This window comes from Opitutaceae bacterium (assembly GCA_015075305.1).
In the GTDB taxonomy this organism is placed as follows: domain Bacteria; phylum Verrucomicrobiota; class Verrucomicrobiia; order Opitutales; family Opitutaceae; genus UBA6669.
Map to the genome: position 1 here is coordinate 345608 of JABTUS010000005.1, position 57671 is coordinate 403278.

Annotated in this window: 46 protein-coding genes and 2 tRNA genes (2 of these 48 running past the window's edge); 30 read left to right on the top strand and 18 right to left on the bottom strand. The window is 61.2% G+C overall.

Features of this window, described 5'->3' with window-relative positions:
* Window positions 1-252: the 3' portion of a ribosome-associated translation inhibitor RaiA gene (raiA, locus tag HS122_12025; protein MBE7539128.1), read on the top strand. It extends 117 nt beyond the left edge of the window; only the last 252 of its 369 coding nucleotides appear in the window; its start codon lies off the left edge, out of view; its stop codon occupies window positions 250-252.
* A gap of 96 nt (window positions 253-348) precedes the next feature.
* On the opposite strand, the gene HS122_12030 is transcribed toward raiA, so the two are convergent.
* Window positions 349-3099 carry a Tat pathway signal sequence domain protein gene (locus tag HS122_12030; GenBank protein ID MBE7539129.1) on the bottom strand — a complete coding sequence of 917 codons (2751 nt, stop codon included), beginning with the start codon at window positions 3097-3099 and terminating at the stop codon, window positions 349-351.
* 235 nt (window positions 3100-3334) lie between these two features.
* On the opposite strand from HS122_12030, the gene HS122_12035 reads away from it, so the two are divergent.
* On the top strand, window positions 3335-4390 hold the full coding sequence (locus HS122_12035; GenBank protein ID MBE7539130.1) for a LacI family DNA-binding transcriptional regulator: 1056 nt from the start codon (window positions 3335-3337) through the stop codon (window positions 4388-4390).
* Window positions 4391-4443: 53 nt separating this feature from the next.
* Here HS122_12035 and HS122_12040 read toward each other — a convergent pair whose 3' ends face one another.
* Together HS122_12040 and prsR are read right to left on the bottom strand one after the other, a co-directional pair.
* Window positions 4444-5748: an MgtC/SapB family protein gene (locus HS122_12040; GenBank protein ID MBE7539131.1), complete on the bottom strand. Its 1305-nt coding sequence runs from the start codon at window positions 5746-5748 to the stop codon at window positions 4444-4446.
* A gap of 204 nt (window positions 5749-5952) precedes the next feature.
* Window positions 5953-7455: a PEP-CTERM-box response regulator transcription factor gene (gene prsR, locus HS122_12045; GenBank protein ID MBE7539132.1), complete on the bottom strand. Its 1503-nt coding sequence runs from the start codon at window positions 7453-7455 to the stop codon at window positions 5953-5955.
* 395 nt (window positions 7456-7850) lie between these two features.
* On the opposite strand from prsR, the gene HS122_12050 reads away from it, so the two are divergent.
* Both HS122_12050 and HS122_12055 read left to right on the top strand, forming a co-directional pair.
* Window positions 7851-9134 (top strand): glycosyltransferase family 4 protein, encoded by a 1284-nt coding sequence (locus HS122_12050; GenBank protein ID MBE7539133.1) that lies wholly within the window; start codon window positions 7851-7853, stop codon window positions 9132-9134.
* A gap of 67 nt (window positions 9135-9201) precedes the next feature.
* Complete coding sequence (locus HS122_12055) at window positions 9202-9792, top strand: putative colanic acid biosynthesis acetyltransferase (protein ID MBE7539134.1); 591 nt, start codon at window positions 9202-9204, stop codon at window positions 9790-9792.
* An 8-nt stretch (window positions 9793-9800) separates the two neighbouring features.
* Here HS122_12055 and HS122_12060 read toward each other — a convergent pair whose 3' ends face one another.
* The 4 genes from HS122_12060 to HS122_12075 all read right to left on the bottom strand — a co-directional run bounded on the left by HS122_12060 (window position 9801) and on the right by HS122_12075 (window position 13470).
* Window positions 9801-10397: a crossover junction endodeoxyribonuclease RuvC gene (locus HS122_12060; GenBank protein MBE7539135.1), complete on the bottom strand. Its 597-nt coding sequence runs from the start codon at window positions 10395-10397 to the stop codon at window positions 9801-9803.
* 4 nt (window positions 10398-10401) lie between these two features.
* On the bottom strand, window positions 10402-11118 hold the full coding sequence (locus tag HS122_12065) for a sulfite exporter TauE/SafE family protein (protein ID MBE7539136.1): 717 nt from the start codon (window positions 11116-11118) through the stop codon (window positions 10402-10404).
* Window positions 11119-11153: 35 nt separating this feature from the next.
* Entirely contained in the window at window positions 11154-12248 is a 1095-nt protein-coding gene (recF, locus tag HS122_12070; protein ID MBE7539137.1) for a DNA replication and repair protein RecF, read from the bottom strand.
* A gap of 61 nt (window positions 12249-12309) precedes the next feature.
* Window positions 12310-13470 (bottom strand): aminotransferase class V-fold PLP-dependent enzyme, encoded by a 1161-nt coding sequence (locus tag HS122_12075; protein MBE7539138.1) that lies wholly within the window; start codon window positions 13468-13470, stop codon window positions 12310-12312.
* 73 nt (window positions 13471-13543) lie between these two features.
* On the opposite strand from HS122_12075, the gene HS122_12080 reads away from it, so the two are divergent.
* A complete protein-coding gene (locus tag HS122_12080; protein MBE7539139.1) occupies window positions 13544-14101 on the top strand; it encodes an SIS domain-containing protein in 558 nt (185 codons plus the stop codon).
* Window positions 14102-14172: 71 nt separating this feature from the next.
* Complete coding sequence (locus tag HS122_12085; GenBank protein ID MBE7539140.1) at window positions 14173-14682, top strand: hypothetical protein; 510 nt, start codon at window positions 14173-14175, stop codon at window positions 14680-14682.
* 44 nt (window positions 14683-14726) lie between these two features.
* Here HS122_12085 and HS122_12090 read toward each other — a convergent pair whose 3' ends face one another.
* Window positions 14727-15839: a YjgP/YjgQ family permease gene (locus HS122_12090; GenBank protein MBE7539141.1), complete on the bottom strand. Its 1113-nt coding sequence runs from the start codon at window positions 15837-15839 to the stop codon at window positions 14727-14729.
* Between the two features lie 236 nt (window positions 15840-16075).
* Here HS122_12090 and HS122_12095 point away from each other — a divergent pair, with 236 nt between their 5' ends.
* From HS122_12095 to HS122_12140, 10 genes are all read left to right on the top strand, one after another.
* On the top strand, window positions 16076-17206 hold the full coding sequence (locus tag HS122_12095; protein MBE7539142.1) for an ABC transporter substrate-binding protein: 1131 nt from the start codon (window positions 16076-16078) through the stop codon (window positions 17204-17206).
* Window positions 17207-17227: 21 nt separating this feature from the next.
* Window positions 17228-18118, top strand: a complete 891-nt coding sequence (locus HS122_12100) for a branched-chain amino acid ABC transporter permease (protein MBE7539143.1) — start codon at window positions 17228-17230, stop codon at window positions 18116-18118.
* Between the two features lie 7 nt (window positions 18119-18125).
* Window positions 18126-19067: a branched-chain amino acid ABC transporter permease gene (locus HS122_12105; GenBank protein MBE7539144.1), complete on the top strand. Its 942-nt coding sequence runs from the start codon at window positions 18126-18128 to the stop codon at window positions 19065-19067.
* Window positions 19064-19873 (top strand): ABC transporter ATP-binding protein, encoded by an 810-nt coding sequence (locus tag HS122_12110; GenBank protein MBE7539145.1) that lies wholly within the window; start codon window positions 19064-19066, stop codon window positions 19871-19873. Before HS122_12105 ends, HS122_12110 begins: the two co-directional genes overlap by 4 nt.
* Before the next feature lie 21 nt (window positions 19874-19894).
* Window positions 19895-20602: an ABC transporter ATP-binding protein gene (locus HS122_12115; GenBank protein MBE7539146.1), complete on the top strand. Its 708-nt coding sequence runs from the start codon at window positions 19895-19897 to the stop codon at window positions 20600-20602.
* Window positions 20603-20758: 156 nt separating this feature from the next.
* Window positions 20759-22606, top strand: coding sequence for a molecular chaperone HtpG (gene htpG, locus HS122_12120; protein ID MBE7539147.1), 1848 nt, complete (start codon window positions 20759-20761; stop codon window positions 22604-22606).
* 218 nt (window positions 22607-22824) lie between these two features.
* Window positions 22825-25011 carry a polyphosphate kinase 1 gene (gene ppk1 / locus HS122_12125; protein MBE7539148.1) on the top strand — a complete coding sequence of 729 codons (2187 nt, stop codon included), beginning with the start codon at window positions 22825-22827 and terminating at the stop codon, window positions 25009-25011.
* Between the two features lie 68 nt (window positions 25012-25079).
* Window positions 25080-25604: an ACT domain-containing protein gene (locus HS122_12130; GenBank protein MBE7539149.1), complete on the top strand. Its 525-nt coding sequence runs from the start codon at window positions 25080-25082 to the stop codon at window positions 25602-25604.
* Between the two features lie 232 nt (window positions 25605-25836).
* Window positions 25837-28989: an immunoglobulin domain-containing protein gene (locus HS122_12135; GenBank protein ID MBE7539150.1), complete on the top strand. Its 3153-nt coding sequence runs from the start codon at window positions 25837-25839 to the stop codon at window positions 28987-28989.
* An 85-nt stretch (window positions 28990-29074) separates the two neighbouring features.
* A tRNA-Ser gene (locus HS122_12140) sits at window positions 29075-29164 on the top strand.
* Window positions 29165-29704: 540 nt separating this feature from the next.
* Here HS122_12140 and HS122_12145 read toward each other — a convergent pair.
* Entirely contained in the window at window positions 29705-30988 is a 1284-nt protein-coding gene (locus HS122_12145) for a hypothetical protein (protein MBE7539151.1), read from the bottom strand.
* A gap of 297 nt (window positions 30989-31285) precedes the next feature.
* The gene (gene wrbA, locus HS122_12150) at window positions 31286-31876 is read right to left on the bottom strand and encodes an NAD(P)H:quinone oxidoreductase (protein ID MBE7539152.1); all 591 of its coding nucleotides are present in this window, start codon (window positions 31874-31876) and stop codon (window positions 31286-31288) included.
* Between the two features lie 605 nt (window positions 31877-32481).
* Here wrbA and yut point away from each other — a divergent pair.
* The gene (gene yut, locus HS122_12155; protein ID MBE7539153.1) at window positions 32482-33459 is read left to right on the top strand and encodes an urea transporter; all 978 of its coding nucleotides are present in this window, start codon (window positions 32482-32484) and stop codon (window positions 33457-33459) included.
* Window positions 33460-33468: 9 nt separating this feature from the next.
* On the opposite strand, the gene HS122_12160 is transcribed toward yut, so the two are convergent.
* The 4 genes from HS122_12160 to rpsB form a co-directional block, all read right to left on the bottom strand.
* Window positions 33469-34191, bottom strand: coding sequence for a Crp/Fnr family transcriptional regulator (locus HS122_12160; GenBank protein MBE7539154.1), 723 nt, complete (start codon window positions 34189-34191; stop codon window positions 33469-33471).
* A gap of 91 nt (window positions 34192-34282) precedes the next feature.
* On the bottom strand, window positions 34283-34693 hold the full coding sequence (locus HS122_12165; protein MBE7539155.1) for a DUF983 domain-containing protein: 411 nt from the start codon (window positions 34691-34693) through the stop codon (window positions 34283-34285).
* A 109-nt stretch (window positions 34694-34802) separates the two neighbouring features.
* Window positions 34803-35372, bottom strand: coding sequence for a translation elongation factor Ts (tsf, locus tag HS122_12170; GenBank protein MBE7539156.1), 570 nt, complete (start codon window positions 35370-35372; stop codon window positions 34803-34805).
* Between the two features lie 112 nt (window positions 35373-35484).
* Window positions 35485-36399, bottom strand: coding sequence for a 30S ribosomal protein S2 (gene rpsB / locus HS122_12175; protein ID MBE7539157.1), 915 nt, complete (start codon window positions 36397-36399; stop codon window positions 35485-35487).
* 282 nt (window positions 36400-36681) lie between these two features.
* On the opposite strand from rpsB, the gene HS122_12180 reads away from it, so the two are divergent.
* Window positions 36682-36758, top strand: a tRNA-Met gene (locus tag HS122_12180).
* Window positions 36759-37027: 269 nt separating this feature from the next.
* Here HS122_12180 and HS122_12185 read toward each other — a convergent pair.
* From HS122_12185 to HS122_12195, 3 genes are all read right to left on the bottom strand, one after another.
* A complete protein-coding gene (locus HS122_12185) occupies window positions 37028-38389 on the bottom strand; it encodes an IS4 family transposase (GenBank protein ID MBE7539158.1) in 1362 nt (453 codons plus the stop codon).
* A 1345-nt stretch (window positions 38390-39734) separates the two neighbouring features.
* Window positions 39735-40004 carry a hypothetical protein gene (locus HS122_12190; protein ID MBE7539159.1) on the bottom strand — a complete coding sequence of 90 codons (270 nt, stop codon included), beginning with the start codon at window positions 40002-40004 and terminating at the stop codon, window positions 39735-39737.
* Window positions 40005-40477: 473 nt separating this feature from the next.
* Window positions 40478-40774 (bottom strand): hypothetical protein, encoded by a 297-nt coding sequence (locus HS122_12195; protein MBE7539160.1) that lies wholly within the window; start codon window positions 40772-40774, stop codon window positions 40478-40480.
* A 602-nt stretch (window positions 40775-41376) separates the two neighbouring features.
* Here HS122_12195 and HS122_12200 point away from each other — a divergent pair.
* The 9 genes from HS122_12200 (at window position 41377) to HS122_12240 (ending at window position 54644) form a co-directional block, all read left to right on the top strand.
* Window positions 41377-41658: a hypothetical protein gene (locus tag HS122_12200; GenBank protein ID MBE7539161.1), complete on the top strand. Its 282-nt coding sequence runs from the start codon at window positions 41377-41379 to the stop codon at window positions 41656-41658.
* Between the two features lie 102 nt (window positions 41659-41760).
* On the top strand, window positions 41761-42162 hold the full coding sequence (locus HS122_12205) for a hypothetical protein (protein ID MBE7539162.1): 402 nt from the start codon (window positions 41761-41763) through the stop codon (window positions 42160-42162).
* A complete protein-coding gene (locus HS122_12210) occupies window positions 42143-42874 on the top strand; it encodes a hypothetical protein (protein ID MBE7539163.1) in 732 nt (243 codons plus the stop codon). Before HS122_12205 ends, HS122_12210 begins: the two co-directional genes overlap by 20 nt.
* 39 nt (window positions 42875-42913) lie before the next feature.
* On the top strand, window positions 42914-46279 hold the full coding sequence (locus tag HS122_12215; GenBank protein MBE7539164.1) for an ATP-dependent helicase: 3366 nt from the start codon (window positions 42914-42916) through the stop codon (window positions 46277-46279).
* A gap of 5 nt (window positions 46280-46284) precedes the next feature.
* Window positions 46285-47577, top strand: coding sequence for a DUF1016 family protein (locus HS122_12220; protein MBE7539165.1), 1293 nt, complete (start codon window positions 46285-46287; stop codon window positions 47575-47577).
* 62 nt (window positions 47578-47639) lie between these two features.
* Window positions 47640-51515, top strand: a complete 3876-nt coding sequence (locus HS122_12225) for an Eco57I restriction-modification methylase domain-containing protein (GenBank protein MBE7539166.1) — start codon at window positions 47640-47642, stop codon at window positions 51513-51515.
* 15 nt (window positions 51516-51530) lie between these two features.
* Window positions 51531-52397, top strand: a complete 867-nt coding sequence (gene dinD / locus HS122_12230) for a DNA damage-inducible protein D (protein ID MBE7539167.1) — start codon at window positions 51531-51533, stop codon at window positions 52395-52397.
* Window positions 52394-53599, top strand: a complete 1206-nt coding sequence (locus tag HS122_12235) for an AAA family ATPase (protein MBE7539168.1) — start codon at window positions 52394-52396, stop codon at window positions 53597-53599. Before dinD ends, HS122_12235 begins: the two co-directional genes overlap by 4 nt.
* A 10-nt stretch (window positions 53600-53609) precedes the next feature.
* On the top strand, window positions 53610-54644 hold the full coding sequence (locus HS122_12240) for an IS630 family transposase (protein MBE7539169.1): 1035 nt from the start codon (window positions 53610-53612) through the stop codon (window positions 54642-54644).
* 41 nt (window positions 54645-54685) lie between these two features.
* Here HS122_12240 and HS122_12245 read toward each other — a convergent pair whose 3' ends face one another.
* Complete coding sequence (locus tag HS122_12245; GenBank protein ID MBE7539170.1) at window positions 54686-54823, bottom strand: hypothetical protein; 138 nt, start codon at window positions 54821-54823, stop codon at window positions 54686-54688.
* Window positions 54824-54838: 15 nt separating this feature from the next.
* On the opposite strand from HS122_12245, the gene HS122_12250 reads away from it, so the two are divergent.
* The 3 genes from HS122_12250 to HS122_12260 all read left to right on the top strand — a co-directional run.
* Window positions 54839-55234 carry a hypothetical protein gene (locus HS122_12250; GenBank protein ID MBE7539171.1) on the top strand — a complete coding sequence of 132 codons (396 nt, stop codon included), beginning with the start codon at window positions 54839-54841 and terminating at the stop codon, window positions 55232-55234.
* A gap of 7 nt (window positions 55235-55241) precedes the next feature.
* Window positions 55242-57008 carry an ATP-binding protein gene (locus tag HS122_12255; protein MBE7539172.1) on the top strand — a complete coding sequence of 589 codons (1767 nt, stop codon included), beginning with the start codon at window positions 55242-55244 and terminating at the stop codon, window positions 57006-57008.
* A 446-nt stretch (window positions 57009-57454) separates the two neighbouring features.
* On the top strand, window positions 57455-57671 hold the 5' portion of the coding sequence (locus HS122_12260) for a toll/interleukin-1 receptor domain-containing protein (protein MBE7539173.1). The gene runs 461 nt beyond the window's last position; 217 of the gene's 678 nt are visible here — the first part of the coding sequence; it begins with the start codon at window positions 57455-57457; its stop codon lies beyond the right edge, outside the window.

Below are 57671 nucleotides of genomic sequence, written 5' to 3' on the forward strand. Positions count from 1 at the left end.
CGCATCATGCGACTCCGGGTGGAACTGGAGTGTGATTCCAAGCAGGCAGTGGGCAATCGCTTCACCGCCAAGGGTCACATTGAAATCCATGGTCCCGACATGAATGCGTCGGTCTCATCGGATGAATGCCACAAGGCGGTCTCGCTGCTGGTCGACAAACTCGACCGCATGCTCAACAAGCGCGCCAAGGCCTACAAATCCAGGCGACACGCCAACGAGCCAATCAGGGCGACTGCGGTCCTGCAAACGTGACGGAGTGACCGGCCCGACCCGTCGGGCCTTTTCCGACAAAAAGACCCGCCTTCAAGGGCGGGTCTTTTTGTTGCCAGGCGAAGCAGCGCCCACCGGTCACGCCGGAGGCTCGCCGAGGAGCGCGAGGCATTCAATCGCGGCCAGGCCCCACTGCGCGGTGTCATTGGTGGATACACCCGGAAGTTCCTCGACCGGGCGGAGCACGTCCGGCCCGCGTATCGTCCTGAGTTGATCCGCGGTGAAGCGGCGCCCGCCCGGATTTCGTTCGAACTCGGACCACGCCCGACGCGCCAGGCGGCCATCAGCCATCTCCTTCGCCGCATACGCCGTGAGACGTGAATGCCCTTGAACCAGCGGCCCGCGCACCAGCTTCCTTCCGAGCCTGTGCACCTGCTCCTCGTCACTCGCATTGTACAGTTCGCAGTACTCCAGCCAGGCTCGCTTGAACTCCGGCACGTCAAGGAGCTGTATCAGCTCCGCGCACACCTCGACCAGTCCGAAGACCGCATTGAGATGCGACGCGCCAATGTCACCGGGTTTCGCAATGGAGAATTCGCCGGTGTTGAGATTGAGCGTGGTGCCCGTGCTGAAGAATCCATGCGGCTGGTGGCCGAGCGACTTCATGCTCGCCAGCAGCCTGTCGCGCATGACCGCGCTGCCGGTCCTCTCCCACTCGGTGAGCCAGGCGCCCGCGATGGATCCCCAGTCGGTTCCCACGCTCACCCCCACACGGGTGGGATCGGTGCTTGCGCCACGGTCGAGATCGCCCGCCGATTTCGCCACCGACAGCTTTCGCCCCGGAGGAATACGCAGGAGCGCGCGCCCCGCCTCGATCTGCTCCCGCATGAGATCGCCCACCCGTTCGTCACCGGTCAGGTAATAGTAGTACCTCCGGTTGACCGCCGTGCTGATGCGAAGCTGCTTGGCGCTGCACCCCCAGTGCAGCACATTGTGACGCGATCCCAGCGGTGCGAATCGCCCGATGTGATGGACATCCACCTCACCCGTGTGACGGGTCATCGCCTCGGCAAACCGAAAGACATCCGCGCGTCCGGTGCGCAGGTAGTAAAGCCAGAGCCAGATGTCCGTCGAGAGCTCCGAATTGTCCCATGCGAATCCGCCCACGTCGTAACGCCACTCATGGCGATCGGCATCATACGTGTGCATCACATCGCCATAGTTCCAGAAGCCGTACCAGCGCCGGTCCTCGCGCTGGCCAAGATAGTACGAAAAATTCAGCGCAAGCCGGTCCTCGATCACGCGGCGGGCGGCGGTTGAGCGATCCTCGGGCGACCAGAGCTCCCCGAACACTCCACAGGAATTGAGGTACGCGGAGGTCGCCACCATTTGCGGTGGATTGCGCAGGCACTCCGCAAGCGCGGCAAATCGCCTGCGGCTCGGCGTCGCCGGGAGAATCCACAGGTGCATCTCGCTCGTGCGCGCCACGCCCTCCGGATTGTCGAAACCCGGCTCGTAGTCCTCGTAGGTGATTTCCAAACCGCCGTTGTACTGCTTTTCGTACGTGTCCTGGCCCAGGCCATCGTGATAGGGACGAAGATCCATCGGTGCGGACCTCGGCGCCCAAAGCCATAGTGTCACTTCCGCCGCCTCCTGCGTGGCGCCTCGAATGTCGAGTTGTGCGGGATGACTCTGCCAGAAATTCCTGATCCCAAAGGCCACTCCCCCCTTGGGCGATCCGAGGTAGCCCAGCCCGCCGGCCCGCTGGCCCTGCGCCGCGGTCAGCCATGTGCAATCCCCTCCTGTGCGCTTGTGCAGGTCGAATCCATCCGCGTTCGCCTGATGAAGCGTCCAGTCATTGTAGGCTGCCACGTAGCTCAACCGCGAGCTGACCGCTGTCGCCCAGGTCTCCAGCGGCGGAGTCGCCTCGCCCGCGACCTGCGCCCGTCGCACCGCCTCGCCGGGATCCCTCCGAAGTCCGGTGATGCCGCGTATCGCTTCCCCGAATACACCATCGCCCTGCCCGGAGAACCGCACATGGCGGTCGTACAGTTCGCCCTCGAGCGGCACGGAGAACCTCAGCCCGATGCCGCGGATGAAATCCCCGCGCTGCTTCCCGTCGAACATGAAGGTGTGCATCACCCGGATCGCGTCACTGCCCGCATAAAAGTAGAGCCGCACCACAAACGGCAGCCATGCCCTGTCCGCTCCGTCCACCGAGCGGTGACGTCCCTCGATCTTCACGACCGCGCGCACGGGTCCGCTCTGCTCCAGAGTCACAGACCCAATCTCCCCGTCAAACGCCTGCGGCTGAGCGGCTGCCTCGGGGGAATCCTGATTGAGAAGGACCAAGTGCCCGCCCCGAAGCGCCTCGCGCCCCTGGCGCAGAATCAGGGGAATCAGCACTCGACCGGATTTCGCCACGTGAACCCGCATGACTCCCGTGTCGATCTCATGGTGATCATTCATTTCCGATGCGCGTATGGCCGTTCCCCCGGCGGCCGGCTTTCCCGGCACAAGTTCGAAATGCTCGCCGGACACCTCCCCCGCAATCGCATGAGCCGTCCATTTCAGGCTGCCGTCCGGCCATGTCGCCAGCGGCCAGTTCTGCACGGGCACCGGCTCTCCGGCGTCGGATTTCAATGCAAAGGTCGCGTCGGGACGGAACTTCCCGCGCGGCCATGACACGCCCCAGGTCGAGCCAAACGACGCGCGGGGCGCACCACCCTCGAGCCAGTGAAGCGGCACGCCGCCGGCGGGGCCCGCCGCGGAAGACGCGGTCGACGCCCCGGTCGATGGGGTGCGTGCGTGAAGTCCTGTGGCGAGTTTGGCAGCCGCCGTCGCAAACGCGGTCTTTCGGACAAAGTCGCGCCGTGTCAGTGATTTCATGGTTGTGGGTGGATTGAGTTTCACGAGCGCGCAGTCAGTCGATGCCGTCGCCGAAAACCGGGAGCATGCCCGGCATCGATCGACATTTTGAGGCGTCTTGGGTCATTGGGGGGAGACTGCGTGCGGTCACAGTGTTCCACCATGCGGACTCGCTGTCGAATCGCCACTTTCCAGAAAAGATCTGACAGTCATTTTTTCTTCGACCCCGGTTTCTGCGGCGATAGCGTTCAAGCTGATGCCTGTGCCAACCCTGCGATCCCTGGCGCGCGAACTCGGGCTTTCGCGGACCACCGTTTCCGATGCGCTTTGCGGGTCACCGCGCGTGAAGGCGGCGACGGCTGAACGCGTGCGCGCAGCCGCAAAGGCGGCCGGGTACGAGCGCAACCCCCTCACCGGCGCCGTCATGTCGCAACTGCGCCGCTCCCGCACCCAGCAGTTCCGGGGCGTGATCGCGGCCGTGGAGATCATCGAGGAGGAACGCTCCCGCATAGCCGTCCGCTACAACAGCGCGATTCTGGCCGGGATCTCCGAGCGGGCGAACCAGATGGGATTCAACGTTGAGCGCTTTGTGGTCGGACCCCAGGGCGTGCGTATCAAACGGCTGGATACCATTCTGCACACCCGCGGCATCCAGGCCGTTGTCCTGCTCCCCGCCAGTGGTTTCCCGGATCTGGGCGCACTGAGCTGGAACCGCTACACTGCCGTGTACACCGATTATTTCATCGACCACCCCCCGTTGCACTGCGTGTGTTCGGACCACTATCGATCGATGATCGCGCTCCTCCGCGAGCTTTTTGACCGCGGTTATCGCCGCCCCGGCCTTTTCATGGAAATCCCCCTGAGCGAGCGCCTCCAATACCGCTGGGAGGGCGCGTTTCTCGGGCTGCAGAACGCCATCCCCGGCATCACCCCGATCCCGACGCTGCGGCTGCCGGAAATCACGCGCCCTGATTTTGAATCCTGGTTCAGGCGGCATGATCCAGACGTTGTCATCGGTCACTCACCGGATGTCATCGGGTGGATGAAAGCCTGCGGCGCGCGCCTTCCAAGGAGCCATGGATTTGTCTGTCTCAATGTTCTGCGGACCAGCGGCAACTGCGCGACGCTGGATCTGCAGACCGCCGAGCTTGGAGCACGCGCCACTGAACTTGTCGTGGGACAACTTCTCCACAACGAGCTGGGAATCCCACCCCAGCCATCCCTCACGACCATTCCCGCCAGGTTGATCGACGGCCCCACGCTGCGAAAATCCGTGAAGCCCGCTGGCACCCCGGCGACGGTCCGTGCATAGCGCCAACCCGGCTTTCCACCGACTCCTGCCCGGGCCCGGCGACCAACCACCGGTCAGTGCGCCAGCCAGTCAACGCCAGCGCGAATCAGGATGCCATTGAGCAGCATCCCGGCGAGGCCCGCGGCCGCCATCACGATCAAATCCCTGCAGATTCGCGATCCGGTCGCCACCGGTCGAATCATCCCGCGAATCAGGGGTACATTGGACAGGATGCTCGTCAGCGTGGAAAGTATGACACCGTTCACTCCAATCACGGTAGGAATCTCGTGCTGCGCCATGAGTGTGGCTGCGGAGGTGATGGCCGATGCGCTGGAGATCAATCCACCGGACATGCTCACAAAATAGAAACTCGCGGAACCAAAGTGCCGGTTGGCAAGGGCCCCCAGCACATTCAGCACCATGAAAGCGAGCCCGAACTTGAGTGCGGACCAGAGTTTGAAGGGCGATTCCAAAGGCAGGGCCGGAACGGGATCCTGCCGGGATCCGAGCGTGCGGCTCCACCACCTGAAAATGCTCACCAGAAGCATGAGCCCCAGCGGCAGCACGCAGCGAGGCAGGGCAATGGGCGAAAAAATGCCCACGATCAGTCCATTTCTCAGGATCATTGCTCCGGTCGAGAGAATGATCCCGCGATGCACTGAGGATTGCACTCCGGTGCCCAGCTCCCCAAGCCTTCCGCCCAGCTCAACGACCACCTTGCGGCTGTTCACCAATCCCCCGAAGAACGCCGTGATCTCCATGCCGCGCGGTCCCAGCAGCTTGAGCAGGATGTAGTTCACGAATCCAATCCCCGCGATTATGATCACGCTCGCCCAATTTTCGCGCGGCTGCACGAGGCCCCACGGATCCACGGGTTGCGAGGGCAGAACGGGGAAAATGATGAAGGTCAGGATCGCCAGCAGAATGCCCGATCTCAGCTCAGCGTCGGACAGACCAATGGCGAAATCGTTGATGACATTTTTCCATGCGAGCAAGGCGGCGGTGATGATGCCTGCAACCGAAGGAGTGAACACGTGCCCCTGTCCAAACAGGATTCCCGTGAACGCAACTAGCACGAGGCTCATCGAGGTGGTCAGTGTGAGCTTGCCGGCCTGAGCCATCTCCCGATGGTTCATCCACCCGACAGTAATCGCCACAAACAGCAACGCCGCTCCCCCATAGACCGGCCCCATCATCCCACCGAGGCCGCCAAGCAGGCCGGTCAGAGCAAAGGTGCGCACGCCACGCTTCTGGCTGTGCTCGCGCTCAAGGCCGATGAAGAGACCCATCGCCACCGCCATGCCGAGGCGGCTCAGCACCGTCAGGAAGGGCCACTGCAATGCCGTCTCCAACACATCGAGAACCGTTGAGTCAGGCATAAACTCGCGTGATGCACATCTTGTCTCGCACACCAGGCAGAACTTCCGGCCCGTGTGTCCGGGCACCTTCGACCCGAAACGCGGCCGTCGCAATGGAAAAGATCACTTGCTCGGTTCCGCCATGAAACAAGTGCGCGGATTGTCCCGGTATGCTGCGATGACATCATCGCAAACCCTGCCGTGGGGACCTCCTGGAGGCCGCAGTCAAGCCGACTGCTCGTCGACCTTGTGAACGGCATATCTCTCGATCATGTCGTACAATGTCGGACGGCTGACGCCCAGTTCGACGGCAGCGGGCGCAATCTTGCCGCCATGCCGTCGCAGCGCCCCCTGCACCATCTCCCTTTCGAGGTCTTCCCGCGCCTCCTTCAATGAAGGGCCTGTGGAGGCTTCAGCGGATTCAAGCTCAAGATCGCGCGATGCTATGCGACTGCCTTCGGCCATGATCACGGCGCGACGGATGCGGTTCTGCAGCTCCCGAATGTTGCCCGGCCAGGAGTGGCTGGCGATGGCACGCAGGGCTTCCCTGCTGAAAGCCAGACCCTGCCGCAGGTTCTGCGCGGCATAACGATTCAGAAACGTTCGAGCGATCAGTGCAATATCGTCTCCCCGGCTGCGCAGCGGAGGCAGCGTGATCCGGATGACCGCGAGGCGATAAAAGAAATCCTCGCGAAAGGTCCCCGCACGCATGGCCTTCTCCAGATCGGCATTCGTCGCCGCCAGGATTCGCGTGTCCACCTTCATTTCCACACGACCGCCCACCCGCTCGATCGTCTGTTCCTGCAGAAACCGCAGCAGTTTCACCTGAATGGCCAGCGGAACATCGCCGATTTCATCCAGGAACAGCGTGCCTTTCGCGGCACTTTCGATCCGCCCCTTTCTCTGGGAGCTGGCTCCGGTGAACGCACCCTTTTCGTGCCCAAACAGCTCGCTCTCCAGCAGGGATTCGGGGATCGCGCTGCAATTGATCGCTACGAACGGTCCATCGCGCCGCGCGCCATGGTCGTGAATGGCACGGGCCACCATTTCCTTTCCCGTGCCGCTTTCACCGAGTATCGTCACCGGGGCGTCGGAGGCCGCGACCTTTCTTATCGAAGCAAATACCGCCTGCATCGCCTGACTTGCGCCAACCATGCCCCCGAATCCGTCGGGCTCCATCTGCCGCTGCAACTCGTGAAAATCACGCTCCAGATTGGCGACGTAAAAGCAGCGCACCAGCAGCTGCCTCACTTCCTCGATGATCAACGGCTTCGAGATCAAGTCATAGGCGCCCGCACCGATGGCCTTGAGAGCGACTTCATGGTCACCCCTGTCAGCAAGCACGACCACCTTGGTGAAGCGATCCACCTCCAGAATTTCCCTCAAGGTGACAATCCCTCCATGCAGGTCATTCGCCGACGCCGGAGTTGAAAGTTCAAGAATGGCGACTGCCGGCCGGTGTTCATGAACAAACGCCATTGCCGCCACCCGATCGCCCACGCACTTCACCTCATACTGCGCCGAAAGCGCTTCGCGGATTGCCTTCCATGCCCCCGCATCCCTGTCGATTATCAACAGCGCCGGTCGCGCCGCATCGCTGCGGCGCGGGCGAGATTCACTTCGCGCACCATCGCGACTCTTCTCCACCGATCGAGAGATCCCTTCGCCTCGATGACTAGTCAGAGTGGCGCAGGGGGATTCGAGATCGTTGGTTGCATGATCAGTCATCGGTACTTTCGCTGCGTGCGGTGCGCATGTAGAAGCGACCAAAAGCAACGGAAATTGAGCACTTTCTAAATCTTCGGGCGCTGTCTCCTGCTGCCGATCCGGCCAGCCTGAGGATTCTGTCCATGGATGGCCTTTGAAGGCTTACAGAATTTCTTGAGAAATGAACGTTTGCCCGACCAGCCAGCCGGCAGTCAGTATCATGCCGGAAAGTCGTGGTTGCAAGTTCCACCCCGTCAATAGAGCTGCATCGGCATTCTGCAACGTGGCGGATTTCATACACTTTTGAAAACTGCCGCCGCGATCCGTGTCGATCTAGTTGCAGTCCATCGTTTTCTCGATGCGCTTGGGCAGGTCCCGCGCATGGCGATTTCGGCGGGCAATAGAAGCACCGAACCATGATCCTGCTGAGTCATCCAACTGGCACCACTCCCGCTCGCCACGCCGCGCTGGGGCTTCAGCATGCCGGTTTGCTCGGTGAATTTTGGAACGTTTCCTACACGGCATCGGTACCCTGGTACCGGCGCATCCTGTCCCGCAAGGCCAGCGCGCCGCCTCTCGAACGAGTGTATCCCTCCGAAATCAGTGACAAGATTAGAACCATAGAATGGCGATATGCTCCCAACAGCCGAGGCAGCGGCACGTTCCAGGAAGAGGCGGCGTTGAGGTCTCTCGACCAGAGCGTCGCCCAAAGACTTTCCTCCGCGGAATTCTCGGGAATCTATGCCTACGAAGGCGGCGCGGAATCGGGGTTTCGCACCGCGCGAGACCTCCAGGAACTGTGCATTTACGACAAGCCCTCCATCCATTGGAAGGCCGCCCAGGAATTGCTCCGGGAAGAAAGGGAATTGCAGCCGCAGTGGACGGAAACACTTGAGGAGAATTTTCCCGGCAATGAAACATGTGCGCGTCGCGACATGGAAATCTCCCTGGCCGACGTCATCTTTGTACCAAGCGTATTTGCAAAGAACATGATCGAGCGGTACGCACGCAACCACGCTCGGATCGCAGTCGTGCCATTCGGACCCATCTCGCCGCCATCCACGATCGCTCAGGAGCCACGGACTCCTTCAGCCCGTCTGCGTGTGCTATATGTCGGACCACTCACGCAGCGTCGTGGGCTGAGCTACCTCTTCGCGGCCATGCAGCAGCTCGAAGGAGCGGCCGAATTGACTGTTGCGGGCCAGCGCCCGGCACGCACGTGCTCCGTCCTCGACCAGGAGCTGTCAAAGGTGACTTTTGTCGATACACCGTCCGCACAGGAGATTCTCCAGCTGATGAACCAGAATGACGTGCTCGTGGTTCCCTCGTTGTTCGAGGACTCCGGGTCGGAGTTGCTCGATGCCATGACACTCGGACTGCCAGTCATCGCGACTCCGAACAGCGCGGCCCCCGACCTGGTTACTGATGGCTCGGAGGGATTCATCGTGCCCATCCGCTCCGCCCAGGCCATAGCCGAGCGGCTGCACTTCCTGGTTCGTGAACGCGCACAGCTTGCCGAGATGAGCCAGCGCGCGGCGTCGCGCGCGCGCGAGTTCAATTGGATACGATACGAAACCACCCTCGCCACCCGTGTATCTGAAGCTCTGGCCATCGCGGGACGAGGCCCGTGCTCCTCGTACGCACGCGCCACGCCTCCACCCCGGCTTCCCGGTGTCGTCCCTTTCGAACAGAGAAGGTAGGCGTACGGGCGGTTCCGTCTGTTTTGAAATTCCCCCCAAGCGCCCGGCATGCTTCGCTCGGCCCACCATGAAGGCCGCAACCTCCATTCTTCGCCAACGCGACGCGTGGTCATCCCCATGGTCATGGTCTCATCGTTTCCAAAGGGCGCTCTGGTGTCTTTCTTGGACGCTCCTCTGCCGTTGGACACCAAAGCCATTCAATCGCTGGCGTCTGCTTGTCCTTGGAATCTTCGGCGCCACCGTGGAGGGCCTCCCCTTTGTTCACGCCAGCGCGCGCATCCACTTTCCACGTCACCTCTCGTTGGGCGATCGCTCCTGCCTCGGTGAACGCGCAGTCGTCTACTCGCTCGCCCCGATAGAAGTCCGCGCACACGCCACGGTGTCGACCGAGGCTTTTCTTTGCACCGGCACGCATGACTTCTCCGACGCGAACATTCCCGTGCAAACCGCGCCGATCATTGTCGGGGCGCACGCCTTTGTCTGCGCCCGGGCATTCATTCTTCCAGGGATGGAGATCGGAGAATACGCCGTGGTCGGCGCCTGCGCCGTGGTCACCCAGGATGTGCCGCCCTCGACGATTGTCGCAGGAAATCCGGCGCGCCCAATCGGCCTGCGCCCGGTCGGCGGCAGCTCGCATGCGAACGAAGTCTGCGGTTGAACGATCCGTCAACCGCGCCAGGTGAAGGCGTGGCACAACGCCACACCCGCCGCATCCGCCTCATCGCTGGCCAGCGGTCTGCCATGGCCCAGCAGCGCCATCACCGTGCGGGCCATCTGTTCCTTGCTTGCCCGGCCGACTCCGACCACCGCCTGCTTGACCCGCAGCGGAGGATATTCAAACACCTCGCACGGACGCAACGCCGCCGCCGAGATTGCCGCACCCCGTGCGGCCCCAAGCACCTGCGCCGTCTGGAAGTTCTGAACGTATATTGTCTGCTCCAGCGCGACATGACGAACCTCGAAATCCGCCAGAAACGCGGCGACCGCGCGGTGAATCTCACCGAGGGCATGCGCCATCGACTCCCTCGCCGGCACCCGCACCGTCCGACACTTCAGCAGCACCGGAGACCGACCGGGCGCGAACTCGATCATTGCAAGCCCTGTGCCCCTCAGCGACGGATCAATGCCAAGCACCAGTCCGTGGAAAGGCGTGCGCCTCACCGCCGTCTCCGGCGCCTGCGTTCGAAGTTGAATCGAACCGCCGTCGGTGGACAGCCCCCGAAGCTTTGCCGCCCACATCTGCCTCGCCGTCATGCGTCCCATGGGGTCAGAAAAAAACCAGCTTGATGCCCGCAAGCGCGGTCAGCGTCAGCGTAACCCGCTCAAACCAGCGCTGATTGATGCGATGAACGAGCCAGCGCCCCGCCAATCCTCCGATGGCGACCACGGGTGCAAGCACGAGATTTGCCTTGAGGCTTGGCATGTCGATGAGGCCCAGATCCACCATGAAGGGCACTTTGAACAGGTTGAGCAGCAAAAAATAATAGGCTGTCGTTCCAAGAAATTCCAGCTTCGGCAGACGCAGGGCCAGAAGATAGATCGCCATCAGTGGCCCCGCGGCGTTCGCAACGAGCGTTGTGAATCCCGCAACAAGTCCCGTCGCAATCACAAGCGGCGCCGGCGGGCCTTCCAGCCTCCAGCGGTCAAGCAGCACACCGGAACTGCGCCGGCTCCAGGCATGCAGGCCGATAAGGAAAATGATCGTCCAGCCGACAAGCACCCGTGCCTGGCTGTTGTCGATGTGATTCAGCGCAAGGTATCCTCCCACAACCCCCAGTCCCGCCCACGGGAACAGGCGCAGCAACTGCGGCCACTGCGCATGGGTGCGATAGCTCGCCACTGCAATGCAGTCACCGAAGACAAGAAGCGGAAGCACCATTCCCGTCGCCTGCTTAGTCGGGAGCACACTTGCAAATATCGCGATGAAAAGCGTGCCGAGGCCGGCAAGGCCGGTCTTGGCCATGCCCACAAAGAGCGAGCCCATCACCAGCAGCGCCCACTGCCATGGAAGCAGCGGTGTCACACGGATGCGGGCAGCTCCGCCGAAAACCTTCCATTCTCCACATGCAGAAACTGCCACGCCTGCCCTGGGGCGCGGGGGCGTTCAGTACCCGTCGCAATCACCTGCCAGTCATCCGGCACCGCCGCCCAAAAGCCCGCCCGACGCTCCTCATCGAGCTCGCCGAGCACATCGTCAGCCAGGATCAGCGGCGGCGTTCCGCTGTGATTTCGAAACCATTCCGCCTGCGCAAGCCGCAGCGCCAGCACCAGGCTCCGCTGCTGACCCTCGGAGGCCACCACCCTGGCTGGATGTCCATCGAGCGTGAACTCGACGTCATCCCGGTGCGGCCCCGTGAGTGTTGTTCGATACCGCATGTCGCGGGCGCGCCCTTTCGCAAACATCTCCGCAAGCGAGCCCGCAACGCCGTCCCCCGCATTGGGCGCATATGCAAACCCCATCCGATCCTGCCGGCTGCTCAACGCGATCCGGGAGTAGGCCTGTTGAAGGCCCGCCGCAAGTTGTTCCAGTCCCGAGATCCTCGCTGCAATCAGTCTTGCACCATGCTCGGCAAGCGGTCGCTCGAATGCAGCGAGCTCCGGTTCCCCCGCATTCCGCCTGAGCAGTGCATTGCGATCCGCCAGCGCACGATGATAGCGTTGCAGGGCCTGCAGGTACCCTCCATCCACCGCGGCAAGCGTGAGGTCCAGCCAGCGGCGGCGGCCCGCGGGATTCCCCCGGATGAGCTGCTGGTCCTGGGAGCAGAACACGACTGTCGGAAACTGGCCGATGAAACCGGAGAGGCGCGTTACCTTCTCACTATCGATCGTGATCTCCCTGCCGTCCGGCCGCAGGCGAATGGCCGCGTGCGTCGGCCCCCTGCGCCCGTGTTCAAGCTCGAAACCCATGGCCGCCTCGTCCTGCCCGTGCGCAATCATGTGTCGCGAATCGCTCGTGCGAAAGGATCGCAGGGCCGTCAGGTACCCGACGGCCTCCAGCAGATTGGTCTTCCCCTGCCCGTTCCGCCCAAGGACGAAATGCCTCACGCCATCCAGCGCCAGCGACGCGAATGGAATGTTTCTGAACTGCTGGAGTGTGATCCTGCTCAGGCGCATCAGGCGGACCCGGAAGCAGGGACCACATTCACCGCACACGCAATCCCGCAGGAAACGCCCCTCATGCGGACACCGCCGGCACCGCCGTGCGATCAAGCTCCACCGCCGCCTCCTGCAGGGCGGCGGACAGTGCATGCCAGTCCTCGCGCGCGGTCGACCAGCCTGAACTGACCCGGAGGGACCGGCGTATTGAATCAGGCGATACACGAAGCGCGGCGAGCACGTGCGACGGCTGGTCGCTTCCAGCCGCACACGCCGATCCGGTCGAAACGGCGAAACCCTTCCTGTCGAGCAGGGTGACCCACCGATGGTTGTCGTGCCGCGGCATCAGAAGGGTGACAGTGTTCCAGAGTCGCTCCGCACCTTCGCCCACGATGACCGCCCCCGGCAGCTGCTCCATGATGGTACGCTCGAACTGCTGACGCCAGGCCTGCCTTTCGCTTTCAGACAGCACCTTGATGCGCTCCACCTCGGCCCACGCCGCCAGCATCGCCGCCACCGCAGGAAAATCCTCCGTGCCTCCCCGATGCCCCCGCTGCTGCTCACCACCGGCCTGTCCCTTGAATCCATGGCCGGCGGCGGCGCGCAGCATGAACCCGGCGCTCTTGGGCGCCCCAAACTTGTGCGCGGACGCAAACACCCAGTCGGCCTCACCAAGCCCTGCTGCAGGCAGTTTTCCAATCCACTGGGTGGCGTCGCAGACATACTCCGCTCCGTGCTCCCTCGAGATGGCCGCGTACTCAGGCCAGGGCAGCAGCACTCCCGTCTCATTGTTGGCTGCCATGATGACGACCACCCGGATCGGATCATTCCCGGTCGCCCCCGACAGCCTTTCGGCGAGCGCATCCGGTGGCACCACGCCCGCAGCATCGACGGGAAGCAATGCCACGCGCCCCGCAAACTCCCTGCCAAACGCCGCGAGCACACACGGATGTTCAGTCGGATTGACGACCACCCCGGCATCCGCGGGCAGCGTTCTGCACAGGTGTGCCGCTATCGCATTGGCGGCTTCGGTCGCACCTGAGGTGAACACCACGCGATCCGGATCCGCGCCCGTGAGGGTTCCCACCCCATGCCTCGCCCCTTCCAGCCTCACTCTCACGCGAGCGGCATCCCGGTACAGGCTCGAGGGATTCTGCCACGCATCCTCCTGCGCACGGATCCAGGCGTCCCGCGCCACGGGCTCCAATGGAGTCGTTGCATTGTGATCGAAATATCGCACAACCGCCACTCTGCCGGGCCGCAAGCCAGCTTGCAAGCGACGCCGTCACATCGCAGTGTCCCGGCACGCCACAATGTCCCTTGATTCCTCACTTGCAGCCACAATCCAGGTGTTCCAGTCGCTGACCAGCCTTCGATTGGAGATCGATCAGGCGGGAAGACTCATCCTGGACACCCTTCGAGGCGGAAACAAACTTCTCATCTGCGGCAACGGTGGAAGCGCCGCTGAGGCCCAGCATTTCAGCACCGAACTCGTGGGCCGCTACTTCAAGAATCGCCGGCCGCTTCCGGCCATCGCTCTTTCCGCCGATGGTTCATTGCTCACATGCATTGGAAACGACTACGGTTACGAAGCGGTCTTCTCGCGGCAGATTGCAGGACTCTCACGACCCGGGGATCTCGTGGTGGGCATCACGTCGAGCGGCAACTCCGCCAATATTCTCTCCGCCATCGGCGAGGCGCAACGGCTGGGACTCGCCAGCATCGCGATGCTGGGACGCGGAGGTGGGCGCATCAAGGGGCGGGCAACGATTGATCTGGTCGTACCCGGCGAGTCCGGCAGGGCCGCCCAAGAGGCGCACTTGTTCCTGATCCACCACTTCTGCGATCTGGTTGACGCGGAGTTCTCCTGATCCGGTCCCTTCCCTACCGGCCTCCATCGCACTCGGATTGACTCGCGCCAGCCATCATTCACGCTTCATTCATGGACTCGCGCTGGCATCTTTCACACGCACGCGGTTACCTTGAGCTGAACATGCTGGCGGAGGCCTCCGCCGAGCTTGAGGCGCTGCCGAAGGATGGAGCCATGACCGCGGAGGCGTTGTCGCTCCGCATATCCCTTTATCAGAAGCGGTGTCAGTGGCGCGAACTGACCGCCGCATCCGCCGCACTGGCGCGCCAGCGACCCGAGGACGCCGGGGCCTGGATCATCTGGGCCTACGCGACACGGCGGGCCAAATCCCTGGCGGCGGCTGAACGCATTCTCGTTGAGGCAAGAACGCGCCACCCTCGCGAGGCGACGATCGCGTTCAACCTTGGCTGCTATCACTGCCAGCGCGGCGACGTCGAGGGTGCCGTGCGTCTCGTCGCCGAAGCCATCGCCCTCGACGATCGATTTCAGGAGCTCGCATGGACCGATCCCGACCTTGCGCCCCTGAGGGAGGCCGGTCGCATAGTGGAGCCGTTCAGGTCCCCGGCGCCTCAGGCGGATTGACGGTCGCCACGGCGGCCTTCCGCGGGCGCATTCCCGGCTGCCGCTCACCGAACGCGAAAAAAGAGGACGACGCCGACGATCAGCATGATCACGTTGGGCAGCAGCGCTGCGATCATCGGCGGAATGATCTCCCGCCCGCCCAGCGCATAACTGGCCTGCACCAGACCGTAATAGAGCACAAAGAGTCCGAGGGACTTGCTGACCCCCACGACCGGATTCACGCGCACGCCCGAAACAGCGAAGGGTATCGCCAGTGCAAGAATGATAAGCGGCCCCAGCGTGTCCGCCCACAGACCATAGTAACGTGTCGCATAGAGCGTGATCTTCGGATTCGCATCGAGCGCGAAATAATCGAGGATGCGCCTGAGCTCCACAAAGGAGAGATCGCCGGGCTTCCGGTCGAACACCAGCATCAGATCCGGGTCCTCCTTGAAATGCGGAACGGCCTTCTCCTTGAACGCCACCGTCCGCATCATCTCGCCGGTCTCGGCGTCAAACCAGTCCTCGCGCCCATCCTTGAAAACCCAGTACCCGCGCTGCGGATCACGGTACGCCTCGCGCGCGAGAATCCGGGTCCTTTCCCGCCTTTCCGAGTCGAGCTCGGCGACACTCACCCCGTAGCCGCGCGCAAGGAACGGCGAATAGCGGTTCATGAACCACATCCGATGCTCCTGCTGGTTGTCAAAGGCGACACTCTTCACGACTCCCACGCGGTCGTGCGGCACAGTCTGTGACAACTGCTCGTATCTGAGGCGTTCGAGCATGCGGTCGGACCGGTCGATCGACCATGGAATGACGCTCGCGTTGAGCCACCAGGATACTCCGCAGAGCACCAGACCGCTCACCCAGAGGCTTCGCGTAATCTGAAACAAGCCAAGCCCGGCGGCGCGCAGTGCGATGATTTCATTGCCGCGATGCAGTCGTCCAAGCGAATAGAGCAGCGAAACAAGCAGTGACAGCGGCAGCACGACCGAGAAGAAGCGCGGCAGTCGCACCAGAAAATAGAAGACGACATCCGATCCTGAAGCCCCCGCGTCCAGCAAATCACGAAAATTGTCGTAAAGAGCCTGCATCAGAACCAGCCCCATGGTGGCTCCCAGCACCAGGCCAAAAATGACCAGCCACTCCCGCAGGATGTATCGATCAACCAGGTTCAAGCCTTCAGGCAATCGCGTCCCGGCCCACAAGAAAACGAAAAAGCGTTTCGGTTTCTGCCAGTCTGGCGGCTCTCAACCGCCTTTTCCTTCGCCGCCTGAGATTGCACCTTTACGAACGCGTGCAGATTCCTTGAGACTCCCTTGAATTGTCACGGTCTCATCGTGCCTGCCAGTTCGCACAGTCCTTGCACCGCGCTTGAATTTTCCCCTTCGTCATCCTTTTTCCCATTGCTCTCATGATTCGGACCAAACTCCTAGCCGCCCTCATCGGGCTGACGGGCTTGCTGACGGCTGTCTCCACGCAGGCGCAGGACACAATCAAGATCGGTGAATTTGCCTCCCTGACAGGAAAGGAGGCCGCCTTCGGCCAGTCCGCCCACAAAGGCATGGTTCTCGCCATCGATGCTGCAAACACCAGCGGTGGCATCCTCGGCAAACAGATCGAGCTCATCTCAGAGGACAACCAGTCCAAGCCGGGCGAGTCTTCCACCATCGCCAAGAAACTCATCACCCGCGACAAGGTCGTTGCGCTGCTCGGCGAGGTCGCATCCAGCCGCTCGCTCGAGGCCGCCGCCGTAGCCCAGCGCTACAGGATCCCGATGGTATCGCCCGCGTCGACCAATCCCAAGGTCACGGAAATTGGCGACTACATCTTCCGCGTCTGCTTCATAGACTCCTTCCAGGGGGCCGCCCTCGCCAAGTTTGCCCGCGAGGATCTCAAGGTAAAGAACGTCGCCATCCTGCGCTCGGTCTCCTCCGCCTATTCCGTCGGCCTCGCGAAGTACTTCAAGGACCGCTTCATCAAGGATGGAGGCACGGTTGTGATTGAGGCGAGCTTCAGCGAGGGCGACAAGGACTTCAGGGCGCAGCTCACCTCCATCAAGGCGGCCAACCCCGACGCGATTTTTGTTCCGGGGTACTACACGGAGGCCGCCCTGATCTGCAAACAGGCGCGCGACATCGGGCTGACGCTTCCGATCTTCGGAGGTGACGGCTGGGAGGCCCCCGCCCTTCTGGAGATCGGCGGCGCAGCCGTCGAGGGGACGTACTACTCGACCCACTACTCGCCGGAGGCGCCGTCGGAGACCGTGAAGGCTTTCGTGAGGAAATACAAGGAGCGCTGGGGCGAGGTCCCCGACGCAATGGCAGCCCTCGGGTACGACAGCGCCATCGTCCTGATGGATGCGATCAGGCGGGCGGGCAGCACCGCGCCGGCGAAGATCCGCGACGCCCTCGCAACGACGAAAAATGTCGACGGCGTCACCGGTCGCACGACCATCGACGCCCATCGCAACGCCTCCAAGCCGGCCGTGATCATCGAGGTGAAGAACGGCAGGTTCCACTTTGTCAAGGGTGTCGAACCCTGATTCCGCGTCCTCTCCGCGAGCATGACGGAATTCCTGCAGCAACTTCTCAACGGCCTTTCGCTGGGCGCCATCTATGCGCTGATCGCCCTGGGATACACGATGGTGTACGGGGTTCTGCGCTTCATCAATTTCGCGCATTGCGACGTCTTCATGATCGGCGCGTTCATCGGCTATTTCGCCGGACAGCATGTGCCGCCCGCCACAATCGGGGGCGGCGTTCTCATCCTGTTCATCGCCATGATTGGATGCGCGCTGCTCGGCATGCTCATCGAAAGGCTGGCCTACCGCCCCCTGCGCTCGGCGCCGACCCTCAACGTGCTCATCACCGCCATCGGTGTGTCACTGTTTCTTGAATACAGCGGACAGCTTTTCTTCGGAGCCACGCCGCGCAATTTTCCGGACATCTTCCCATCCGAAAACTTTCATGCCGGCGCGCTGGTCGTCTCCAGCAATCAGATCATCGTCATCGGCACGACGGTCATCCTCATGGTCGCGCTGCAATTGATCGTCCACCGCACGCGGATCGGAACCGCCATGCGCGCCGTCTCCCTCAACCCCACCGCAGCCCGGCTGGTCGGCGTGAACAACGATGTCGTCATCAGCTTCACGTTCGGACTGGGCTCCGCCCTCGCGGCGGCGGGCGGCATCCTCTACGCCATGAACTACCCGTCCATCGACCCGCTCATGGGCGTCATGCCGGGACTGAAGGCCTTCGTCGCGGCGATCCTCGGCGGCATCGGAAACATTCCGGGCGCCGCCCTGGGCGGCCTTCTCCTCGGCACGGTCGAGACCTTCGTGAATGGCAGCGAATACTCCACCTACAAGGATGCGATCGCCTTCGGCATCCTCATCGTGATTCTGCTCTTCCGCCCGGCAGGCATGCTCGGCAAGCTCATGGTCGAAAAGGTCTGATCGCTCCATGCCACGCCCGCACTTCGCCCTGATCCTTGCGATCGCCGCCAGCATCGCAGTCACCCTTTTCTCCGACCACATCGACCCCTACGTGCTCGATGTCGCGATGGGCGCCGGCATCAACGTGATGCTCGCCGTCTCGCTGAACCTGGTCACCGGGCACACCGGCCAGTTCTCCCTCGGACACGCGGGCTTCATGGCCGTCGGCGCCTACCTGTCCTCTGCCGTCACGCTCCACCTCGGCCCCCGGCTGCTCGGCGAGGACGGCGGCTCCGCGCTCGGCCAGGGGGGCATTTTTGCGCTCGCGCTGATCATCGGCGGACTCTGCGCAGCCGTGGCCGGGCTGCTCATCGGCATTCCCTCGCTGCGGCTCAAGGGCGACTACCTGGCACTTGTGACGCTCGGTTTCGGCGAAATCATCCGCGTGATCTTCCAGAACGTCGAATGGCTGGGCGGCGCGCTTGGCCTTGTCGGCATGCCCGCCTACACCACGTTCGCGTGGACCTTCTCCTGTGTCGGCATCACAATCTTCACGGTGGGGTGCCTGGTCAACAGCACCTACGGCCGCGGTTTTCGCGCCACCCACGACGACGAGATCGCCGCCGAGGCCGTCGGCCTCGACACCACGCGATACAAGATCGTCGCGTTCGTCATCGGCGCCTTTTTCGCCGGGGTCGCCGGCGGGCTCTTCGCCCACTTCAAGCTCACGATCGATCCCCGCGGCTTCGATTTCCTTCGCTCCATTGAGATTGTCGTCATGGTCATCATGGGGGGCATGGGCAACACCCTCGGCGTCATTCTGGCGGCGATCCTGCTCACGGTCCTGCCCGAGGCGCTTCGCGAGGTCGCCGAGTACCGCATGGTCATCTACGCCCTCATGCTCATTCTGCTCATGCTGCTCCGCCCCAGGGGCCTCTTCAACTTCAGGCTGGGCGGACGTCGTTCATGAATCCGCAGGCCGCAGCAGCGGAGGAGTTGCTCCGCCTCAACCACGTCACCCTGCGTTTCGGCGGGCTGACCGCCGTCAACAACGTCGACCTGCGGATCAATCATGGCGAGCTCATGGGGCTGATCGGGCCCAACGGCGCGGGCAAGACCACGATTTTCAACCTGATCACCGGTGTCTATCAGCCGAGCGAGGGCTTCGTCTCCTTCGCCGGCAGAAGCCTCGCCGGCCTCAGCGTGCACTCAATCGCCGCGCGCGGAATCGGCCGCACCTTTCAGAACATCCGGCTCTTCGGCAGCCTCAGCGTGCACGACAATGTGCGCGTCGCATGCAACCTGCACCGCAGCGCGTCCCCGGCCCAGAGCCTCATCCGGCTCGGCCGTTTTCGCAGTGACGAGGCCTCGATCCACAGGCGCGCCGACGAACTGCTCGAAATCTTCAACCTGCAGCGCTTCCGCGACGCCCCGGCCAGGAGCCTCCCCTACGGGGAGCAGCGTCGGCTCGAGATCGTGCGCGCGCTCGCCACGCGTCCCAAACTCCTGCTTCTCGACGAGCCGGCCGCGGGCATGAACCCTTCCGAGAAGGTCGACCTCGTTCGCCTCATCCAGCAGATTCACAGGCAGTTCGATCTGACCATTCTCCTCGTGGAGCACTCGATGAAGGTGGTGATGGGTGTCTGCGAGCAAATCATCGTGCTCGACTACGGCATCAAGATCGCCGAGGGCACCCCCGCGGAGGTCCAGCAGGATCCCAAGGTGATTGAAGCCTACCTCGGCGAGGACCACGGCACCAACAGGGCCCATCACTGATCATTCCGCCACGCGCGCGACATGCTTTCCGTCTCCAATCTAACAGTCTCCTACGGCGCGATCACCGCGCTGTCCGGCATCTCCTTCACCATCCCGAAGGGCGAAATTGTCACCTTGGTCGGGGGCAATGGCGCAGGCAAGACCACCACCCTGCGCACCATCTCCGGCCTGCTCCGCCCAAAGGCCGGAAAAATCACCTTCGCCGGCGGGGACATCACCGGGCACCCGGCACACCAGATTGTCGCCCGAGGTCTGTGCCATGTGCCCGAGGGCCGCATGGTGTTTTCCAATCTCACGGTCGGCGAAAACCTGGCGATGGGCGCGTACCTTCTTCGCGACAGGGAGCGAATCGCGCGCAACCGCGACTACGTCTTCTCCATATTTCCCCGGCTTGGCGAACGCATCAGGCAGCTCGCCGGCACCCTGTCAGGCGGCGAACAGCAGATGCTGGCGATCGGTCGCGCGCTCATGGGTGATCCGAAGCTGCTGATGCTCGACGAACCCTCCCTGGGCATCGCCCCGCGCCTGATCGGCACCATCTTCGAGAAGATCCAGGAGATCAACCGCACACAGGGCATCACCGTCCTGCTCGTCGAACAAAACGCAAATCTTGCCCTCGAGGTCTCCCATCACGCCTACGTGCTTGAAACCGGCCGCGTCGTGATGGAGGGAGTCAGCTCAACCCTGCGCGACGACCCGCAGCTGAAGGCAACCTATCTGGGTGGCTGATCTGAGGCCCGATCCGCAGGGATCCGCGTGCGCCCTCGCAGGCCGCTGGATCACGAAGGCTGCCACCGCATTGACGGCGCTCGCTTGATTTTTTCCGTGAAAGGCTAGACTAACTACCCTTTTCGCCACGCAGACACCGCAAGTCCATTTCCTTACATGAGCGCATCAACACCGCAAACCTTCGAATTCCAGGCAGAGATCAAACAGCTCCTGGATATCGTCATTCACTCCCTCTACACGGAAAAGGAGATCTTCATCCGTGAGCTGGTCTCAAACGCATCCGACGCCCTTGAGAAGATGCGCCACCTCAAGCTGACCGAGAAGGAGATATTCGAGGACAGCCGCGAACTCGAAATCAATATCACCACGGATGACAAGGCGAAGACCTTCACCATACAGGACTCCGGTCTTGGCATGACACGCGCGGAACTGGTCGAGAATCTCGGCACGATCGCACATTCCGGCTCAAAGGCGTTTCTGAAGTCACTCAGCGAATCCGGACAGAAAAACGCCAATCTCATAGGCCAGTTCGGCGTCGGCTTCTACTCCGCCTTCATGGTGGCGAAAAGCGTCAGGGTATACACGCACGCCTGGCGTCCCTCCGAGCCCGGTCACGTCTGGACCAGTGACGGCGCCGGCAGCTACTCGGTCGAACAGGCCGCCGATCAGAGCCGCGGCGTGAAGATCGTCATCGAGCTCAAGGACGACTGCGGCGAATTCAGCCAGGAACGGAAGGTGAAGGAAATCCTCGAACGCTACAGCGCTTTCGTCTCCTTTCCCATCAACCTCAATGGCAAGCGCATCAACACCGTCCAGGCCCTCTGGCTCCGCGGCAAGAACGAGATAAAGGACGAGGAGTACCTTGAATTCTACAAGTTCCAGGCGCACGCCTACGACGAGCCCCGCCTGCGCCTCCACTTCTCCGCTGATGCACCGCTGGCCATCAACGCACTGCTTTTCGTTCCAAAGGAAAACACCGAGAAACTTGGATTCTCGCGCCTCGAACCCTCCGTCTCCCTCTACTGCCGGAAGGTGCTGATCGACGCCAAACCCAAGGACCTGCTTCCGGAATGGCTGCGGTTCCTCAAGGGCGTCGTCGACAGCGAGGATCTCCCCCTGAACATCTCGCGCGAAACAATGCAGGACCGCGCGCTGATCGAGAAGTTGAACAAGGTCATCACCAATCGGTTCATCAAGTTCCTCGACGACGAGGCGAAGAACCGCCCGGACTCCTTCAACGAATTCCACAGCCATTTCGGCATCTTCCTCAAGGAGGGAGCCGCGCTGGACTACACGCACAAGGACCAATTGGTGAAGCTGCTGCGTTTTGAATCCTCACTCACCGAGAAGGGCAAAACCACGTCGCTCGCCGACTACGTCACAAGGATGCAGCCCGAGCAGAAGGAGATTTACTACCTGCTCGGTGCCAGCCGTGAAGCGCTGGAAAACGGCCCGTACCTCGAGGGATTCAAGGCCCGCAACCTCGAGGTGATTTTCTGCTACGAGCCCGTCGACGAATACGTGATGAACAATGTGCGCGAATTCGACGGGAAGAAGCTCGCCGCCGCCGACAACGCGGACGTCAAGCTCGCCGACCTTCCCAAGCCGCCGCAGGACGACGCGCTGCCCGGGGAGCAGGTCACCGCACTCACGGGCTGGCTCAAGGAAACCCTCGGCGAACGCGTCGCAGAGGTGAAATCAAGCGAGCGCCTCGTCGGTTCGCCTGCGCTCGCGCTCAACGCGGACAAGTTCATGTCTCCCCACATGCGCCGCATGATGAAGGCACTGAACAAGGAGGGCGGCGATTCACCGCTGCGCATCAACCTTGAAATCAACCCGAGGCACCCCGTGATCAAGCGCCTCGCGGCCACCCGCGAATCGAATCCGGAAAAAGCGAAACTCGTCGCCGAGCAGGTGCTCGACAATGCGCTGATCTCGGCGGGCCTGCTCGAGGACCCCACCACCATGGTGAACCGCCTCTACAAGCTGCTCGAAAGCGTCTAGCCCCGCGCATCCGCGGTCACGACGGAGCGTGCCCCTCCAGGTATTCTGAAATTTTCGCTGAGGACGCATGCATCCCCCCTCCGCTGGAGGGCATGCATCCCCCCTCCGCTGGAGGGCATGCATCCCCCCTCCGCACGAGGGGCATGCTTTGTCATGCCCAGGGGATCTTTCGTTCTGGTTTCAAGCCGTTCCACGGTTAGGATCGGCTGAAACCCATCATGGCAACGCGCACGCGGAGTACTTCCAGGCCGGCAGCCGCCCGCCTCAGTGAACAGGTCATTGAACCCGCATTGCATGCGCAGCGTGTGCGTCCGCTCACGCATTCCTCGAAGACCGCCTATTTCAACCGCGAGCTTTCCTGGCTGGCATTCAACCGCCGCGTGCTCGAGCAGGCCAGGAACCCGGACCACCCGCTCCTCGAACGCATACGTTTTCTCGCAATCGTCTCCTCGAATCTCGACGAGTTCTTCGAGATCCGGGTAGCCGGCCTGATCCAGCAGGTCGACTCCGGCGTGACCGAAACCAGCATCGACGGACTGTCCCCGCGCGAACAGCTGCGGCGCATCCATGCCGTCGTCGCCTCGCTCATCGAGGACCAGTACCTCTGCTGGCGGGAGGAACTGGTGCCCGCCCTTGCGTCCAAGGGCATTGAGTTCCGCAACCCACAGCAGCTCTCCGCCGCGGAGCTGACCTGGGTCAGGGACTACTTCCGCGATCAGATCTTCCCGGTCCTCACTCCGCTCGCCCTCGACCAGGCCCACCCGTTCCCCCAGGTCGGCAACAAGGCGCTCAATGTCATCGTCTCCCTCGACCAGCCGGAAACCCCCGAGATCGAGCACATGGTCGCCATCCTGCCCGTGCCGCGCATCCTCCCGCGCATCGTCCGCATCGCCACAGGCGCGGCAAGCGGGGCGAGCTACATCTTCCTCACCGACGTCATCAAGCTCTGCGCCGGGGAGTTTTTCCCCGGCTACGACGTCCATGGCGCCTGGGCCTTCCGTGTGACGCGAAACAGCGACCTCTACATCGACGAGGAGGAGTCCGCCAATCTGCTGAAGACGATCGAGGAGGAGCTTCGCAATCTGCGGCGCGGCGCGGCCGTGCGGCTCGAGATTGAGGACGGCGCCGCCGATCCGATCTTCAACACGCTCTGCAATCACCTCAAACTTTCCCACGAGTACGTCTTCCGGCTCAGCGGCCCGCTCAATCTTCTCCGCCTGATGAGCCTGGCCGAGCTCGAGCGCCCCGATCTGAAGTTTCCCCCCTTCACCCCGGTCGACATCTCGCCGCTCCAGATTCCCGAGCGGGTGTTCGAGGTCCTTCGCGGGCAGGATGTGCTGCTGCACCATCCGTACGACTCCTTTCAGCCGGTGGTCGATTTCATCGAGCAGGCCGCGCGCGATCCCAATGTCTTCGCCCTGAAGCAGACGCTCTACCGCACCAGCGGCGACTCCCCGATCGTGCGCGCCCTGATGGATGCATCGAGAAACGGCAAGCAGGTCACCGCCCTGGTCGAGCTCATGGCGCGCTTCGACGAGGCCAACAACATCCAGTGGGCGCGCCAGCTCGAGGAGGCCGGCGTGCACGTCGTGTACGGGCTCGTGGGACACAAGACCCACTGCAAATGCTCGCTCGTCGTGCGCCAGGAAGGGTCGATCATGCGGCGCTACGCGCATCTCGGCACGGGAAACTACAACCCGCGCACGGCGCGCCTCTACACGGACCTCAGCCTCTTCACGTCGCGCGCCGAGCTCACCGCCGACATCGCGAACCTCTTCAACTCCCTGACCGGCTTCAGCCGTTCTCCGTCGTTCGCTGAAATCCTCGCCGCCCCGTTCAACCTGCACCGCCGCATCAACGAACTGATCCTGCAGGAAGCGGAGAACGCGGGACGCGGGCAGCCGGCGCGCATCATCGCCAAGATGAACTCCCTCGTGGACAAGGTGACGATCGACAACCTTTACGCGGCGTCCGCAAAGGGCGTTTCGATCGATCTCATCGTCCGCGGAATCTGCTGCCTCGTGCCCGGCGTGAAGGGCCTCAGCGAGAACATCCGCGTCAGGAGCATCGTGGGCCGCTACCTCGAGCACGCCCGAGCCTTTTATTTCGAGAATGCCGGAGGCACCCCCCGGATCTTCGCCGGCAGCGCCGACTGGATGCCCCGCAACTTCTTCCGTCGCATTGAAGTGGTTTTTCCAATACACGATCCATCCCTGCGCCGCTGGGTGCGTGAGGAACTTCTGGAAACGGAACTCAAGGACAACGAATTCGCGCGTGTCCTCATGCAGGACGGCGGTTACGTCCCGGTCGCCACCGCACCGGGCGCCCCGTCGTTCTCCTCGCAGGCGTGGTTCATGGCCTCCGCCCTGCAGCGGGCCGCGCTCGCGGCCTCCACACCGAGCTGAGAATCCAACCCGCGGCGCCCGGCCGCTCTCGTCTTGCGCCTGCGCCAGCCGGATCGTTTCATCACGCCATGCTCGCCACCGTTGTCATCACCCTATTCGGCGCCGATCGCCCCGGTCTCGTGGAGGCCACTGCCGCGCGCGTCGCCGCCCATGGAGGGAACTGGCTCGAAAGCCGCCTGCTTCACCTGGGCGGACACTTCGCCGGCATCGTGCGCATCGAGGTTGATTCGACTCGTGTCGCCGAACTGCGTGAAGCGCTGCTCCACTCCGATTCTCTCGGCCTCACCGTCGTCGTCCATGACACCAGAGCGGAGGCCCCCTTGTCGCCCAGGAATCCGCCCGCCACGCTCGAAATCGTCGGCCACGACCGCCCCGGAATCATCCGCGCGGTTTCCCAGGCACTCGCCACACACCGGGTGAATGTTGAGGAACTGACAACCGAACGCACCTACGCACCCATGACCGGCGAGCCGATCTTCCAGGCTCGGGCCTCACTGACTTTTCCTCCGGGACTTGAACCAGCCACGGTTCGCAGCGAGCTTGAGAAGATCGCCGGGGACTTGATGGTCGACATTCATTTCCTGCCGAAATAGCCGCGCCTCCCACAAAATCGCGCGTTTTCAGCAAGATGCGCAACCGCTTCGGCTGTTTGCTGTCTGGTTTGGCTCAACCGACAGATCAGCCTTTCGCCGGCACCAGCGCATATCGATAAGCTTCCTGTTGATGGTAAGTATTTTATGATTTTCCTTACTTCGACGAAGCCATGCGTTTTGAGCTTGTGAATCTTCTGCCGCGCAGGTGACTAGTAGTCTCTTTGTTCCACGCATGCCTCCTTCATATCCGGATCCGGCCACGCTCCATAACTCACTTTTCCGCTCGCTCCGGCAAACCTTCATGGGAGCGCGACTTGCGCGGGGCGCGTTTGGCGCCATTCTCCTTGCGTGTCTCGTGGTCGGCACCGGCTTCTCCACAGCCCATGCACAGACCGCCCCGACATTGGTAAATACGCTGCGCGACTACACCACCGTGCTGGGAGGCAGCAACACATGGACCTTGGTGGCCAACGGCTCCTTTCCCATGAATTTCCAATGGCAGCGCCAGCCCGCGGGCCAGACCTCATGGGAAAACCTGTCGAACGGCAGCGAATACTCAGGCACGCAGACCGGCGTTTTTTCCGTCAATTATGCGCAGCAGATCATGAACGGTGACAAGTTCCGCTGCGTGGTCAGCAACACCAACGGCAGTGTCACCTCCAACACCGTCACGCTGACCGTCGCCCCCATGCCGCAGGCTCCATCGGTCCTCACGCAGCCCATCAGTCAGACAGTCTCCGTCGGCTATTCCGTGCTGCTGACGATCGATGTCGCGGGTGCTCCGACCCCCACCATCCAATGGTTCAAGGGCAGCAATGCAATCCCAGGGGCAACCGGGCCTTCGCTCTACATCCTGAGCCCCCAGCTCGACGACGCCGGCACCTACTATGCAGAACTTGTCAACTCGTCCGGGTCCATCTACAGCGCCGGAGCCACGCTGAATGTCATCGCGACGGTGCCCTCCGTGGGCAGCTATCCCATCACGACATTTGCAGGCAGTTCTATAGAGTCGGGCTCAGTCAACGGCGTCCGCACAAACGCCCGCTTCAACTCCCCCAATGGCATCGCCGTCGACTCCCTCGGAACGATCTTCGTGGCCGACGAAGGCAACCACGTCATCCGCAGCATCCTTCCTGACGGCACCGTATCCATTCTTGCCGGCTCCGCCGGCTTTGGCGGCGCCACCGATGGCAGCGCGCCCAATGCACGCTTCCGTTTTCCCAAGGGCGTTGCCATGGGCAATGCCGGTTTCGTGCTTGTCGCAGACACCTTCAATCACGCCATCCGGCGCGTCGCTCCGGACGGCACGGTTTCGACACTTGCCGGTTCACTTGGATCCAAGGGCACCGTGGACGGCACCGGCACTCAAGCCCGCTTCTCCGACCCCACGGGCATAGCGGTCGACTCGTCAGGCACGATCTACGTCACCGACCGCACCGCACACACCATCCGAAAAGTTACGTCCCAGGGCGTGGTCTCCACCTTCGCCGGACTCGCCAACAATCCGGGAAGCTCCGATGGCACCGGCAGCGCCGCGCGATTCGACAACCCCACAGGCATTGGCGTCGATGCGGCAGGCAACGTGTATGTTTCCGATACGTTCAACAGCACCATCCGCAAGATTACGCCTGCGGGAGTTGTCACAACCCTTGCGGGCGCGCCCACGCAGGTTGGCAGCACCGACGGCACAGCCACGCTCGCGCGGTTCCGCTTTCCGAACGGCATCGCCGTCGACGCAGCCGGCTTCGTCTATGTCGCCGATGGCAGCAATGCCGTGATCCGCAAGGTCAGCCCCTCCGGGGATGTCCTAACCATCTCCGGTCTGGCCGTGGTGCGTGGATCTGTCGACGGCACCGGCATCAACGCCCGATTCCAAACGCCGCTCGGCATCGCGGTCGCCGGCAACGGCGATCTCTGGATCACCGATGTCAACCTGACCAATTCAGCGGGCACCATTCGGAAGGGCACCCTGCTTTCGGCTCCCCAGCCCGTCCTCAACCCTGCCGGACGCACGATCACGGCGGGGCAGTCCGTCTCATTCAATGCCACCGCAACCGGCACCGCACCCATTTCGTACCAGTGGCAGCGCCTGCCGGCCGGTCAGACCAACTGGGTGAACCTGCTGAATGGCCTGGATATCACCGGCGTGCACACGACGACGCTCTCCATCAGCAATGCCTCGCTTGGGCTCAATCACGACCAGTTCCGCTTGGCATTCACCAACGGACAGGGAACCGCCTTCTCCCAACCAGCCCTGCTCACGGTGAATGCCCTGATTGTCCCCGCAGCGATCGCAACGCCCCCTACCAGCCAGACCGTGACCGTGGGCAATCCCGCAAGTTTCACGGTGAATGCCACCGGCACGGGTCCGCTGACCTACCGCTGGGAGGCTCTGCTGCCCGCAAGCAGCATTTGGATTGATGTCGCAGGTCAACCCCAGGTGTTCACCGGCGGCACCACGGCCACCGTCGGCATAACCTCGACCACGCCGGTGCAAAGCGGAACCCAGTTCCGAGTCACAGTTTCCAACAGCGCCGCCACCGTCACGAGCCAGACCGTCACCCTTACCGTTCTCGGCGTCCCATCGCGCCTGGCCAATCTCTCGATTCGCGGCCCCGCGGGCACGGGAGAAAAGACGCTGATTCTCGGTTTTGTCGCCACAGGAACAGGCTCGAAGAATCTCATCCTGCGTGTCGTCGGCCCAACGCTCGCGCCGCTCGGCGTCCCCGGCGCGATGCCGGATCCGACACTGACACTGTACAGCGGCACGAATCCGGTTTCCATTGCGACCAACAACGACTGGAGTGGCGACTCCGGATTCGTCGCGGCGATGCGAAATGTGGGCGCCTTCGACCTTCCGCTCAACTCAAAGGACGCCGCATTGCCGGCAGCCGTCACTTCGGGCTCCTACACCGTGCACGCCGCAGGTTACCAGGGATCGACCGGCGTCGTGCTCATCGAAGCCTACGACGCCGACGAGCTCACGGCGCCATCGCGGCTGATCAATTTCTCAGCGCGCAACCAGGTCGGCATTGGCGACAACATCCTCATCCTCGGCCTCGTGATCAAGGGCGACACTCCCAAGACGCTGCTCTTCCGCGGCATCGGACCGGGTCTCGCGGCATTCAACGTGCCCAATTTCCTCGTCGACCCCCGAATCCGCATCTATTCACAGGGAGGCGGCATCCTGGCGGAAAATGACAACTGGGGCAGTGTTCAGGCGACCGCGGACGCGATTGCCAAGGTGTCCGCGTTTCCCCTGGCAGCGGGCAGCCGCGACGCAGCGCTCGTCACCACGCTCTTTCCCGGATCATACACCGTGCATATTTCCGGTGTGCTGGACACCACCGGCGTTGCCTTGGGAGAAATCTACGAGATCCCGTAACCGCCGCAGGACGGGCGCAATTGTCGTCCAAAATTTCGGCTTCCGTTTTCCGGGGGGATACCTACCGTGTGCCCCTCATTCGTCCGGAGAGGTGGCAGAGTGGTCGATTGTACCTGACTCGAAATCAGGCGTGCCCGCAAGGGTACCGAGGGTTCGAATCCCTCCCTCTCCGCCATGCTTCGCTCTTCGAGCTTCGCATGGCACGGCCATCTTCGCATGCGGAAAATCACATTTGCCCCTCCTTCAACAGAGCGAAGCATGCCCTGCGTAGCCTCGGCGTAGCAGGGCGGCTCGTGGAATGCAGTCATGCACTACGTGTACCTGATGGAAAGCACCGGAGTGCCCAGTTCGTCGGTCCGCCCCAGTCCCAACCGCGCCCATGAAGTCACCCCCGGGCAACCCAATGCTGCAGGATTTCCCATATCCAGTTCGACGATAGCCCCAACGGGGCGCACAAAGACAGCCCGGGGCACGCGCCCCGGGGATTCAATCCCCATCAAGAAGCCGAGCCCTGAAGGGGCGACCCAACCCGCCTTGGCGACTGCGTTGTGGATCGCCCCTTCAGGGCTCAATGTCGCATTTCCAATCAATACCCATGGCTTTGCCATGGGCTGCAGTAAGCTGCGCCTTCAGCGCGCATTCCCCCACCCACCCCCTTCGCTGCTTTGCGCCTTCGCGTTTGATTCCTCTGGCGCGTTTCTCGGGCTGACTGCGCCTACTTCCGCTCGCGGATCAGGCGGCTCAGATCGATCCGGTGCGCCTGCGGTATGCCGTCGACAGGCATGTTGAAATACACCGCTTTCCCGTCCCGAGAAAATGCCGGATTCATGTGGGTTCCGTTTCTCCAGATGGGCCCGGCGTGCACGTTCACGAGCACAGCCAGCGGCTCAATGATTCCTGTCCGATAGAGCCGCATCACCACGGGATCAGTTTCGTAGATGGTCTCCGAAACCAGATGCTTCCGATCAGGTGAGATTCCCATGTGATTCCCGGGCCCGGTCAGCGTTTGAATGTACTTGCCGTCCCGGTCCCAGCGCACCGCCTTCAACTGGTCGGCACCGCCTCCCCGGAGATGCCCGAAAATGGTCGAATCGTCATACCACTGCTGGTGAAGCGGCTTCACCTTGGTCCCAAACGGCCTGACGTCCGAACCGTCGATCCTGCATGTGACAAGATTCTCAAGCCCCTTCCCCGTATCCAGACGGATGCTGATGTAGTTCCCCTCAGTGCTGAGCTGCGCATGGGCAATCATCCAGTCAGCCGGCGCGTCGCTGCTCTTGAGCCGATCCTTGAGCGACCCCAAATCCCTCTCAAGATCCACGACCTGCTTCACCGTCCCCGCGTGATAGAGATAGAGTCCGCTTCGCCCAAGGCTGCTTCCATTCGGGTACTTCTTCTTGTCCACGATCAGGAGCACGGATTCGTTGGGGGTGTCACCGTGACCCACTGAAGCCTCCATGGGCCCGAACACCAGGTCGCCATTGCTTCGAATTACGTAGGTTCCATAGCACCCCTTCTCAGGGAGATAGTCCATGTAGGCCAGCGTGTCGCCATCCAGCCAGATCTGCATCGCTCCATCATGCCAGCGCGTTCTCGTGATATCCCTGAGTCTGACCGGATTCTTCAGATCGGCATTGCACAGGTAGAGCCCGCCCTTCGAGTAGCCGGCCTTTGAAGAAGGCCCCTTCGTCTTCGGCGGATTCCATTCAAAGGCGACAAAAACGATCCTGCGTCCATCGGGACTCTCCGGACTCGTGCCGAAGGCGCCAATTTCGGTGGCAAGTTCCGGAAGGGACGCGACCCTCTGATAAACCACGCCCGGCGTCACCTCTGGCCCCGACCCAGAAGCTGTGGCGGCGGCGAACGACGACGCAACAAAGGCCGTTGGCAAGCCGACGAACAGCAGGCCACGCACGATTCGCCGCAGGGAGGAGAAACACGACTTCATAGGGATGCCCGGCAGGAATCCACGACAATCAATGCCACGCAACAGTTTCATGGATTGATCTGTAAAGTGATGGAGGCGTTCGCCCTCCGCGACCGCCGCTGCTCCGCATGAAATCCCTCCTTCCCATTGCATCTCACTCCTCCACTCCACCACCCCTTCGCGTCCCCGCGCCTTCGCGTTTAACCCTCCGGCGCCTTTTCGCGGCGCACGTCCCCAGGTCCCGACGGAGCGTGTCCCTCCATTCGGAAGAACAACCCCCTGACCGCCGACCTCCTGGCATTCACGCTCTGAATCCGGATCGCATCCGCGCAATCCGTGGTCAATGTCCGTGGTTTTCCCCTCCGTGGTTCAAATCAGCTTTGCCGCGACGCTGACCAGACGCCTTGCCTGATGGCTGATCGCCGCCTTCACATCGTCGGTGAACGGTGCTCCCTGCGTGTGGCTGTACCCATACGGATTGCCTCCAACCTTGAAAATGACGGGGTCCGTGTAGCCCGGTGCGACCACGATTCCGCCCCAGTGGCAGACCGTCGCATAAAACGACAGGATCGTCGCCTCCTGGCCGCCGTGCGCGTTTTGCGCTGATGCCATGGCCGAGACCGCCTTGTTGGCCAGCCCACCCTTCGCCCAGGTTCCTCCGAGTGTGTCAATAAACGCACGCATCTGTCCGGCCATCACCCCAAAGCGGGTCGGGGCGGAAAAGAGAAAGGCATTCGCCCACTCCATGTCCGCCGCTGTCGCCACAGGAATGTGAGCGGCCCGATCGGCCTGCGCCTTCCACCCCTCCTGTCGCGCCACGACCTCCGCGGAAACAGTCTCGGCAGCCTTCAACAGGCGCACCTCCGCGCCCGCAGCTTTCGCCGCCTCAGCGGCGATCGAGGCCATCTGGAAATTGGTGCCGTAGGTGGAATAGTAGATGACTGCAAGTTTTACGCTCATGGAATGGAATCGTGATAGGCTTCATCGATAGCGTGCCAACCCAAAAAATGCAAACCGCGCAGCGGGATATCAGTAGCGCCTGATCACAGGCATCAGACAACCGTCTGCCGCCCCTCCGTTGGAGGGGCATGCTTTGTCATGCCCAGGGTTCGCCCACAGCTCCACGCCGCCAGTTCAATTCCTCCTCGACTCATTCCGCTCCCTCTCCTCCGCGATCTCGGCGACTCCGCGTGAAATTCTTCCGACCTATTCCTTCTCACCGCTTCGCGTCCTCGCGCCTTCGCGTTTAACCTTCCGGCGCCGTTTCGCAACACACGTCCCCAGGTCACGACGGAGCGTGCCCCTCCAGTCGGAATAAAAACATCCAAACTTCCTCTCTTCTCCGCGTGCTCCGCGACTCCGCGTGAGCATCTTCCTTCCGATTCAATCCCTCACCCCTTCGCGTCCTCGCGCCTTCGCGTTTAATCTCTCCGTCACCTTTGCGCAACGCACGTCCCACGGGTTCAAGGTTGCGCGCCAGTCCAACATGAGATCAATACCCACGCTTGTGAGCCGCTCAAACCATCTTCCAAACCGCACCACCCCTGCTTGATCGGCGCAACCCCATGACATTCCGCCTTTCCTCAACGGGGCTAGAAACCAACGCCAGCAGCCCAATGCACGATCTCGCTCGCTTCGCCGATAGCGTGCTGCGCGGCCTGGGCCAGGTGATGTTCCAGAACAACAGCTTCACCGGCCTGCTGTTTCTGGCCGGCATCGCCTGGAACTCCCTCCTGCTCGCCATCGGCGCCCTTTTCGGAACCGTCATCGCAACACTGACCGCACTCTCCCTCGGCGCGGACCGCACCGCGGTGCGCACCGGGCTGTTCGGTTTCAACGGTGCTCTGACAGCCATCGCCCTGCTGTTCTTTCTTGAGGCAGAAGCGCTCACCTGGGCCTGCATCATTCTTGCCTCGGCTTGCTCGACAATTCTGATGGCCGCCATGATGGCCGCCTTCCGCAACTGGAATCTGCCTGCGCTGACCGCTCCCTTCGTCTTCACAACGCTCGTCTTTCTTCTCGCCGCAGTGCAGTTTGGCGGCCTGCACCCCACCGATCAACTGCCCATGGCCGGGCTCCCAAACCTGACCAGCATCGAGGGCGTCGTGACACTCACAACCTTCGGCAAGGGTGTGCTCAACGGCATCGCCCAGGTCTTCTTTCAGGAAAATCCCGTCACCGGCTTGTGCTTCCTGGCAGGCCTGGTCGTCGCCTCGCGCCTCGCATGCCTCGCCGCATTGATCGGTTCACTCGCCGGACTGCCGGTCTCGTGGGGCATGGGCGCTGCCGAGCCGGCGCTGCGGGCCGGCGTGTTCGGCTTCAACAGCGTTCTGACCGGCATCGCGCTCGCGAGTGTTTTCCTGAAGCCGGGAACGCCGTCCCTTGTCTACGCCCTGCTCGGCGCGATCGTCACGCCCTTCGTCGCAGCCGCGTGCGCCGCCGCGCTTCTGCCGCTCGGTTTGCCCGCCATGACACTCCCCTTCGTGCTCACCACCTGGGTTTTCCTTTTCGCAAGCCGCGAGTTTCGCCCGCTGGCACCCTAGTTTTTCCCCCTACACCCTGCCGTAGGCCGACAGGCCATGGGCGTCGAGGACCTGGATCTGCGAGCCCTTGACCTGGATCAGCCCTTCCCGGCGGAATCGCGCGAAGGTGCGCGACAGCGTTTCGCTCGTCACGCCGAGCTGTCCCGCCAGGACTCTTTTCGGGACGTTCAATTGAATGCTCACGGGACACCCCAGCGCAACGGCCGGCGACTGCCGCATCAGCCACTCCGCCAGGCGGTGTTCGATCTGGCTTCCTTTCAAATCCAGCAGCGTCTGGACGAGATGCTTCAGGTGCAGGCTGATCGCCCCCAGCATGTGCAGCGACAGGTCGGGCTGACGGCGGATCAGCTCGCGAAACCTGACCTTGTTCACTACTATCACCTGGCTCGGCTCCAGCGCGATGCCATTGGCCGGATACGTGTCCACCGTGGCCAGCGTAACCTCCGCAAAACTCTCCGGAGGCCGGAAAACACAGATGATCTGTTCGCGGCGATCCGGCGCGAGCTTGTAGATGCTCACCGCACCGGTCTGCATGACATAAAATCCCTCCGACATCTCGCCCTCCCGGAAAAGCATCTCCCCGCGCTGCAGGCTGCGCACAAAACACCCCTCGGCGACCGCCGCGAGATCACCGGAAGACAGAGAGGAGAACAACTGGCTCTGGCGAAGCGTCGCGCGGATCGCGGTGAGGCGCATCGATCCCTGGGTTTCCATTGTCGACTGCAGCTCCATGATCAACAAGGGAACGCGCAGCGTTCACCATGGCAAGCCGGCGAGCCGGCCATTTCATGGCCGCGTGATTCGCCGGCTCACCGCCTCGCCCTCACAGGTTCTCGTCCTGCCCCGCGGGCACGGGCTCAGTCCGGTTCGCCGGGAGGTGATGCGGCAGCACGAGATAATAGTTCATCAGCCAGAAGCTCCGGGAGTGGCGGTAAAAGAGAACGGGGAAAAGGATTGCGCCGACCCCCGCGACAATCGACGCGGTGCGGCCGGATAATATCGCATTCAGATACAATACCAGCACCGGCACCAGGAAGCAGACGACCGTCACGCCGTAGTTGAGCGACATCGCGCCGAGGAATCCGCCCTCGTCGCGCTCGAGCCGGAGCCCGCAGTGCGGGCAGCTTCGATTGAGCGTGAACCACGCCCCCTTCTTGAAGAGCTCCGGTTCCCCGCAGTTCGGGCAGCGCAGGCTCAGGCCGCGCTGGATGATTTGAAGCCTTGAAACGCTCATGCTGATGAAAAAGCAAAAGACGCCTTTCCAAAAAGGAAAGGCGTCTTTGAGAGTCCTGATCGGCGTCAAGCGCCGCGACACGCAGGCCGGGCGGCTCGCCGCGACTCGCTCAGGCGCCGAGCTGATAGCGCACGAAGCGGCGGATCTGGATGTTCTCCCCGGTCTTCGCGATCTTCTCGGTGATGAGCTCCTTGACCGACTTCTCGGGGAGCTTCACGAACGGCTGGTCCATGAGAACGACATTGGCGTAGAACTTCTCCAACTTGCCCTCGACGATCTTCTGGACCGCCGCCGGCGGCTTGCCTGCGACCTGCGCCGATGCGATGTCGCGCTCGGCGGCTAGATCCGCCTCGGGAACCTGGTCGCGCGTCACATACAGCGGGCTGGCCGCCGCGATGTGGAGACAAAGGTCCTTCACGAAGGCGCGGAACTCGTCGTTGCGCGCCACGAAGTCCGTCTCGCAGTTCACCTCGATCATGACGCCCACCTTGCCGCCAAGATGGATGTAGCTCTCGATGACACCCTCCTTGGCCGTGCGGTCCGCCTTCTTGGCGGCCGAGGCGGCGCCCTTCTTGCGGAGGATGGTGATGGCCTCCTCGACGTTGCCGTTGGCGTCGACGAGTGCGCGTTTGCAATCCATGAGACCGGCGCCCGTCTGGGCGCGCAGGTCATTGACCATTTGGGCGGAGATGACAGTGCTCATTCTGAAAAGGGAAAAATGATGGTGCGTTGACCGCCCCCCTCGCAGACGAGGGGTGTGCGACGATCGGGAATGCCGCGCTGCGCGACGCCTATTCGCTGCGCGGCGCGGCGATCTTCTTGCGCGGAGCCGCGGACTTCTTCTTGGGCGCGGCAGCGGCGACCTCGCCGTCACCCTCCATATCGGCGGCGATCGAGGCCGTCTGCGAATCCTCGGAAAGGTCTTCTTCAGCGGTGGCGACAGCGGCAGTCGCACCGGTGGCGGCGGCGACAGCGGCGGTGGCCTGCTTGAGATCGGCGACGCCGCGCGCCTGACGGCGGGAGTCGCGCTGGGCCAGACCGCTCTGCACGGCGGCGACGACCGCATCGATCATGATGCGGATCGACTTCACCGCGTCGTCATTGCCCGGGATCGGATACTTGACCGTTGTTGGATCGGAGTTCGTGTCGACGAGGGCGACGGCGGGGATGCCGCAGCGCTTCGCTTCCGCGACGGCGATGGCCTCGTGGTTGACGTCGATGACAAACAGCGCCGCGGGCAGGTCGCCCATGTCCACGATGCCGGCGAAGTTGCGCTGCATGCGCGCCATTTCACGACGGATGGCGGACTCCTCCTTGCGGGAGAATTTTCCGAGCTCGCCGGAGGTGTCCATCTGCTGGAACTTCTTGTACTTGGCGATCGATCGCTTGACCGTTTCGTAATTGGTGAGCGTGCCGCCCAGCCAGCGGTCGACGCAGAAAGGCATGCTGGTCGCATTGGCAGCCTCGCGCACGATGTCCTTGGCCTGGCGCTTGGTGCCGACGAACAGCACATTGCCGCCATTGGCGACGGTGTCCTCGAGAAAGGCGCAGGCCTTTTCAAGGGCCGTGTGCGTCTTGCCAAGATCGATGATGGTGATCCCCTGGCGGTGATCGAAAATATACGGCCTGGAACGCGGGTTCCAGCGCTTGGTTTGGTGTCCGAAGTGGACGCCTGCGTCGAGAAGGTCTTTGACCGAGATGCTGATGCTCATGGAAGTTGATCTATGTATCTATCTGAATGAATAACTGGCTAACTGACGTTGAACGAACGACTGACAGCGACACACAGGCCGGCCAGAAGGGCCGCCTTGCGATCGAGGTTGAAGGTTGAAGAGGATGGTAAGGAACCGCTGACTACCGCCTCCCGAGAGGCGGAAAAGGTCGAAAACACACTCTCGGCGCGCCACTGGCAAGCGGGAATTCGGGATTTGTGACAAAAGGCCATTGACAAGCCGCCATTCGCCAGCACGTTCTCGCCTCCCATTTGTTGCAGGGTGGAGCAGCCTGGTAGCTCGTCAGGCTCATAACCTGAAGGTCGCTGGTTCAAATCCAGCCCCTGCACCCAATTTCAAGCCCTCCCACTGCTCGGGAGGGCCTTTTTGTTGAGACAGTTACGCGCTTCCGGATAAAAAGAACTGCCCGTGTGCGTTCACCAGGACCACACCGCCCACACTTACCAGCGCGTGGAGGAGTTCCGGATCAAACCACACGAGTTCCGAAACCTCCCTGATCATACAGCCGTCGTGCGTCATTGCACGAACGGCTACCGGAAGGTTAGCCTTCGTCCCAACTGATGCCCCACACATCTAATACCCGAACCCCACGGCTGTCTGATCAGAACCCGTTGATTTCCAACTGGATACTTGTATCGATAGTATGGTTCGTTGTATCGAATTTTGCAAATAGCTCTGGCAGAGAGACTTTCTCCAAGGCGGCAATCGAGATAATTTGCAAAACTTGATGTAGGGTGCCGGGCAGAGCGTTTTCGCGTTTGGCGATGGCCACCAGCAGGTGGGCGCACAGGGCCGTCCAGATTTGCACGCGCACGCCGTTTGGATCGGTGCTGAAGAAGCCGCGCAGCCGCAAGTGCTGTTTGATCCAGCGAAAGAACAGCTCGATTTTCCAGCGATGTTTGTAGATGAGCGCCACAGTGAGCGGATCGAGCGCAAACTGATTGGTCAGGAAGATGAGCCGCAATTTGGTTTCGGGATCGATATAGCTGATGCGCCTCAACGCTTCTGGATAGCAGCGTCGGCCCTTCGAGGAGTTGAGTCGGATGGTTTGATCGCAACGCAAGCCGGTGGTCGGTGCGACCGGTCGCGACGAGGCCACGTAGTAGCAGGTGTTGGTCTTGAGGCGGGTGACGAAGAAAGCACCCATCGCGTGCAGCCGGTGCAGGCGCGCAAAATCGAGATATCCACGATCCATCACGTAATAGGCACCAGGACAGACCGGGATCTCGTCGAGCGAGGCGACTTCGTGCCGGTCGCCCTCGTGCAAGCTGGCAAAGGCGGGCAGATCGGCCCGCAAATCCAGCAACACGTTGAGCTTCACCGCCGCCTGCGTGCCCTGCCAGCGGGCCCAAGGAAACAGCGCAAGGCTCAGCTCGATCAACGTCGCATCCAACGCGAACAGATCGGCGTCCAAGTCGAGCGGCGTTGGATCGCCCGCATACATCCGTCGCGCCCGGCGCATCAACACTCCCGCCACTTCGGCGAACAGGCGCCAGTCGCGATGCTCGTTCGCGTAAGCCAGATTGCAGCGTTTCACCGTGCCGCGAATTCCGGCATGATAAAGCAACCCTCGACGCGCATTCAAACAGACCTCGATGTCGCGCAGGCTCTCGCGATAGGTGAGCTGTGCGAAGACCATCGTGGCAAAGTGATCGTAAGCGGAAAGCGCCGGAGTGTCGCGACGCATTGGATATCGCGAGGAGCAACGCGAAAACTCTTTCCCGCTGATGCCTGCGAGCACTTGGGCCAGAGCGTTATTGGCGATGCGTGCGCCCGGCCCGACGATTCTGCGCAGGAACTGGGCATGACCAGCGCTGTTTGCGGCGTCGGCGGTCACCTCGTGACGACGGCTCATGGGAGAGCCTGAGATACCGAAGCTGATTGTGCCGGTCACGGCGTTGCCCATGGGGTCGATCGGTGCGGGCAGTTCCAGTTCGAGCTCGGGAGCGCGGGTCAGATGCAAGGCTGGCCTCGGGCAGTCGCCGTGCGCTGTTCGGAGGAGATCTACGATGTAGCCGCCGAGTAGGCCCTGAGCTGGTGGCGCTCTCGATGGCGTGCGAGGGCTTCGGCGCCAGTAGGGGGGATCAGTTCGACGACGGATGAAGGTGATGGCCGGCATCCGCGCGCCGCCCACAAGCGCACGATGATACGGTCCGGCTGGAGCCAGTTCGAGGAATCGAATCAGCAGCTGCCGCTGGCGCCGGATTTCAGTCCCAGTTCGCGCATTACGATCGGGTTCTGCTGTCCAGCCTCCGCCGAAACGGCGGACAGCCCACACCAGGCTGTGCCGGCGTACAGCCGCACCAGTTCGCTGAAAGCTGCGCGGTCAGCAGCGCCCCGCATGTCTTGGAGGAACTGAGTAGCGGTTGTGTCGATCGTGACGCGGAAGCGCGGAAGCGCACGGTGCGTGTCTGGACCGCGTAGGTTGGGGCTGAGCGCTAGTGCACGCGCCCTCCGCCAGCCGGTCGAGCGGGCGGATTCTCACCGTGCTCGCGCACGTTGACACCGTCAAGAGCCAGCTTCACGGTCGGATTGAGTCTGGCAACCGCGTGATCGCGCGTCTCGAAAGGAAAACCTTCTTCACATACGCGACGGCGCCCCGACGATGCCCTTTGATCTGGGATGACCCGGCCCGCAGGCCTTGATCCGAAAGCCGTGGTGCCGGGCAAAATCGAGGTATTGCGGGTTGTACACCGGCTCGGTCCTGGGCGTGCGAAAGAACGGCCGTCTTGCAGTTGTCGACCATCACCCTGCGGCACGCCACCGAGCAGTTCGAACGCGCGCTGGTGGCTGAGGAACCACTCCTGACCTGACCCAGTGTAAACCGACGCAGCCACCGGCCGTAACCGAGCACCAGCACAAAGAAATCTCACGCGCTCGGTGCCGTCCACCTCGACCGCGCCGAAGCGTCTCAGTCGACCGCGCACTGGCCGGGCGCAAACCAGCGTCAGGAACGCCTCCGTGCGGGTGGACGTATCCGGCGAATGACCCTTCACGATCGAGTAGCTGCCCCGTAGCCCTGCCCTTGAGCTCGCACCAAACCCGCATCGCGCTCGCGGATGCGCCTCGATCAGCCGTGCGATCGCCGCGCGGTACGGATCGAGCTGATGGTGGGTCTTGCGCGCCGCGACTGCGCCTGTACTCGCGCTTGACTACGTCCCGACAGTCTGCCAATGCAGCCCGAGTGCGGCCGCAATCGCGTCATGTTCATCCGGACGCCGCCGCGGCCTTGATCTGGCAGTAGTGTTCGTAGCCGATCACGACGTCACCTCCAATCCGAGCACCTGATACAACGTGCCCGTAGGCGATCACACCCGCATCGATGAGCTGGCGGCGCGCTCACCGATCGACTTCACCAGGGAAAGCAGGCGCGCGGAGGTGCGGTCGGCGTAGTAGTTCAGCCCGTGTTCGTCACCGACGGTGACGAGACAAGCGTACAGCGCCCACGCTGGTGCCGTCGTTTCATCAGGTAGCTTCCGCGGACCAGTCGATGGTCCATCCAGCCAACCAGAGGCACGCGCCGCACCCGGTTGATTGCACCGCGGCCCATTAGGCGGGCCGCGGGATGTCCTGCTCATCACGGCCCGGCCCCAGAGTGCAGCCGGCGCGTCATTAGTGATGTCGTCTTGTAAGACACCGGTGAGATGCGCGATGCTCCACCATCACAGGGGTTTGCTCGCCATGATGTCTGTAAGACGTCCTCGTCTTGTGGCGCAATACGCTTGTTCGGCAGCAGGTTGTGAATCCAGGCGGTCTTGCAAGACAACTTTCCGCCCGCGCCGCCGCTTCCATCAACCCGGATGCGCCGCTGCCACGCCCGCGCTCGCGCCGCATCTGGTCCGCGTAGTCCGCGTTCTGCCGACGACCAGCCTTATCGACGCTGACTATCGGCCTTGCGCGCCCCACGACACGGCACCTTGCAGCAGTTGCTGGCGCGCGCGATTGCGCACATCCGAACGAAGAACCCCCGCAATGGCGGCACTTGCACGATCCCTTCGCATGCATCGCCGACCAGTTTCACCACCTTCACCCCCGCTCGACGATCCCACCCTCACTCACTATCCACCACCCATCCAGCAGGAAGAAAAACCACCCATTCGAAGAACCCACCCGCTCTCCACCAAGCAAGAAATCGCCCCAAGAAGACGTGGATTCCTACCCGCCACAAAACCATGACTTCTCTCTCGCCGCTGACAGTCTTGAGGCGGGTGACGAAGAAAGCACCCATCGCGTGCAGCCGGTGCAGGCGCGCAAAATCGAGATATCCACGATCCATCACGTAATAGGCACCAGGACAGACCGGGATCTCGTCGAGCGAGGCGACTTCGTGCCGGTCGCCCTCGTGCAAGCTGGCAAAGGCGGCTGATCGGCCCGCAATCCAGCAACACGTTGAGCTCACCGCCGCCTGCGCCCCGCCAGCGGCCCGGAACAGCGGCCTGGCTCGATCAACGTCGCATCCAACGCGAACAGATCGGCGTCCAGTCGAGCGGCGTTGATCGCCTCGCATAGCATCCGTCGCGCCCGGCGCATCAACACCCTGCCACTGGCGAACAGGCGCCAGTCGCGACGCTCGTTCGCGTGCCAGATTGCAGCGTTTCATCGTGCCGCGAATTCCGGCATGATAAAGCAACCCTCGACGCGCATTCAAACAGACCGATGTCGCGCAGGCTCGCGATAGGTGAGCGTGCGAAGACCATCGTGGCAAAGTGATCGCAGCGGAAAGCCGGAGTGTCGCGATGCATTGATATCATGCGAGGAGCAACGCGAAAACTCTTTCCGCTGATGCGCGCATAATTGGCCAGAGCGGTTTTGCCGGTATTCATCCGCGAAATAGCGGATCACTTGGCCCCGAAATCAAATCGATGACATCAAAATCATCGTTAATCGCTATTTCAAACGTCTTTGAACGCCAGAATCAATCTTAATTCAGACAGCCGTGACCCGAACCCGATGAACCCGAAAGAAACCTTAGAACTCAGCGCCCAAACCTTGCTCGCCCTCCGGCAGGAAAACGACGCGCTCCGGGTCATCACCGAAAAACTCCGCGTCAAAGAAATGGGACCGGCCGACCACATCCGCACCAAGCACGAGGTGAAAGCCTTCGTGGAATCAGGCGACGCCAAGGCCGCCGAAGCCCTCATCAAGCAGGCACGGGAGCGCATTTCCGCCACCCAGACTGTTACCAACAAGATCACCGAAGCCCAGCAACGCGGTCAGCGGATGGGGGATTGATGTGGGTTGAACGAGAGGTGCATGGCCTTCTGGTGCTGATCTAACGGTAGTTAGGCTTGCATTTCCCGGGGCGTTTCCCAAGGTTGTTTCAACCTTTAGGCCATGCCCAATCAGCTTTCCAAATCTAAACGTCGGCAAAGTCTTGCCGAGCACGAAGGGGTGTTGGCCGCCCTCGCGGAAATCGCGCGTTCTGAAAACACGACCGTGATGGCGTTGTTGCGCGAGGCGACTCGTGACTTGGTGAAGAGGAAAGTGAGCAACCCGGCCCAGCTTGAGCGATTGCGCCAAGCGGTGTGGGAGAAAGCGCCCCGGATGCCTGCTCACTTCAAAACCGTGGCTCAAGTGGCCCGATTCAAACGCGCGCAGCGCGAGTTCGACCAAGTGCTTCTCGACCTTGCGTTGGCGAGTCCACAAGCGATCCAGCAGCGCAACTCCGTCGTATCCCCGCGCCGGACCATCCGATTGATCGACTTCGATCAAGCCCATGCCGCCGCTGCCGTCTGACGCGGAGCCGCGACCACCGGAAGATTTTGCGCCACTTCTGGCGACCACAGAACCTGTGCTCTTGGTTGGCGGACAAGCCGTCAACCTTTGGGCTATGTATTATGAGGCGCGCACGGTCGACCTAGCCCCGTTTGTCTCGCGAGACGTGGATGTGCTTGGCGACCGCGCCACGCTGGAAGCACTTGGCAAACTCGCAGGAACCAAGCCGCAGTTTTTTCCGGTAAAGCCACCGACCAACGAAATCGGCGTTGTCATTGCCAAAGATCAGCACGGGCTCCCGCTCCTCATCGAAGTGCTTCGCTACGTGCACGGCGTCAGTAACGAGGAGCTGTGCGACCCCGTTTATACCGTCGCGCTGGGCGAAACTCAGGTGCGCTTGCCAGGTCCGATTGCCCTCTTACAGGCAAAAATCGCCAACGTCGCCGACCTCTCCCAGGTCGGCCGACAAGACGCGCGTCATGTCGTGATCCTAGCCCAACTGCTCCCCGCCTACCTTGAGGAGCTTCAAAAAGCAGCAGTGGAAGGGCGCTTGGATGAACGTAAATTGATCGGCTTTCTTGAGCGATTGCTTGGCGTTGTGACCGCAACGAAGGCGAAGGCGGTGCTTAAACAACTACAGCTCGCGCCTCGCACGCTCTTCTCCGGCCTCGGCCACGATAAGCTATCGAAGCTTCAGGCGTTTATTGATAAACGACTGCCTCGCCAAGTGTAGTTGAATTGTAATTATACCAAATCAATCGCCCCGCCGAATATGCCACCCTCAAGCCCCTCCATCTCTTCTGGTATTCGCGACAACCACAATCGCGGAACGGTAGGTGATTTCTTGCGGGCAGAGCTCCGTGGTGGTGCCGACTTGGACATAGTCACCGCCTATTTCACGGTTTTTGCCTACGATAAACTAAAGACTCAGCTCGATAATCTCAGCAAAATCAGGCTTCTGTTTGGTGAAGCCGCTTTCATCAAGAACCTCGACCCCGAGCACAAAAATGGTGCCGCCTACGTTCTCCGAGACGACGGTCTCGCCCTCGCTTCCGGCCTCAGCCAACGCCACATCGCCCAGGCCTGCGCCGCATGGATTCGCGACAAAGTCGAAGTCAGGTCCGTTACTCGCACCGGCTTTCTCCACGGCAAGATGTCTCACATCCGACGTGGCGAGGTTTCTTCAGCGATTGTCGGCAGCTCCAATTTCACCACGCGCGGGCTCGGTCTAGGTGCGGCAAACAACAACGTCGAACTCAACCTTGTCGTGGACGGCAACCGCGACCGCGCAGACTTGCGCCAGTGGTTCGATGAACTTTGGGACGACTCCTCGCGAGTAGAGGATGTCAAGCAGGCCGTCCTCGAATTTCTTCTCCAAGTTTACCGCGACCAGTCCCCGCAGTTTGTTTACTACAAAACGCTCTTCGAACTCTTCCGCCGCTATATCGACGAAGGTCTCGAAATCGACGAAAACCTCCGTCGAATCCGTTTCCCAGACACGGAAATCTGGCAAGCGCTCTATTCGTTCCAACGCGACGGTGCCCGTTCCGCCATCAATAAGATCAAGCGCTACAATGGCTGCATCCTAGCCGACAGCGTTGGCTTGGGAAAAACTTACACCGCCCTCGCCGTCATCAAATACTTCGAGTTGCGCAACGAAAAGGTCCTCGTGCTTTGCCCGAAGAAACTCCGGCAAAACTGGACCATCTACCGACCGAGCAACGTTCTTTGTCCGTTCCCAAAGGATCGCTTCGGCTACCACGTGCTCTCCCACACCGACCTCGGTCGCGAATCCGGCGAGGCAGACGGCCATGAATTGGCCAACTTCAACTGGGGAGCCTACGACCTAATCGTCATCGATGAGTCCCACAATTTCCGGAACAACAAGCTCGCCACCCAGCGCCCCGGCGAACCCGAGAAACGCACCCGCTATCAACGCCTCATGGAGGACATCATTTCCAGCGGTGCGCACACCAAGGTTCTGCTTCTCTCCGCCACGCCGGTGAACAACCAGTTGGCCGACCTGCGCAATCAGATCTCTTTCATCGCCGGTGGCGATGTGGCGCGAGATTCGAACGCCGATTCCGCCTTCACCGAAAGTCTCGACATCGCCTCCGTTAAGGAAACGACGCGCCTCGCACAGACTCACTTCACGCGTTGGTCCGACCCCAAACGGCCACCCGGTCAACGCAAGACCAGCGAACTCATCGCGTCCATCGGCGGCGACTTTTTCAAACTGCTCGACGGCCTTAGCATCGCCCGCTCCCGCCGACAGATCGCCAGTTACTACGCCAAGGAGATGGCCAAGCTCGGCGGCTTCCCCAAGCGCCCTCAGCCGCAGGCTCTCCATGCTCCGATCGATCTGAGGGACGGTTTCCTATCCTTCGAAGAACTCGACAAGGAGATCAGCGCCCTCCGCCTGGCACTTTATCACCCCACCAGTTTTCTGCGCGGTGATCTGCCCCCAGAGACCAAAGCGGCCTACGAGCGCAAGATCCTTGGCGGGTTCACCCAGGAGGGCCGCGAGAAAATTCTCATCTCCATGATGAAGGTGAATTTTCTCAAGCGCCTCGAAAGCTCGGTGGACTCGTTTCGCCTCACCCTCGAACGCACCATTGCGAAGATCGACACGCTCGAAAAGCGCATCACCGCGTTCGAACATCACCTCGACGAAAATTCCGACCTCGACTTCGATTCGCTCACTCCCGACCAATTCGAAGACCCCGACTTTGACGGTGAGGACTTCACCATTGGCGGTCGCCGCCGCTTGCACCTCGGCCACCTCAAACTTCCCGAGTGGCTCAAAGCCGTGCGCAACGACCGCACCCAGCTTCAATTTCTACTGGAGAAAACGCAGTCCGTCACTGCGAAGCGTGACGGCAAGCTCGCCGAACTCCGGCAGCTCATCGCTACGAAGGTTCGGCAGCCCACCGTCAACCGCGACGGCAAACCCAACCGCAAGATCATCGTCTTTACCGCCTTTGCCGACACCGCCCGCTACCTCCACGAGCACCTTGGTTCATGGGCTCGCACTGAACTCGGTATCCACGCCGCCCTCATCTGCGGCGACGGTGGCAACGCCACCTCTCTTGGGCGAACCGACTTCGACGACATCCTCACCAACTTCGCACCAATCGCCAAACGGCGCTCCGAGCAGGCCGCCACGTTCTCCAATCAATGCGATGAAATCGACCTCCTCATCGCGACCGACTGCATCAGTGAGGGCCAAAATCTCCAGGACTGCGACCTGCTCGTTAACTACGACATTCACTGGAATCCCGTGCGCATCATCCAGCGTTTCGGTCGTATGGACCGCATCGGCTCGCGCAACGACTCCGTCCAACTCGTAAACTTTTGGCCCGTCGCCGACCTCGACCGCTACCTCGGCGTCAAACACCGCGTCGAGGCGCGCATGGCTCTCGTTGATCTTGCGGCGACCCAGACCGACAACCTTCTCGATACGACTCAGCTCGAGGACCTCATCAAAGCCGATCTCCTTTTCCGCGACCGTCAGCTCAAGCGCCTCAAAGACGAGGTGCTCGACCTCGAAGACCTCGACGAATCCGTCTCCCTCGCCGACTTCTCCCTCGATGAATTCCGGCAGGACTTGATCAACTTTCTCCAGGCACACCGCGCCGAACTCGAACGCGCCCCGCTTGGCCTCTACGCCGTGGTTCCCCCCGCAGCGGACATTCCCCTCGCTAAGCCCGGCATCATTTACTGCCTCCGTCAGAAAGATCAGGCCGCCACTCCGCAAGGCGAACGCATCAACCCCCTCGCGCCGCACTACCTCGTTTACGTGCATGACTCCGGCGAAGTGCGCCTCGCGTTCACTCAGGCGAAGACGGTGCTGAATCTTTTCCGCAGTCTCGCCCTCGGTCACGACGAGCCCTATGGCGAACTCTGCCGACTCTTCGATCGGGAGACCGACAACGGCTCCAACATGAGCAACCAATCGCGTCTCATTGCCTCCGCCGTCCGGTCTATCACCGCCACCTTCCAGCAAAAGCTCGCCTCCGGCCTTCAAGGTCGTCGCGACTTCGTCCTGCCTCTCGCCGCAGATCAGCCCCAGGAGGACGAGGCGACCTTCGAGCTGGTCACCTGGCTGGTGCTGCTTTCGCCTGCCGGCAAACCCTGAGCGCCATGACCCCGCGCAAGAAACCCGCCCCGCCCGCCGCCCTTTACCCCGGCCTGGTCGGCGGCATCGGCGAACTGCTCGAAACCGTCCGCCGAGCCAGCGCGCGCTCGGTCAACGCCCTCATGACGGCCACCTACTGGGAAATCGGCCGGCGGATCGTCGAGTTCGAGCAGGGCGGCGCGAAACGGGCGGGCTACGGCGAGGAATTGCTCAAGCGGCTGGCCGGGGATTTGACGGCCCGGTTCGGCCGGGGGTTTTCGGCGCCCAATCTCAACAAGTTCAAACAGCTCTACCTCGCTTACCCGCCGGCCCGGATTTTATCGACAGTGTCGATAAAATCGGCCGCGTCCCCAGTCCTCGGTCTCCTCAATACACCGCCCGGCCGGAAGAATTTATCGACACTGTCGATGGAATTGCCCGCTGCCATCGAGATTGCCTCGATGGTGTCGAACGAATCGAACCCGACTCAAACCCAGAAGGCACCGGCACCAATTTCCCAGACCGTGTCTGGAAAATCGCTGGTCACGCCCATCGCCCTGGCCGATCTCGCCCGCGCCTTCCCCCTCCCTTGGTCCCACTATGTTCTGCTGATCGGGCGGAGCCGCTCGCCCGAGGCCTTCGCATTCTACCACGCCGAGGCCCTGCGCGGCGGCTGGTCCGTCCGCCAGCTCGACCGGCAGATGGCCTCGCTGTTCTACGAGCGCGTCGCGCTTTCCAAGGGCAAGGCCGCCGTGCTGAGGAAGGGCGCCCGCCCGCAGCCGGCCGACGTCGTCAGCGTCGACGAGGAGGTCCGCCACCCGCTGGTCCTGGAATTCCTCGGCCTGCGCGACGAATATTCCGAGACCAACCTGGAGGATGCGCTCGTCCGGCACCTGGAGTCCTTCCTTTTGGAGCTGGGCAACGACTTCGCCTTCGTCGGCCGCCAGCGCAGGCTGCGCATCGACGACGAGTGGTATCGCGTGGACCTGCTCTTCTTCCACCGCCGCCTGCGCTGCCTGGTCATCTTTGATTTGAAACTCGGGCGTTTCACCCACGCCGACGCCGGGCAGATGAACCTCTACCTCAACTACGCCCGCGAGCACTGGGTACAGTCTGGCGAAAATCCTCCGGTGGGCATCATCCTCTGCTCCGGCCAGGGCGAGGCCTTGGTGCGCTACGCCACCGCAGCCCTGCCCAACAAACTTCTCGTCCGCGAATACCTGCTGGCGCTGCCAGACGAGAAGACCCTTGCTGCGGAGTTGCAGAAGACCCGCGCACAGTTGGAATCCCGCCGGCCGGCCCGAGGATCTACCCGCTAGTCGATACCCACTTCGCGCCACAGCTTCGCCCTCTTCACTTCCCTTTCATCTTCACCTCCGGCATGCCCTCCAACCCCGAACTCCTGAAACAGATCGGGACCGCCCTCGGCGCCTTCGATACCGCTCCGCTCCCCTCCGCCGCCCGCGACCTGCTTCGGACCCTGGGTTACGCCTCCGACCGCAGCCTGCCCATCGGCTCGGTGGACGCCTTCTGCCGCCAGTTCGACCCCGCCGGCCGCCTCGATCATCCCTCGGCGCTGAAAGCCGAGTGGAAATCCATCCACCTTCTCTTTCAGCTCACCGATCAGGAGCTCTCCCGGCAAAACCCGCTCTTCAAGGACACCACCGTCCAGCCGGGCCTCTTCCAATCCTACGTCTTCTTCGCCCTTGAGCTGAAGGGCGGCGACTACGCCCGCGGCAAGCTCACCGGCCTCGTCCGCCAGCTCAACCGCATCTTCCCAATGCCGGTCATGGTGCTCATCAAGCACCTCGCCGGCCGGCAGCCCGTCCTCTCCATCGCCGTCATCAACCGCCGCCGCCATAAGCTGGATGCGGCCAAGGACGTCCTCGAAAAGGCCACTATCATTCGCGACATCTCGGTCGCCAGTCCCCATCGCGGCCACCTCGACATCCTCTCCTCGCTCGCGCTGCCGAATCTGGTCCACCCGCAGAAGAAGCCCATCACCGACTTCGACACCCTGCACGCCGCATGGGAGCAGATCTTCAACGTCGAGCTGCTCAACGAGCGCTTCTACCGTGAGCTGGCCAACTGGTATTTCTGGACCCTCCCGCAGGTCGAGTTCCCCGCCGACCTCGAGCCCGACGACGAGAAACGCCGCGCCACCGGCCTCATCCGCCTGCTCACACGCCTCATCTTCTGCTGGTTCCTCAAGGAAAAGGGCCTTATCCCCGAGAAACTTTTCCACCCCACCGACCTTGCCAAACTACTCAAGGGTTTCGACTCTGAGAGTAAGACCAGCTCCACCTACTACCAGGCCATCCTGCAAAACCTCTTCTTCGCCACGCTCAACCAGCGCATGGGCAGGGACAACAACGGGAAGTCATACCGCCGCTATATTACTCCGGGAGATTATCAGGGAAAGAATCGAGAGCATGGCATCACCAATCTCTTTCGCTACCCCGAGCTCTTTCAGACTTCTGATCTGGCCCCAGCACTGTTCGAGGACATCCCATTTCTAAACGGTGGACTATTTGAGTGTCTAGACCGCGAAGATCCATCCGATAAGAACCGGATGCTGCGACTGGATGGATTCACCACAAAAGGTGTTCGTCCCCAGGTTGCCGACCGCCTCTTCTTCGCTCATAAGCATCAAGAAAATCTTTCCGGTAAGGACGCCTACAACGATCCGAAGCGAAAAGACGAAGAAGTTTCAGGCCTCATCCACATCCTGAACCGCTACAAGTTCACCATCGTCGAGAACACCCCCATCGACCAGGAAATTGCCCTCGATCCCGAACTCCTCGGCAAGGTTTTCGAAAACCTCCTCGCCTCCTACAACGAGGAAACCAAGACCACCGCCCGCAAGCAAACCGGCTCCTTCTACACCCCGCGCCCCATCGTGGACTACATGGTGGACGAGTCGCTCAAGGCCCACCTCACCCGCGCCCTCGCGGAAAAGGCCCGCATGAAGGAACCCGACGCCCGCGCCGGCCTCGACCTCCTCTTCGCCTACACCGAGAAAGCCCACGCCTTCACCCCTGCCGAAGTCGCCACGCTCATCGCCGCCATCGATGCCCTGAAAATCCTCGATCCCGCCTGCGGCTCCGGCGCCTTCCCCATGGGCGTGCTCCACAAGCTCGTCTATATTCTCGGCAAGCTCGACCCCGACAACGAGCGCTGGAAGCAGACCCAGCTCGCCAAGCTTGACTCCGCTCCCATGCGCGAGGAACTCGAACGCGCCTTCGCCGACAACAACGACGACTACGGCCGCAAGCTCTACCTCATCGAAAACTGCCTCTACGGCGTGGATATCCAGCCCATTGCCATCCAGATCACCAAGCTCCGTTTCTTCATCTCCCTCGTCTGCGACCAGAAGACCAACCGGAACAAGAAGGAAAACCACGGCATCCGCCCGCTGCCCAATCTGGAAACCAAATTCGTCGCCGCCGACACTCTCATCGGCCTGCCGGAAATGACTCAATCCTTGCTCGTCGATCCCCGCATCGGGCAGATCGAAAAGGAGATCGAAACGCTCTACCACGGCCATTTCTCAATCCAGCGCCGCGACCATAAGCTCAACTTACAGCGGAAAATCAAATCTCTCCGCCAGGATCTAGCGAAGTTGCTAGCCGAAAGTCTTATGGCGCCGAAAAAGGCCGAACACGTCGCAAAATGGGATGCCTTTGATCCGCAATCCACCGCGGATTTCTTTGACCCCCACTGGATGTTTGGCCGTTCATTAGCTACCGGATTCGACATCGTGCTCGGCAATCCGCCATATATTTCTGTTGAACGTTTTGCTGGGACGGCGATTCAGGAAATGTGGCAAGAGCGTTTTGAAACCTTTGCACAGCGCGGCGACATCTATTGTTTTTTCTATGAGCGGGGACTTGATCTGCTTCGAATCGATGGAACTTTGATCTATATCACTTCGAACAAATGGATGCGCACCAGTTACGGCAAGAAGCTGCGCTCCCTTTTCGCTACTAAGGTTCGCGTTTTAGGAGTGCTGGATTTCGGAATGGGGCAGAACTTCGGCGCAGCGACAACTTACACATGTATCACATCTATCAGTAAAGAGCCTCCGCGCAATGGGGGGGAGGCCTTGCTCTGCTACGCCACAGAATCCGCTGAAGCGATTTCGAATCCCAAGGAATATTTTCTCCAGCATGCGGTTCCCCTAAAGCTCTCCGCGAGTGAGTGGGTTGTTATGTCCAACGAGCGCGCAAAATTAAAGGAACAGGTGGCTCGTGTTGGCAAACCACTCAGTCGATGGAACTTAGAGATTAGCAGCGGAATAAAAACCAGCCACAACGACGCGTTCATTGTCGATGCCGATAAATATAAAGACCTGGTTATGGAAGATTCGTCGTCGGCGAAAATGCTTCACCCAATTTTGCGCGGCGAAGACGTGAAGCGATATCATAGCGACTGGAAGGCGCATTATGTGATCGGAACCTTTAAGCAGCTTCGCGAGACCTATCACTTGGACGATTTTCCTGCGATTAAACGCCACCTGATGCAGTTCAAGCGCGAGTTAGAGCCGCAACCGCCGAGATGGAATTCCGCAAGGGACGGCAAGTGGCCGGGCCGGAACACTCAACCGTTCGACTACCTTTGGTATGAGGTCTTTTTTGCACCGGACTTGGCGCAGTTTAGACAACCCAAGATCATGTATCCAAACATGACGAAATTCATGCCCTTCTACTTGGATAAGATGAACCATTGGTTCTGCAACCAGAAGGCTTTCGTAATTACCGGGGACGGCCAGCCGCTGGAATTCCTCACAGCTTTTTTTAATTCCTCGATTTTTCGGTGCTGTTTCAAAGACAACTTCCCCGAGCTTCTCGGCAACACATACGAGCTTAGCAAAAAATATTTCAAAGACATCCCAGTGCTTGAGGTTAGCGAAGGGCAAGCACAGCTATTCGCTCCACTCGTTGAGTTAGTTCAATTTGCTAAGCTCGGTGGCCATAACGCAGCAGGTGCATTTCTGGAAGACCTCATCGACGCCTGCGTGATGGAGTGCTACTTCCGCGAGCACATGGCCGAGCGCGACCTGCTCTTCCACGACACCGTAGCCCCGCACCTCGCCGCCTACGCCCCCGAGGCCAGCGAAGTGAAGCAACGCGACTTCCTCACCCACCTCCACCAGACGATCAACGCCCCCAGCCACCCCGTCCGCAACCGCCTTCTCCGCCTGACCGCCGACAGCCCCGACCTCCTCGCCGTCATCAAGCAGGAGGGCAAGGTTTAGAAACCCGCCCCGGCCATGAACAAAGACCTCATCATCCGCATGCAGAGCCAGTTTGATGAACTTGCCCGAACGCATCCCGAAGAGCCCAATCTGGAATTCTGGTTTGCCCGGGATCTGCAGGAGCCGCTCGGCTATGCCCGCTGGGAGAACTTCCTCACCGCCATCCAGCGGGCGATCGAGTCCTGCAATACAACGGGTTACGAGGCCGAACACCATTTTCGTGGCGTCACGAAAATGGTTCCCCTCGGCAGCGGGGCGGAACGTCCGATCGAGGACTTCATGCTCACCCGCTACGCGTGCTACCTCATCGCCCAGAACGGCGACCCGAGGAAGGAGCCCATCGCCTTTGCCCAGAGCTATTTCGCGGTCCAGACCCGCAAGCAGGAACTGATCGAGGCGCGAATGCAGCTCATGGGCCGCCTGGAAGCCCGCGAGAAACTCCGCGCCTCGGAAAAGGCGCTTTCCGACAACATCTTCGAGCGCGGCGTAGGTGACGACGGCTTCGGGCGCATCCGCTCCAAGGGCGATGCCGCGCTTTTCGGCGGGCACGCCACGCAGGCGATGAAGGACAAATTCGGCATCACCCAAACCAGACCGTTGGCGGATTTTCTCCCCACCTTGACCATCGCCGCCAAGAACCTGGCGACGGAGATGACGAATCACAACGTCCAGCAGTCAGACCTCCGGGGGGAGCCATCCATCACGCACGAGCACATCCAGAACAACACCAGTGTGCGCCAAATGCTGGGCCAGCGCGGTATCAAACCGGAAGCTCTGCCACCCGAAGAAGACATCAAGAAGCTCGAACGCCGGGTGAAGACCGACGAGAAGAAACTGGAAAGGAATGCCGGACGCCTGCCCCTGCCCGGAGAGGGCGCATGAAATCCCGACTGCATCGCATCGAGATTCGGAACTTCAAAGCCTTCCGGGAATTCACCCTCGATCTCGAAGGCCGCCACCTCCTCATCTACGGCGCCAACGGCGCCGGCAAATCATCGCTCTACTGGGCTCTCTACACCTTCCTCCAAAGCGCCCGTAAGAACCCCAAGGGGTGCATCGCAAAATACTTCGAACCCGGTGGGCCTGAGAACCTGCTCAATATCCATGAAGATGCTGCGGCAAAGCCCGGCGAGATTGCCCTCACGCTGCGTGACGTTGCATCGAAGATCGACACCACCTACCGAATCAGCAAAGCGGACCACAGCACCCACCAACAGCCAGCGATCCTGAAGGGCGATCTAGCGAGCGACTTTATCACCTATCGCTTTTTCTTCGGATTTTCTGATTTCAAGAACTCCCAGAAATTCAACGTCTGGCCTTTATTCGAAAAGGAGATTCTCCCGTTTTGCGTCTCCACCGGTGGCGAGGTGCCCTTGAACTGCTGGAACGCGATCAAGTCAGGCGAGCCAAACCCGCGTGGTTACTCAAGCTATGCGGGCACGGATGCGTATCAGTCGTTCCATGCTTGCACTACCGAATTTGCGGCAATGCTGCCCGGGATCGTGGATGCAATCAGTGCCCAGGCCCAGAAATTCTACGATGAACACTTCGCTGCGGGTGACCCCGCCCCCATCAAGCTAAAGCTGGGCGTCACGACGCCCCCGGCCTCTACGGGTAGCAATCAATCGTCCTTTCAGTTCACCGTCCCCGTAGTTGAATTTGGCATTCAGGTTCCTGGTAAGCCGGCAATCACTCGTCCGCAGAGTTTCCTCAATGAGGCAAAGCTCACCCAACTCGCCCTATGCGTTCGCTTCGCGGCGTCTCTGGTCAATCTCCGTGAATCCGATCTCAAGCTCCTCGTCCTAGACGATCTCCTCGTCAGCCTTGACATGAGCAATCGAATGAAGGTCGTAGAAATCCTGCTCTCCGATACTTTCGCCGGTTACCAGAAAATCATCCTGACCCATGACCTTGGGTTCTTTCAGGAGTTCAAGCGCATGGTCGGCGGGAAGCACGAGTCATGGCTCTTTCAACGACTCAAGGGGAATGCCAAAGACGGGCCTGTCGTTGTGAACGAAAAATCACCGCTGGAGAAGGCTCAGCACTTACTTATTAAGGCGTGCAAAATAATAGGGACATGTTAGGATCGGGCAAATGAAGAAAGTTCGCGATACGGATTGCCGCGGTCTTGGACACAAAACGCTGAGCGAATTGCGACGTCGGGCCGTTGCGAGGGTGCAAGAGGGACAAAGCCCGGAGGCGGTGGCGAAATCGTTGGGGATCAACCGGACGACGATATACGATTGGCTGGCGCTGTATCGGAAAGGCGGTTGGAGTGCCTTGGAGGCGCGCAAACGCGGCGGTCGCACGCCCAAGCTCGACGGTAAAACGCTGAGATGGCTCCATCGAACGATCACGACGAAGAACCCGCTACAGCTGAAGTTTCCGTTCGCCTTGTGGACCTGCGAGATGATCAGGGAACTGATCAGGCGTCGATTCGGGGTGAAGCTCAGTCGCACCTCAGTCAATCGACTGCTCACCCAGTTGGGATTGAGCGCCCAACGTCCGTTGTGGCGGGCGTATCAACAAAACCCCGAGGCGGTGCGGCGCTGGATGCACGAGGAGTTCCCCGCAATCCGCGAGGAGGCGCGCAAGTGTGGAGCGGAAATCTTCTTCGGAGACGAAGCCGGAGTGCGCTCCGATCATCACGCGGGCACCACCTGGGCAGCGAAGGGCAAGACTCCTGTCGTGACCGGCACAGGCGCCCGTTTCGGCTTCAATATGGTCAGTGCGATCAGCGCCCGAGGGTCCCTGCGCTTCATGGTCGTCGAAGGTTCGGTGGGCGCGGCCACATTCATTGCTTTCCTCAAGCGCTTGCTGCGTGACGTCAGCAAGCCGGTGTTCCTCGTCGTGGATGGGCATCCCTCGCACAAGGCCAGGCTGGTCAGTCGATTCGTCGAGGCGACGAACGGTCGGCTCAAACTGTTTTTGCTCCCCGGTTACAGCCCGGAGCTGAATCCCGACGAGCTCGTGTGGAACAGTCTCAAAAACGGCGAACTCGGCCGGAAGATCCACACGACCAAGGAACAGATGAAGCGCACGGCCATCGCCCACCTGCGCAGACTCCAGAAACTCCCCAACATCATTCGGTCCTATTTTCAGAAACCAAGCACGGCATACGCCGCTTAAAATGTCCCTTCTATTCTGGCCTCCTTAATACGAACGACCAATTAGCCGAGTGCGGAAATCAGCTCCGGCAATGCGTCGAGGAGAACCTCACGGCATTTCTGGAACAGACGAAACGGAAGCAGGGCTTGGATCACCTGATCGATCGAGGGGCATTTTCCTCCCTTCACCAAAAACTCCATGAAGCCAGTAGTGTATTGAGTTTGGGAAGCTACAAGGAGTTTGCCGATGTGCTTCAAAGCGCGTTCACCGTGGATCAACTACGCGAACTCGCATCGGCGGATGAGGTTGATCCCGCCAGGTTCGCCGCTGCCACGAAGGCGGAAAAGAAGGCCAAGGGTGCCCTGATTGGAAAGTTGTATGCCGCCCGGCCACAGCTCCATCAGTGCATCACCGAATTACTATCCGACGCATCCCGCAAGCGCCTCAACGCGCTGAAGCTTCTTGATGAAATTCGCCGCATCAAAGACCGCATCCTAAATCCAGCGTCTCATGCAGGCGCAGCACCCCTCTACAAGAAGGAAGCGGAGGCTGCGGTGAAAGTAATTCAGTCGCTCGACGCAGCTCTTGCAGCAGCCCTCGCGACACTGTGATTCCCATATGAACAAACCCGCCCACTTCTCCGTCGATCCGCGTGTCGCCACGATTTTGGGCGAGAACTATTCATCCAGTGAGCGCGCCCTGCGCGAACTCATCGACAACGCGTGGGACGCCGAGGCCCGCTCCGTGCGAATCACGCTCCCTGCGCCGATGACGACCGATCCCATCATAGTCCAAGACGACGGCAATGGGATGAAGGAGCAGGAGCTTCGCCAAGAGTATCTCAACATCGCCAGTCCCCACATCAGCCGCAAAGGCGACCGCACGCCTAGCCTCAACCGTCTCGTCAAGGGCCGGCGCGGCGTCGGTAAGTTCTCCGGTCTTATCCTCGCCGACGTAATGGAGGTCGTTACCCGCGCAAACGGCACGCAGACCCGAATCACCATTTCCAAATCTGCCTTGTTGGCCGCAGGCAAAGACATCGAACAAGTCCCGCTACCGGTGGAAGCAGAGACCTGTGAGAAGGAGCAGCACGGCACCACGGTAATTCTGAAAAACCTGAATCCACGCCTCAACTTCCCTCAAGCCGACAAGCTCCGCGAGATTCTGGCCTACGATTACGGGCGAGAAAGCGGTATCGAGATTTTCATCAACGGAGACCGAGTTCATCGCCACGAAATCCAAGGAACCAAATTCACCAAGAACTACACCTTGCCCGACGGCAAAACCGCCACCGTGAGCTGGACGGTAAGCGAAAAACCCGTCGCCGCGCGCAACGCCGGCATCGTTCTTCGCGCCGGTGAAAAGGCCATCGGCAAGCCTCATCACTGGGGTTTGGAGCATGAAGAACAACTCACCGATCGTCTGCGCAACCGTGTCGTCGGTGAGGCCAGAATCGAGCCGGAAACCATCGAACTTACCGCCGCGGGCGGAGACGTAATCGAGAGCGACAAGAACTTCGAATACCTCAGCCAGGCCATCAAGGAAGACGTCAAAGCCAGTCTTTCTGAAGTCCATACTGGCGAGGTCAACCTCGCAAAAGCCCGCTGGACACAGTTGATGAAACGGCGTCTGGAAGCTGTTCCCGAGCATCGCCGAGCAATCGCCGAAGACCGTCTTGAAAAACTGATCTCCCGCAGCTATCAGGAGGGCGAAAAGGAGGAGCGTATTACCATCCTCATCAACCTGGTGTTGGATGCTCTGGAAACGGACGAGTATTGGACGGTTTGCAAAGAGGTCGAAGCAGCGGAGAAAGCCGATGTTTTCGTCTTTGCCCAGGCGCTCGACAAATTCGGTTTGGCCGACCTCGCCTTCATCGGCCAGCAAGCGGAACGGCGGCGCACGTATCTGGACAGCTTGGACAAGCTTGCGACCGACGCAGCGACGACCGAAGGCCAGATGCACACGGCACTGCAACACAGCCTCTGGATTTTCGGAAACGAATACAGCCTCATGGCGAGCAATCGCCAGCTCCGCAGTATCGTCCAAGACTTCACGGAGAAAACCTACAAAGGCACGGACGCCACGGACCGCCCCGACCTGCTTCTCGCCGCCAACGTCGAAGGCCGACATCTCCTGATCGAATTCAAGCGTCCATCGATCACCGTTGGCCGTGACGCGGAGAGCCAAGCCATGAAGTATGCCGACACGTTGTCCGGCCAGCTCGGCATCGGCTTGGACATCCTGATCGTTGGCGGCCAGGTGGATCAAAAGCTTCAATCCGACTATTCCGGCAAGCGAACGAAGTTTCTTTCTTACCGTGCCGTGGTCGCCAACGCCCGCACCCAACTCGAATGGCTGCTACGCCAGCTCAATGAGAAACCCTGAGGACATTCTCCGCTAGCTCAGCAACTAGACGATGGATACATTCAAAAAAAAGCTCGTCGTCGAGATGTTGCGAAATCTGGAGCGGTACATGGACGCTGAACAACATGGCTAAGTCCTCCTTCCCGAAGCCCGTCAGCGAGGTCGTTGCCACGTTGGCCGACATCTTCCGTCACCAAGGGAAGGGTGAGCTGGCCGAACTGTGCGAAAGCGCGCATGCGCGCTTTGACGAAACAAACTACGACAACTGGAATGGTGGCACCTACACTTGGGCATTGAGGCTGGTCGTGCCGGTGCCGCTGTTCGCATCGATCGAACCACGTCTGCTTGCGCTTGAGAAAGAAATCGGAGAGAAGCTCTCCCAATTCGGACGTGAATATCCCAACGATCGTCTGGGCGAGGTGACGATCACTCCGATCAGCCCGACAAGTGTGATTTTGGGAAAGCAGATGACTCCTTCCGACGTGGAGGTGCGCAGGCTCTGGCCCGATGGCATGCTCCGCTTGTTTCTGAGTCATTTGGCTGTGCACAAGGTGGCGGTCTCGAAACTGAAAGATGAACTGAAGTCACGGGGAGTCGCGGCCTTTGTTGCTCACGAGGACATCGAACCAAGCTTGGAATGGCGGAACGAAATCGAGTTGGGTTTGCGATCCATGCACGCCTTGG

Bases quoted from the DNA above. Each gene is read 5' to 3' on its own strand.
- HS122_12080 (MBE7539139.1), top strand. From the start codon at position 13,544: ATGTCCCTTGATTCCTCACTTGCAGCCACAATCCAGGTGTTCCAGTCG.
- HS122_12100 (MBE7539143.1), top strand. From the start codon at position 17,228: ATGACGGAATTCCTGCAGCAACTTCTCAACGGCCTTTCGCTGGGCGCC.
- HS122_12205 (MBE7539162.1), top strand. From the start codon at position 41,761: ATGCCCAATCAGCTTTCCAAATCTAAACGTCGGCAAAGTCTTGCCGAG.
- htpG (MBE7539147.1), top strand. From the start codon at position 20,759: ATGAGCGCATCAACACCGCAAACCTTCGAATTCCAGGCAGAGATCAAA.
- HS122_12190 (MBE7539159.1), bottom strand. From the start codon at position 40,004: ATGAGCAGGACATCCCGCGGCCCGCCTAATGGGCCGCGGTGCAATCAA.
- recF (MBE7539137.1), bottom strand. From the start codon at position 12,248: ATGCGCCTGAGCAGGATCACACTCCAGCAGTTCAGAAACATTCCATTC.
- HS122_12095 (MBE7539142.1), top strand. From the start codon at position 16,076: ATGATTCGGACCAAACTCCTAGCCGCCCTCATCGGGCTGACGGGCTTG.
- HS122_12165 (MBE7539155.1), bottom strand. From the start codon at position 34,693: ATGAGCGTTTCAAGGCTTCAAATCATCCAGCGCGGCCTGAGCCTGCGC.
- HS122_12065 (MBE7539136.1), bottom strand. From the start codon at position 11,118: ATGGGCTCGCTCTTTGTGGGCATGGCCAAGACCGGCCTTGCCGGCCTC.
- yut (MBE7539153.1), top strand. From the start codon at position 32,482: ATGACATTCCGCCTTTCCTCAACGGGGCTAGAAACCAACGCCAGCAGC.
- HS122_12060 (MBE7539135.1), bottom strand. From the start codon at position 10,397: ATGGGACGCATGACGGCGAGGCAGATGTGGGCGGCAAAGCTTCGGGGG.
- HS122_12085 (MBE7539140.1), top strand. From the start codon at position 14,173: ATGGACTCGCGCTGGCATCTTTCACACGCACGCGGTTACCTTGAGCTG.
- HS122_12255 (MBE7539172.1), top strand. From the start codon at position 55,242: ATGAACAAACCCGCCCACTTCTCCGTCGATCCGCGTGTCGCCACGATT.
- HS122_12055 (MBE7539134.1), top strand. From the start codon at position 9,202: ATGAAGGCCGCAACCTCCATTCTTCGCCAACGCGACGCGTGGTCATCC.
- HS122_12145 (MBE7539151.1), bottom strand. From the start codon at position 30,988: ATGAAACTGTTGCGTGGCATTGATTGTCGTGGATTCCTGCCGGGCATC.
- wrbA (MBE7539152.1), bottom strand. From the start codon at position 31,876: ATGAGCGTAAAACTTGCAGTCATCTACTATTCCACCTACGGCACCAAT.
- HS122_12035 (MBE7539130.1), top strand. From the start codon at position 3,335: ATGCCTGTGCCAACCCTGCGATCCCTGGCGCGCGAACTCGGGCTTTCG.
- prsR (MBE7539132.1), bottom strand. From the start codon at position 7,455: ATGACTGATCATGCAACCAACGATCTCGAATCCCCCTGCGCCACTCTG.
- dinD (MBE7539167.1), top strand. From the start codon at position 51,531: ATGAACAAAGACCTCATCATCCGCATGCAGAGCCAGTTTGATGAACTT.
- HS122_12130 (MBE7539149.1), top strand. From the start codon at position 25,080: ATGCTCGCCACCGTTGTCATCACCCTATTCGGCGCCGATCGCCCCGGT.
- HS122_12245 (MBE7539170.1), bottom strand. From the start codon at position 54,823: ATGGAGTTTTTGGTGAAGGGAGGAAAATGCCCCTCGATCGATCAGGTG.
- HS122_12105 (MBE7539144.1), top strand. From the start codon at position 18,126: ATGCCACGCCCGCACTTCGCCCTGATCCTTGCGATCGCCGCCAGCATC.
- HS122_12210 (MBE7539163.1), top strand. From the start codon at position 42,143: ATGCCGCCGCTGCCGTCTGACGCGGAGCCGCGACCACCGGAAGATTTT.
- tsf (MBE7539156.1), bottom strand. From the start codon at position 35,372: ATGGTCAATGACCTGCGCGCCCAGACGGGCGCCGGTCTCATGGATTGC.
- HS122_12135 (MBE7539150.1), top strand. From the start codon at position 25,837: ATGCCTCCTTCATATCCGGATCCGGCCACGCTCCATAACTCACTTTTC.
- HS122_12240 (MBE7539169.1), top strand. From the start codon at position 53,610: ATGAAGAAAGTTCGCGATACGGATTGCCGCGGTCTTGGACACAAAACG.
- HS122_12110 (MBE7539145.1), top strand. From the start codon at position 19,064: ATGAATCCGCAGGCCGCAGCAGCGGAGGAGTTGCTCCGCCTCAACCAC.
- HS122_12030 (MBE7539129.1), bottom strand. From the start codon at position 3,099: ATGAAATCACTGACACGGCGCGACTTTGTCCGAAAGACCGCGTTTGCG.
- HS122_12225 (MBE7539166.1), top strand. From the start codon at position 47,640: ATGCCCTCCAACCCCGAACTCCTGAAACAGATCGGGACCGCCCTCGGC.
- HS122_12235 (MBE7539168.1), top strand. From the start codon at position 52,394: ATGAAATCCCGACTGCATCGCATCGAGATTCGGAACTTCAAAGCCTTC.
- HS122_12200 (MBE7539161.1), top strand. From the start codon at position 41,377: ATGAACCCGAAAGAAACCTTAGAACTCAGCGCCCAAACCTTGCTCGCC.
- HS122_12215 (MBE7539164.1), top strand. From the start codon at position 42,914: ATGCCACCCTCAAGCCCCTCCATCTCTTCTGGTATTCGCGACAACCAC.
- HS122_12050 (MBE7539133.1), top strand. From the start codon at position 7,851: ATGATCCTGCTGAGTCATCCAACTGGCACCACTCCCGCTCGCCACGCC.
- ppk1 (MBE7539148.1), top strand. From the start codon at position 22,825: ATGGCAACGCGCACGCGGAGTACTTCCAGGCCGGCAGCCGCCCGCCTC.
- HS122_12040 (MBE7539131.1), bottom strand. From the start codon at position 5,748: ATGCCTGACTCAACGGTTCTCGATGTGTTGGAGACGGCATTGCAGTGG.
- HS122_12115 (MBE7539146.1), top strand. From the start codon at position 19,895: ATGCTTTCCGTCTCCAATCTAACAGTCTCCTACGGCGCGATCACCGCG.
- HS122_12220 (MBE7539165.1), top strand. From the start codon at position 46,285: ATGACCCCGCGCAAGAAACCCGCCCCGCCCGCCGCCCTTTACCCCGGC.
- HS122_12160 (MBE7539154.1), bottom strand. From the start codon at position 34,191: ATGGAGCTGCAGTCGACAATGGAAACCCAGGGATCGATGCGCCTCACC.